A 55,600-nucleotide genomic window follows, 5' to 3' on the forward strand; every position below is an offset into this window, starting at 1 on the left:
CCAGCGGCGAACCCTGCCGGGCCAGGGCGGCGGCCGCCGCGGCCGAGGCACCCAGCGGCCCGGGGACCAGTTCGGCGCCGCAGGCGGCCAGAATCGCGGCGGTGTCGCCGAACGTCCCGCCCGCGCCACCGGCCGCCTCGTCGACCCCCGCGGCGAAGACCCCGAACTCGGCGAGCTCCCCCCACAGGGGACGCCAGGAGGCCGCGCCGGTGTCGATATCGGACCGGACCAGCTCGCGCACTCGGCGGGCGGCGGCCCACCCGGCGAGAGCGGTGGCGATGGCTTGCTGCTCGTTCGAGGTGGTGATTGTCACCTGTGTTCCTCCGCGTTGGGCTTGTGGACGTCAAGTAGAACTTGTTCTACTGAGGTTAGGGTGTACACCATCGCACCGAGAGTCACCACCCGGTTACTCCCGCAGCGGAGAGTTAGGACGCAATCGCATGACCGCTTCCGGACCGTCCCAGACCGAGTCGACGCCGGCACCGCCCGCGGTGACGCCCACCTCCGGCGCCGAGGTAGGCTCGGCGGCGCAGCGTGAGCGCCGCCGCCGGATCCTGGACGCCACCTTGTCGCTGGCCTCCAAGGGCGGCTACGACGCCGTCCAGATGCGCACCGTCGCCGATAAGGCCGAGGTGGCCGTCGGCACCCTGTACCGCTATTTCCCGTCCAAGGTGCATCTACTGGTCACCGCGTTGGCCCGTGAGTTCGAGCGGGTGGAGGGGAAGGTCGACCGCACCCAGTTGCCCGGGGACACCGGAATCGAGCGGCTCAGCAGCGTCCTGGACATGATCACCTTCGCGATGCAGCGCGACCCGCTGCTCACCGAGGCCATGACGCGCGCCTTCATGTTCGCCGATGCCTCGGCGGCCGGTGAGGTCGAACGCGTCGCGGTGACCATCGACCGCCTGCTGGCCGGGGCGATGCTCGATCCGGACGATCCCGATGCCGAGCCGACCGAACACGAGCTCGCGGTGGCCCGGGTGATCTCCGACGTCTGGATGTCGAACCTGGTGCAGTGGCTGACCCGTCGCGCCTCGGCCACCGATGTGACCAACCGGATGGCGCAGACCGTCCGGCTGCTGCTCGACCGGTAACGGCACTTCCCCGCCACGCTCGGACCGACGGGCACCGATCAGCGCCGGTTCAGGTCCTTCTCGATATCGGGCCAGGTGGTGTGCAGATCGCGCTGCCAGTACTCCCACGAGTGGGTGCCGGCCGGGCGGGTGATGACCGTGGTGTCGACCTTCTCCCGGGCCAACGCCTCCCGCATCTGCTGGGTGCAGGCGTACACGCTGGCTTCGATGGCCCCACCGAGCAGGATCTGGTCGGCCAGCACCGCCGGATCACCGTCGATCAGCCGGGCGCCGAGGGTGTCGTATTCGCCGGGCAGACCGGTGCCGGTGGTCAGATAAACCTTGGTGCCGCGCAGTTTGGCTGCGTTCAGATAGGGGTCGTTGGCGCGCCAGCCGGGCCCGTCGACCGGACCCCACATATTGGTGATGTCACCGCGGCCGCGGTCTTCGACCACGGTGCGGATGTAGGCCTGGCCGAGCGGATCACTGGTGCGGGCGCAACCGCTGTAGGCGGCAGCGGACCGGTAGAGGTCGGGAGCGGCGATCGCCAGGTTCAGCACCGAGGTCCCGGCCATCGAGATGCCGGCGATCGCATTGGCCCCGGTGGTCTTCAGGCTCTCATCCAGCAGCGGCGGCAGCTCCTCGGTGAGGAAGGTCTGCCATTTGTTGCGGCCCAGCGTCGGATCGTCGTGCTCCCAGTCGGTGTAGTACGAGAACGCCCCGCCGATCGGCGTCACCACGTTGACGTGCTTGTCGGCGAAGAACTGCGCGTAGTCGGTCTTCTCCTGCCAGGTCGCCTCGTCTTCGCCGCCGCCGGCCCCGTTCAGCAGATAGAGCACCGGTGCTGGTCTGGCGGTATCGCGCGGGCGCAGCACGGTCAGCGGGACGTTGCGGTTCATCGCCGCCGAGTAGACGACGATGCGTTCGCTCTGCGGCCCGACCTTGTCCATCGACACGATCCGGGACGGCACGACGGCCTGCTCCGGTGCGGCGGGTGCGGCCGGCGGCTGCGAGGGGTCCGCGAGCGCGGTCCCGGGTATCGCCAGAACTACCGCCAACGCAGCGGCGACCGCTCTCCGAGCAACCGAACGCATCAGACCTCCCGCCACATGCGCAACAATATTAACAACAGTAACAGGTCGGCGGGATCGTGACGAGTGCCTTGCGGCCCGCACGATGCACGACGGCCCCCGCCCCGTACCCGGGGAGAGGGCCGTCGCGGACCGGAGAAGTCCGCTCAGCCGGGCTGGCCGGGCTGGCCGGGCTGACCGGGCTGACCGGGGAACTGCTGAGGCGGCTGACCCGGGAACTGCTGGCCCGGGTGCTGCTGGGGCGCCTGACCCGGGAACTGCTGGGGCTGACCAGGATGCTGCTGGCCGGGGAACTGCTGACCCGGGAACTGCTGCGGCTGGCCGGGGAACTGCTGGCCGTGGAACTGCTGGGGCTGACCCGGCAGCGGGCCACCGAAGCCGCTCGGCGCGGGAGTCGCGTCGTCGAACCGGCCGGGCATCGCGGTGAGCAGCACCATCGCCGCTCCGGCGATCAGCGCCAGGACGGCACCCACGACGACCAGCCAGAGTCCCGCGCCCGCGGAGAAGTCGTCGCCGCTGGTGTCAGCCTTGCTCGTGGTGACCGCGCCGATCGGATCGGCGATGAAGACCATCGAGGCGATGAAGGCGGCCACACCGCCCACCGCGGTCACGAGCGCACCGATACCCGGGTAACGGCGGATCAGCAGCAGCACCGCACCGGCCGCGACGATGACACCGAAGATGATCGTCCAGATGCCGGCGGCGGTGGTCTCGTCTTCCATCTCGCTCTCCTGCGCGGAGGTGGTTTCCGAGCCGAGCATGTCGCCGAGGCCGTCCGGGGCACCCGAGACGTCGACGCTCAAGCTCGCATTGCCCATACCGCTGACCGACGCCGACACGCTGGCGGTGATACCAAACTCCGACTCGGTCTCACTCATCGTCGCCCAGGACAGAAAGCTGCCGACGAACAGCAGAATCGCGGCGACCAGCGCGACGATGCCGGCGATCAGCCGTCGCTGGGTGGTCGGTCCGGTCGGCGCAAGCAGCGCCTGGCTCGCTCCGGGCGCGGCAGCCGGCATCGGCCCGCCGACCGGGTACGGGCCGGGCGCACCCGGATTGTTCGGTCCGAACGTCATACTTGTGAATCCCCTTGACTCGTTTGAGCGACGCAGGTCACGTCTGCGTTGAATCCTTCCACACCGCCCCGGGGCACCGAGACACCCCGCTCACCGAGACGACGAAGGCCGACCGACGACGAAGGCCGACCGCTTTCGCGGCCGGCCTTCGTCGTCAGAGGCACCAGCGGTGCCGGTGAGTCAGCTTGCGTCGCCCTCGGCGGCCTCGGCCAGTTCGGTCGGGGCGTCGGGGACCTCGCGCGGACGCTCGGATCCGGTGAAGGTGAACTTGGCGCCGTCGTCGTCGCCCTCACCGTCCCAGCCTTCGACGTCGATCAGGATGATCTGACCGGCGCCGATCTCGTTGAACAGGATCTTCTCCGAGAGCTGGTCCTCGATCTCGCGCTGGATGGTGCGCCGCAGCGGGCGGGCACCGAGCACCGGATCGAAACCGCGGCGGGCCAGCAGATTCTTGGCCTTCTCGGTCAGTTCCAGATCCATGTCCTTGGCCTTGAGCTGCTGTTCCACCCGGCCGATCATGAGGTCGACCATCTGGACGATCTCGTCCTTGTTCAGCTGGTGGAAGACGATGACGTCGTCGATACGGTTCAGGAACTCGGGGCGGAAGTGCTTCTTGAGCTCGTCGTTGACCTTGAGCTTCATCCGCTCGTAGTTCGAGCCGCTGCCGTCGTCCTTGGAGAAGCCCATGCCGACGGCCTTCGAGATGTCCCGGGTGCCCAGGTTCGAGGTGAAGATCAGCACGGTGTTCTTGAAGTCGACCGTACGACCCTGACCGTCGGTGAGCCGGCCGTCTTCCAGGACCTGCAACAGGGTGTTGTAGATCTCCGGGTGGGCCTTCTCGATCTCGTCGAACAGGACCACCGAGAACGGCTTGCGCCGCACCTTCTCGGTGAGCTGGCCGCCCTCGTCGTAGCCGACGTAACCCGGAGGGGCACCGAACAGCCGCGACGCGGTGAAGCGGTCGTGGAACTCGCCCATATCGATCTGGATGAGCGCGTCGTCCTCGCCGAACAGGAAGTTGGCCAGGGCCTTGGACAGCTCGGTCTTACCGACACCGGACGGGCCGGCGAAGATGAACGAGCCCGACGGACGCTTGGGGTCCTTCAGACCGGCGCGGGTGCGGCGGATCGCCCGGGAGACGGCCTTGACCGCATCCTCCTGGCCGATGATCCGCTTGTGCAGCTCCTCCTCCATGCGGAGCAGACGCGTGGTCTCCTCCTCGGTGAGCTTGAACACCGGGATGCCGGTCCAGTTACCCAGAACCTCGGCGATCTCCTCGTCGTCGACCTCGGCCACGACATCCATGTCTCCGGCGCGCCACTGCTTCTCGCGCTCGGTGCGCTCGGAGATCAGCTGCTTCTCCTTATCGCGCAGGCTCGCGGCCTTCTCGAAGTCCTGCGCGTCGATCGCGGACTCCTTCTCCTTGCGCGCGTCGGCGATGCGGTCGTCGAACTCGCGCAGGTCTGGCGGCGCGGTCATCCGGCGGATGCGCATGCGTGCGCCCGCCTCGTCGATCAGGTCGATCGCCTTGTCCGGCAGGAACCGGTCGTTGATGTAGCGGTCGGCCAGGGTCGCCGCAGCTGCCAGGGCCCCATCGCTGATGGAGACCTTGTGGTGCTGCTCGTACCGGTCGCGCAGACCCTTGAGGATCTCGATGGTGTGCTCCACCGACGGCTCACCGACCTGCACCGGCTGGAAGCGCCGCTCCAGGGCGGCGTCCTTCTCGATGTACTTGCGGTACTCGTCGAGCGTGGTGGCACCGATGGTCTGCAGCTCACCGCGAGCCAGCTTCGGCTTGAGGATACTGGCGGCATCGATGGCGCCCTCGGCGGCACCGGCACCGACCAGCTGGTGCAGCTCGTCGATGAACAGGATGATGTCGCCGCGGGTGTTGATCTCCTTGAGCACCTTCTTCAGGCGCTCCTCGAAGTCACCGCGGTACCGGCTGCCGGCCACCAGCGAACCCAGGTCCAGGGTGTAGAGCTGCTTGTCCTTGAGCGTCTCGGGGACGTTCCCGGCCACGATGGCCTGTGCCAGCCCCTCGACGACGGCGGTCTTACCGACGCCGGGCTCGCCGATGAGCACCGGGTTGTTCTTGGTGCGGCGGCTCAGCACCTGCATGACCCGCTCGATCTCCTTCTCGCGCCCGATCACCGGGTCGAGCTTGCTCTCGGCGGCGGCCGCGGTCAGGTTGCGGCCGAACTGGTCGAGCACCAGCGAGGTGGACGGCGTCCCCGAATCCGAGGAACGACCACCGGTGCCGGCGGTCTCGGGTTCCTTGCCCTGGTAGCCGGACAGCAGCTGGATCACCTGCTGGCGCACGCTGTTCAGGTCGGCGCCCAGCTTCACCAGGACCTGGGCGGCCACGCCCTCGCCCTCGCGGATCAGGCCCAGCAGGATGTGCTCGGTGCCGATGTAGTTGTGGCCCAGCTGCAGCGCCTCGCGCAGGCTCAGCTCGAGCACCTTCTTGGCGCGCGGGGTGAACGGGATGTGCCCGGACGGTGCCTGCTGGCCCTGTCCGATGATCTCCTCGACCTGGCTCCGGACGGCCTCCAAAGAGATGCCCAGCGACTCCAGCGCCTTGGCGGCGACACCCTCGCCCTCGTGGATCAGACCCAGCAGGATGTGCTCGGTGCCGATGTAGTTGTGATTGAGCATCCGCGCTTCTTCTTGCGCCAGGACGACGACCCGGCGCGCGCGGTCGGTGAACCGTTCGAACATTGTTCTCCTTGTGTTGCTGGCCCCGGCAGCGAGCCATCTGCCTCCACTGTAGTGGTCGTCACCTCTGCTGCCACGGCGTAGGTGTACTGCGGTCGTAGTAGCTGCTCGCTTCGGGGGTCTGCCGGTGTCAACGCTGCACGCCGGAACTATGTTCCCGGCGCCGTACGCCCTGAGCGAACGTCAGTGTTCCCTCCCCGCTGCGGTCCGCCTGCCACGGTCTGCATGCCACACTGAACGCCATGTCGCGCTCGGATCATTCCCCGCATCGCCGGATCCCGGGAATCGCTGCGGTCGGTGTCGTCGGCGCACTGCTGCTGGCCGTGGTCGCCGGTGCCGTCATGTGGGGCCGTCCCGGACCGGACTACGCCGCCGCGGTCGGTGCGCTGCGCGACTATTCGGCAGCCCCCGATGTGGCCTGGTCCATCGACGACACCGTGCTGCCCGACTACGAGGGCACCGGCCCGGTCGCGATCGCCGACCAGCGCGGGCACGATTGGCTGCTGACCTACCCGTCGGGCCTCGGCCGCGCCGTGCTCCTGCTGGACGGGCGCACCGGCGAGCCCCGCTGGCCGGCGCCGGTGCAGGCGGGACTGGGCAGTTGCGCCATCGGCGCCGGGAGCACCGTCGCATGCGCGGTCAAACTCGGCGATCTGCCCGACGGCTTCTATCTGATCGACGACGACGGCGGCGCCTCCCCGGCCGGGCCGCTGGACGATACGGTCACCGTGACCGCTGTCGGCGGCGACTTCCTCCGGATCGACCAGAGTGGTCTGCGGATGAGCCTACGCAGCCAGAGCGGCCGGGTGCGCTGGGAACGGCAGTTCGATGCCGCGGCGACCCCGCGAATGGTCGACGGTCTGCTCACCGTCGCCACCGCCGACGGCCGTTCCTATGTCCTGAACCCGACTTCGGGAACCGATATGCTCGCCTGCGCCCAATGCGACCTGCGGGTGTACCCCACCGGTGTCCTGGCGGTCTACACCGCACCCGGTGAGCAGCGAGTGGAGGTCTTCCCCCGCTCGCGCTCGGGGAAGAAGGTCGCCGGTGAACCGGTGCGGACGGCCGCCAGCATGGCCGTCGTACCCGGTCCGTCGACTCTGCCGGTGCTGACCGGAGTGGGCGCCGACCAGGTCCTGGCCGCGGCCGGCCGGTTCGAGATCGTCGATCCGGCCACCGGCGAGGGCCTGTGGACCATCGCCGATCCCGAGCTGTCCAAGTCCCACGCCCGCCCCTGCGGGACGCTGGTGACGTTCGCGATGAAGGACCGCTCCCGCCGCTTCTTCGACCTGGCCGGCGGCACCGGACTGGGTACCCTGCCGCCCCCGGCTATCGGCGATCCCGGCGCCAACCTCGACGTCCTGCGATGCGTCGGATCCACCGGTGACATCGCCGTGTTCGCCGGTGGCGACAAGCTGACCGCCTTCGACGCCGTCGGCGGGGAGCCGCTCTGGGACTACGACATCGCCGGTCCGGTGCTGGTGGTCGACGGCTACCTGGCACTGATCCAGGGCAGCGAACTGATCGTGCTGCAGCCGCGCTGATCCCCCTGGCCACCGGAACCACGGCGATCGGCGCCCGACCGGGCCGGGCCTGGGTCCGAGCCTGGGCCGGGGCCTGGGCCGAGACGCATGTCGCGACTCATCGGCGCATGTCGCGGTCTCGGTGCCACCGCGACATGCACACGAGGGTCGCGACACGCCGGGCGGAGACTCGGCCGCCGGTCGCGGAGGCGCCGGTCAGGCGGGGGCAGACAGGAAGGCCTGCAGCGCCGCCGAGTACATCGGGACGTCGGCGGCCCCCATCAGCTCGCGCGCGCTGTGCATGGCCAGCTGCGGCGCACCCACATCGACCGTCCGCAGGCCGGTGCGCGCCGCGGTCAGCGGACCGATGGTGCTGCCGCAGGGCAGGTCGGCGCGATGTACATACCGCTGCAGCGGAACCCCGGCCCGCCGGCAGGCAAGCGCGAATTCGGCCTCACCGGTGGCGTCGGAGGCGTAACGCAGGTTCTGGTTCACCTTCAGGACGGGTCCGCCGTCGACGGCGATCTGGTGTCCGGGTTCGTGGCGGTCGGCGTAGTTCGGGTGGGTGGCGTGGGCCATGTCCCCGGAGACGTGGAAACTGGCGGCCATCGTCGCGAAGAAGTCCTCGCGGCTGCCGCCCAGGCCGGCGACGAGCCGTTCGCACACGGTGATCAGGAAGTCCGACGAGGCCCCGCGCTCCGAACCCGATCCGACCTCTTCGTGATCGAACAGCGCCAGCATCGGCACCTGCGCCGACGGCTGGGCGTCCAGCAGCGCCGCCAGCCCCGCATAGCAGGTGCCCTGGTTGTCCAGTCGCGGCGCACTGAGCAGCGCACCATCGGCCCCGATCAGCCGGGACGGCGTCAGATCATGCGTCATCAGCTCCCAGCCCAGGACGGCCCCCGGCGCCAGTCCCGCCCGCTGGGCGACCCACTCGATGAGCGGTTCGGCCTCGCCGATGCCGCGGATCGCGTCGACGTGGCGTTGCGGATCCAGCTGCACACCCTTGCGGTCCGCGGACAGGTGGATCGCCAGCTGCGGGACGCGCAGCACCGGCTCGTCGATCACGATCAGCGCGTGAGCCACGGTGCCGTCGTCGTCGTAGGCCAGGCGGCCCGACAGACCCAGGTCGCGGTCGAGCCAGGAGTTCAGCCAGGCGCCGCCGTAGGGTTCCAGGGCCACGGTCGACCAGCCGGCGGACTGCCGGTCCGGATGCTGTTTGACGCGCAGATTCGGGCTGTCGGTGTGGCCGCCGACGATCCGCAACGGCACCGGCGCATCGCGGTCATCGGCGTTCCAGGCGATCAGGGAGCCGCCGCGCAGCACGTACCGGCGGCCGGCGACGGCACCGTCGCCCCACGAATCGGTTTCGCGCAGGCACCGGTAGCCGGCGGCCTCGAGCCGGGCGGCGACGGTCGCGCACACGTGGAACGGCGACGGTGAGGCGTCGATGAAGGCGCCCAGGCCTTCGGCGGTCGCGGAGGTGGCGATCATCGTCGTACCCGATCGTCGACGATCAGACGCTCGCGAGCACCGAATCGATAGCCGAGTAGAACAGCCCCAGACCGTCGTCGCTGGGGCCGGTCAGGGCCTCGATCGCGTGCTCGGGATGCGGCATCAGGCCGACGATCCGGCCGGTCTCGTTGCTGATCCCGGCGATGTCGAGCTGGCTGCCGTTCGGGTTGTCACCGGCATAGGTGAAGACGATGCGGCCTTCGCCCTGCAGTTCCTCAAGTTTGCGCTCGGAGGCCACATAGCGGCCCTCCCCCGACTTGAGTGGGATCAGGATCTCGGCACCGGTCTCGTAGCGGGTGGTCCACGCGGTCTGGTTGTTCTCCACGCGCAGCCACTGATCGCGGCAGACGAAGTGCAGGCCTTCGTTGCGGGTCAGGGCGCCGGGCAGCAGGCCGGCTTCGCAGAGGATCTGGAAACCGTTGCAGATACCCAGCACGGGCATGCCCTTGCCGGCGGCACCGATCACCTCGTCCATGACCGGCGCGAACTTGGCGATCGCGCCGCAACGCAGGTAGTCGCCGTAGCTGAATCCGCCCGGCACGATGACCGCGTCGACCCCCTTGAGGTCGGCGTCGCCGTGCCAGAGACTGACGGCTTCGGCACCGGCCTGCCGCACGGCACGGGCCGCGTCGACGTCGTCAAGGGTTCCGGGGAAGGTGATGACTCCGATACGTGCGGTCATCGGTCAGTCCGCCACGCGGTGGACGGCGAAATTCTCGATCACCGTGTTGGTCAGCAGCTCTTCGGCGATGCGCTCAAGAGCGGCGTCGTCGACGGTGTCGTCGACCTCCAGCTCGAACCGCTTGCCCTGCCGGACATCGGCCACACCGGCGAATCCCAGGCGCCCGAGCGCTCCGACGATGGCCTGACCCTGCGGATCCAGGATTTCGGCCTTGGGCATCACATCAACGACTACTCGCGCCATGACGTTCACTCTACCGGTAGAGCGGCACGGCCGATCAGAGGGCGGCCTCGATCGCGGCCAGCACCTCCGGCGCGTCCGGCTCGGTGCGGGGCCGGAACCGGGCCTGCACCCGTCCGTCGGCGCCGACCAGGAACTTCTCGAAATTCCAGGTGATGTCACCGGCCTGCCCGTCCGCGTCGGGGAACTCGGTCAGCGCCGCATACAGCGGCGCCCGGTCGGGCCCGTTGACGTCGATCTTCTCCAGCAGCGGGAAGGTGACCCCGTAGGTCACCGAACAGAACGTCGCGATCTCCTCGGGCGTCCCCGGCTCCTGCCCCATGAACTGATTGCACGGCACACCCAGCACGGTCAGGCCGGGGTAGTTCTGCGCCAGCTGCTCCAGGGCGGTGTACTGCGGCGTCAATCCGCACTTGGAGGCGACGTTGACGATCAGCAGCGGGCCGTCGAAGTCACGCAACGCCAACGGCGAGCCGTCCAGGGCGCGGACCGGAATGTCTTTGATGTCCGAAGAGTTCTGCGTCATGGTTCTCAGCCTAGGCCGCGGGTGACGAAGGTCACCAGTAGTTGTGTTGCAGCAATAGTTGCGTCTGCGTAACCATTGCGGGCGTGCCTGCCACCGACCATGCCCTCGATGCCACCGCCGCCGACCTGGCGACGTTCATCGACCGCCTGCTCTGCGCGGCACATGCGACCACCGGCGACTCGCTCGCCGGCGTCGAACTGTCGACCTCCCAGGTGCGCATGCTCTTTCTCCTGCTGCGCAACCCCGAGGCCAGTGCGGTGAACGAGGTGGCCGACGGGATCGGCCTGTCCATCGCCGCCGCCGGACGGGCTGCCGACAGGCTGGTCGCCGCCGGCCTCGTCGACCGGCGGGAGGACCCGCACGATCGCCGGATGAAGCGTTTGTCACTGACCGCAGACGGCCATCACCTGCTCGAGACCCATTTCCAGGTGCACGCCTCGGCGGTGGCCGATCTCCTCGCCGTCATGCCCGACGATGTGCGCGATCGCCTGCATCACGGGATCACTGCGGCGATGGATTACCTGCCGCCCCGGCCGGGCAGCGTCCGCTGACCGCCGGCCGGCCCCGCATCGCGGCGGCCCCGCCCCCACCAGACCTTCCGACCACCCTCCCGACCGAAGGAACCCCATGACACAAGCCACTCCGGCGACCGGCCCCGAGGCCGCGCCCGACAAGCTCACCCGCGACGTCCTGGTGATCGCCGGCGTCGTCGTTCTCGGCGCCATCATGTCGATCCTGGACGTGACCGTGGTCGCGGTCGCCCAGGTCGACTTCATGCTCGACTTCGACGTCTCCAACCCGGCGACGGTCGCCTGGACCATGACCGGCTACACCCTGGCCCTGGCCGCGGTGATCCCGACGGCAGGCTGGGCCGCCTCCCGGTTCGGCACCCGCAACGTCTACCTGGTGTCGCTGGTGCTGTTCCTGCTGGGCTCGCTGCTGTGTGCACTGGCCGACAGCATCGGCATGCTGGTGGCCTTCCGCATGATCCAGGGCCTGGGCGGCGGTCTGCTGATGCCCATCGGCATGATGATCATGACCCGGGCGGCCGGCCCCGAACGGGTCGGTTCGGTGATGGCCGTTCTCGGCATCCCGATGCTGCTGGGCCCGATCGCCGGCCCCATCCTGGGCGGCTGGCTGATCGACATCGCCTCCTGGCACTGGATCTTCCTGATCAACATTCCGCTGGGCCTGATCGCCATGGTCTACGCCTGGATGGTGCTGCCGCGCGGCGATAATGCGCCGGGCCGCAAACTCGATGTGGTGGGTCTGCTGCTGCTGTCGCCGGGTCTGGCGATGTTCCTGTTCGGCGTCTCCTCCTCCGCGGAGAAGGGCACCTTCAACAACCCCCAGGTGTACGGCTTCATGATCGCCGGCGGCTTGCTGATCGCGGCCTTCATCGCCTGGGCGCTGCGCGGGCGGGTCAGTGCCCCGCTGCTGGATCTGCGGCTGTTCGCCAACCGCACGCTGACCGTCTCGGTCATCACCCTGGTCTTCTTCGCCATCGCCTTCTTCGGCGCCGGCCTGCTCTACCCGCAGTACTTCCAGCTGGTGGGCGGACAGTCGCCGATGGCGGCCGGTCTGCTGCTGGCCCCGCAGGGTCTTGGAGCCATGCTGACCATGCCGATCGCCGGCAAGCTCACCGACAAGATGGGCCCGGGCCTGTTTGTGCTGGGCGGTCTGGTGCTGATCCTGATCGGCGTGTCGATCTTCACCACCGTCGGCGCCGAACCGAACTACGTCCTGCTGTGCAGTGCCCTGTTCGTGCAGGGTCTGGGCATGGGCATGACCATGATGCCGATCATGTCCTCGGCGCTGGCCTCGTTGCGGGGTCCGCAGGTGGCCGACGGTTCGACGATGCTCAACGCGATCCAGCAGACGGCCGCCTCGATCGGCACCGCGGTGATCACCGTGATCTTCACCGGCCTGCTGCTGGGCACCACCCGCCAGACGCTGGTGGCCGCCAGCTCCGATATCCCGGGTATGCCCAAGCCGCCCGCCGAGCTGGTGCAAGCCGCCCAGATCGATGCCGCCAACGGCTTCGGCACCACGTTCATCGTGGCCGCGGCCCTGGTCGCCTGCTGCTTCATCCCGGCGTTCTTCCTGCCTCGCACCAAGGTCGCCGGCGGCGTCGCCGAAGAAGGCGTCGACCTGGACGGCGGTTCCGCCCCGGTCATCGCCCACTGACCGGAGCCGGCTACGGCCGGATCTTCGACAAGAACGCTTCGACGGCGCCCCGGTAGATCTCCGGGGCGTCGTCGTGCACCAGGTGCCCGGCGCCGCGGACCAGCAGGTGTTCGGCCGCCGGATTACGCCGGGCCATCTGCTCCATCTGGCCGGGCGGGGTGACGGTGTATTCGGCCTCGATCAGCAACGACGGCGCCGTCACCGCTTCCCACTGTCCCCAGAAGTCCCGCGATCCCCACTCCTCGGCCAGCGCCGCCCAGACCGGGATCCGGCCGTGCAGGCACCCGTCGTCGAGGGCCTCGTAGAAGTAGCGGCCGGCCACCGGCCCGAAGTACTCGACAGCCTGATCCAGGTCGGTGAAGCGCTGCGGCCACTGGGCGAACCACGGCTGCCAGGTTCCGGTGGTGCGCCCCCGGAAATCCGGGGCCATATCCTCCACGACCAGCGCCGAGACCAGCTCCGGATATTCCGCGGCGGTGCACCAGGCGTGCAGACCGCCCATCGAATGACCGATCAGCACCGCCGGACCGCGGTCGATCCAGGTCAGGATCTCGGCGACATCGGCGACGAACCGCTCGGTCGACAGCTCCGCGGCGGTGGGTTCGCCCACCGCATCGGCCCCCTGGTGGAAGGCCGCGTCGAAGGTGAAGACGCGCCCGTAGCGGCGAAGCCACGGGATCTGCCGGCACCAGGTACGGCCCCGCCCCATCAGCCCGTGCAGCAGCACGATCGCACCGCGGTCGTCGGCGATCTGGTCGGCGGCACCGTGGTCGAGCAACCCGGCTGTGGCGTTCACGAGTAGCCACCTTAGCGTCCGCGGCCGGGCACAACCGTCACCGGCGCACCCGACCGTCGCCGAATCGGGCGATCGGTGACACCTGTGCACATCCGTGCCGGTTGTGCGTGACGGTTATGCATGCCGAGATTCTGCCCACGCCCGCAGAATCCCGCCGGTGCGCTCCGTAAGCTCGGGGGCATGAGCATTGTGAAGATCAACGCGATCCATGTCCCGCAGGGCCAGGGCCCTGAACTCGAGAAGCGCTTCGCCGCGCGCGCCGGCGTCGTCGACAAGGCGGCCGGTTTCCTGGGCTTCCAGCTGCTGCGCCCGACCAAGGGCGACGACCGCTACTTCGTGGTGACCCAGTGGGCCGATGAGCAGAGCTACGACGCCTGGGCCAACGGCGATGCGCGGGCCGCCCACAAGAGCGACCGCAAGCCGGTGGCCACCGGTGCGGACCTGCTGGAGTTCGAGGTGGTCGTCGACGTCAAGCCGGCGAGCTGAGCAGAGAGCTCCCCACGGAATAGAACGTGTTCTAGTATCGGGTGAACGATCACGAACGCAGGAGCACGCATGTCCCAGGTCACCGCAATCCACACCGATCAGCTGTACATCGGCGGACGCTGGGTGGCGCCGCACAGCGGTGACCGCCTGGAGGTCTTCTCACCGGCCACCGGCGAACTGATCGGCAGCGTCCCCTCGGCCGATGCGGCCGACGTCGACGCCGCGGTCACCGCCGCGCGGGAGGCGTTCGATTCGGGCGAGTGGCGCAACACCCCGCCCGCCGAACGTGCGGCGGTGCTGCGGCGTGCCGCCGAGCTGATCAATGAGCGCGGCGGACAGATCGGTGCGCTGATCTCGGCCGAGATGGGCGCGACCCCCGCCGATGTGGCGACCCTGCAGCAGTTGCCGGGTACCGGCGTGCTCGCCGGTTATGCCGATGCCGCCGACACGTATCCGTGGGAGGAGAAGCGCACCGGCATTTTCGGCGAGACCCTGGTGGTGCGCGAGCCCGTCGGTGTGGTCGGGGCGATCACCGCCTGGAATGTGCCGCTGTTCCTGCTGTGCAACAAGTTCGGTCCGGCCTTGGCAGCCGGGTGTTCGGTGGTGCTCAAACCCGCGCCGGAAACCCCGCTCAACGCCAACCTGCTCGCCGAACTGTTCACCGAAGCGGGTGTGCCCGAAGGGGTCATCTCGGTGGTGCCCGGCGGTGTGGAGACCGGCCGGGCGCTGGTGGATCACCCGGGCGTGGACAAAATCACCTTCACCGGCTCGACCGCGGCCGGCCGGGCGATCGCCGCCCGCTGCGGTGAGACCCTCAAACGCTGCACCCTGGAGCTGGGCGGCAAATCGGCGGCCATCGTGCTCGACGACGTCGATATCGCCGCAGCCGCCCCCATGCTGGTCTTCTCCGGCATGCTCAATGCCGGCCAGGCCTGTGTCGCCCAGACCCGCGTGCTGGTCCCCCGCTCGCGGCACGACGAGATCGTGCAGGCCATGGTCGATGTGGCCGCCACCTTCACCCCCGGGCTGCCGTCGGATCCGGAGACCAAGATCGGTCCGCTGATCACCTCGGCGCAGCATGACAAGGTGACCGACTACATCGAGCGCGGCAAGGCCGACGGGGCCACCGCCGTCCTGGAGGTGGCCGGTCCGCGGGTCGGCACCGAACAGTGGGTCGGCCCGACCATCTTCACCGGCGTCACCAACGACATGACGATCGCGCGCGAAGAGATCTTCGGCCCGGTGGTCAGCGTGATCGCCTACGACGACGTCGACGAGGCCATCGCCATCGCCAACGACTCCGACTACGGACTGGCCGGTTCGGTGTGGACCGCCGACATCGCCCGCGGCGTCGACATCGCCAAGCAGATCCGTACCGGCACCATGGGCATCAACTGGTACGCCATCGACCCGGCCTCACCGTTCGGCGGCTACAAGGGGTCCGGTATCGGACGGGAGAACGGCCGCGAGGGCCTGGAGTCGTACCTGGAGCACAAGTCGATCCTCATGCCGATGGGCTACTCCAGCTGACAGCCGGTGCAGCGACCGGCCGGGCACCCGGTTCGGTCGCTCACCGGCCGGTCGATCACCCGGCCGGGATCTGTTCTGCCGGTGGCGCCGACTCGGCCGCCGGACCGCTGCTGCCGGCCGGTGGCGAGACCGGGATCGACTGGCGCGGACCGCTGTCGCCCTCGCCCGGGCCCTCCACCGCTTCGCGCAGGGTCTCGTCGTCGATCATCTGCGCATCGTTGACCAGCCAGGTGTCGCCTCGGCGTTCCATCCCGTAGACGATGCGCGCCGGGGTCACCTGGATGTCTTCGGTGGTGGCGCGCGAGGCCGACTGGTTGATGAACAGCAGGACCCGGGCGGTGGTGCGGGTGTTCTCGATGACCCCCGACCCCTGGTCGGTCACCGTCGCCACGATCTGCTGCTGCTTCACCGATTCGGCGATGCGATGGGTGACGACGTTCTCCTCGTACTCCTTCTTCGCCTGCCCGGTCAGATGGGTCATCATGAAGGTGATGTTGTCGGAGATGGTCTCCGGGTTCCAGGCGTACATCTTCTGCGCGTACAGTCGCGCGGCGTCCAGTGCACTGGTGCGGGCCTGCTCCTGCGCGCGGGCCTGTCCGTAGAGCACGCCGAGCACCCCCGTCGCCACCAGGACCAGCACCACCAGGGCAGCGAAGAGCGCCGCGATCAGTTTGCGTGCTTTCACCAGACGAACTCCAGATCGGTCGCCTTCAGCTCATCGTTGATCCTGGTCATCCCGACCAGGAAGCGGAACGTCTGATACAGCGGTTCCTGCTGACCGTCCTTGGTGCGACTCTCCCAGCCGATCACCATCAAGACGGTCCCCTGCTTCTCGGTGGCCTCGCTGACCGCTTCGGTCAGCACCGTGGTCTTGGTGACCGCATCGGCCTGGCGGATCATTTCCGAGACCTGCTTCATGTTCTCTTTGAACACCTGCTGAGCCCGGCCGCTGGTCTTCTCCAGGGCCAGCTCGTACATCGCGTCCGCGTTCTCGGCATCCAGGGTGGTCATCTGCACCACCACCTGGCGGGCGAAGGCGGTGTACTCGGCGCGCAGATCACGCTCGTTGTGCAGCCGGACCAGTCCCACCGACAGCAGGATCGAGCCGACCAGACCGGCGATCAGCAGCACCGCGCCCGCCGCGAAGGCCAAGGCCCGCATCGACCTGCTACCCGTGCTGCGCGCGGGCGCGGCTTCGGCGGCGGTACGACGGCGACTGGCGGCCAGGCGGCGGTCGCGGTACGACACCGCATCGGCTTCGCTGATCACCACTTCGAGTGTCTCGTCGGCCGCAGCGTCGGCGCCTGCAGGAGCCTCGGGCGCCGCCGGCGATCCGCTGTCGACGGCCACGCCACGGTCGCTACCCGAGTCACGGTCGGTGCTCGAGTCGGTGCCGGCCGGAGAATCGGGACCGGCAGCACCCGCCGACGGCGGCCGGACCGACTTGCGCCGGCCCCGCCGCCCCAGCGGGCTGGTCTTGACCACCGAGACCGCGGCCGGCCGCGTCTGGTCCACGCCGTCGTTCTGGTCTGCGTCGTTCTGGTCTGCGTCGTTCTGGTCTGCGCCGTTCTGGTCTGCGTCGTTCTGGTCTGCGGAATGCTCGTCTGGATTCAGGACTGCACCGTCTTCGTGATCAGGTCGTACCATTGCGTCTTCTTCTTGTCCGCCTGCTTACCCAGTCCGGCATTGTAGATATTGCCGTCCGGACCGATGAAATCGCCGGTCTCCGGATCGTACGTCGTGGCGTAGGTGGCGGGCGTCGGGTCATGGGTCGTCGGGCTCCCCGGCACCAGGTGCCCGGCCGGCTGTTTGGGCAGGTTGGTGCCCGGCAGACCGTTCGGGAAGGCGACGTTATCGCGCGGGGACTGCTGGAAGCCGGTGGCGCACTCGGCCGGGGTCGGCGCCCGGCGGCCCGGGTATTCCACACACGGGAAGTTACGGGCGCCGCGGACCGAGGACTGCGCGTCCTGCGGCAGGCGGCACAGCACACCCGGCGGCACATCCTGCGGGGTCTGCTCGCTGGGAAAACGCCATTGGGAGTCTGGCATAAAGCCCACCGTGCAGGTCGGCGGGTCCTGGAAACCCAGGGTGAAGTTCACGTTCGGCCCGTAGGCGTTGGTGCCGTTGTTGATCGCAGTGATCAGCACCGCCAGTGTGCGCGGGTACAGCACGATGGTCTGCCGCAGGTTCGGCAGGTACACCGCCATGGTGCGCGCATCGACGCTCAGGTTGGAGATGGCCTGCGGGAAGGTGGTGCTCACATCGTTGAACAGCTTCTCCGCCGAACTCGCCGTCCCGGGTCCGCGCTGCAGGATGCCGGTGATATCGCTCTTGTGCGCCCGCAGCTGATCGGTCACCGTCGTCAAATCACGGGTCCAGTTCCGGATGTCGTCGGCCGTCCGGTTCTGGGTAGCCAGGATCGGGCCCGCCTCTTCGACCAGCGCATTGACCGTGTCGACGTTCTTGTCGAACTCCCCGACGAACAGGATCATCGAATCCAGCAGCCGTTGCAGCGCCGGACCGGTGCCATTGAAGGCCAAGAAGGCCTCGTCCATCACCTGGCGCAACTGCGTGTCGTTGACCGCGTCCAGCAGCGCATCGGCCTGATCGAGCATGGAGGAGATCTCCACCGGCATATCGGTCACCTCGACGGTGGCGCCGTTGTGCAGATTGCCGCCGCCCGGCCCGGTCGGCGTGAATTCGACGAACTGTTCACCGATGGCCGAGACACTGCGCACCACCGCGGTGGAGTTCGCCGGGATCGTCGCCGAAGAGTTGATGGTCAACTCGGCGCCGACCCCGTCGGAGGTCAGCCACATACCGGTCACCTTGCCGACGTCGACACCCCGGAAGCTGACGTTGGCGTTCTTGTACAGCCCGCCCGAGGCCGGCATCTGCAGGGTGACGCGGTAGCTGCCGATGCCCATCATCTGCGGGATCCGGATGTAGAACACGGCCATCGCGACGATCGCGATCACCGTCACGATCGAGAAGATGAGCAACTGTCCACGGACGAACGACGTGATCTTCATCAGTTCCCTCCGCGTGTGGTCGTGGCCGGTTTCTTCGGCTGGCTCTTCTGGCTCTTCTGGGGCTGACTCTTCTGGGTGCCGGCGCCCGGCTTCTTCGGCGCCGGTGCGGCCTGCGGCCGGTTCCAGTCCGGCAGGAACGGTGCGATCAGCGGATCGGCGGACTTGCGGGCATTGCCGGCCGCCGCCCCGAGTAGCCCTTCGGGCCCGGTCAGCGCCAGCGAGGTCATCATCGTCTCGTTGATCCGGTCGAAGGTCAGGTCCAGCACCAGATCCGAGTTCACGTAGTCGCCCTTGACCACGGTGCCGATACTCTCCTGAATGAATGGGAAGGTCAGCAGGATCCGCAGCGAGTTCATCAAAGCCGGACCGGTGTTGGCCAGCTGGTCCATCAGCGCCCGCATATTCGGAGCGATCACCCGGAAGTCGTCGCCGTTGCGCCGCAGGATCTCGTTCGCCGTCGACGACAGGTCTCCGACCCGGCCCAGCGCCGTGACCAGGTTCTGCTCCTGATCCTTCAGCAGCTGCAGGATCTGGGGGCCCGAGGCCAGGGCGCGCTGCACCGTGGAACTCTGGGCGTTGATCGACGCCGAGAGACGGTCGAGTCCCTCCGTCGCGGCGATGATGTTCCCGGTCTGCTTCTCCAGGTCGGTCACCAGGGTGTTCAACCGCGGGATCAGGGACGACAGTTCCTCGCCCCGGCCGCCGAAGGCCGTGCTCAGCTCGTCGACGACCTCACCCATCTGCGACAGTCCGCCGCCGTTGAGGACCACCGACAGGGAACTGAGGACCTGCTCGGTGGTCGGATAGCGGCACGGATCCACAGTCTGGGCGAGGTTGATGTCGGGGACCGGCTTGCCCTGCGGCTGGGCCAGGTTCGTCTGTTCCGGGCAGTCGGGCAGGGCCAGCGCTCCGCCGGGTTCGACGAAGGCACCGGTGGGCTCGGCCGGCGGCACCAGTGCCAGGTGCGAGGATCCCAGCACGCTGGTCATGCCGATCATGGCGTGCGACCCCTTGGGGACTTTGACGTCGCCGTTGAGCCGGATGGTGATCTCGGCCGCCCAGTCGTCGACGCTGACCCGGCCGACACTGCCGACCGTGGAGTCGTACATCATCACCCGGGCGTTGCGGACCAGACCGGCCGCCGACGGGATCCGCGCAGTGATCTCATAGGAGCCTTCGCCGGTGCCCTGGGCACCGAAGGCGGCCACATTGGAGACCAGCCCCTCACCGCCGCACGCCGACAGCGGCAGCACCAGGGCCACGGCGGCGGTCAGCGCGGTCAGTCCACGTACGGTGCGGCGCGCGATCCCTCTCATCAGTTCCCCCCGAACGGCAGCAGCATGCGGAGCATGGGGTCGGCCGGGACCGGCTTGGTGCTGGCGATATCACGTTCGCGCACACCGGCCTGGGCCCGTTCCTTGACGCTCTGGTTCTGGTAGGTGATCTGGTTCTGCGTCGCGGTGCGGCCCACCAGCGGGTTGGCCATGAACGGCGGGAAGTTGACGGCGATTCCGCTGATGATCGGGGCCAGCAGGTCGACGCACTTCTCCACATCGGCCTCGGTGTCCATCGGCCGTTCGGTCGATGACATCGACCCGCAGATCAGGGTGATCAGGTTGTTGCCCATACCCAGTCCGAAGACTCCGTCGAGCGAACCGGTCAGCGGGTTGTAGATGTTGTAGAAGTTGGCCAGCTGGTTCGGTGCCGAATGCAGCAGCCCGCGCAGCCCTTCGTCGTTGCGTTTGAGGGTCTCGGTGAACGGCACCATCTTGGCCACGGTCTGGCTCATCGTCTCGTTGTTGGCGTCGAGGAAGCCGCGCAGTTCGGCCAGCGCCTCGTCCAGGTTCTCCATCGCATCGCCGAGTTCGTCTTCGCTTTCGGCCAGCACACTGCTGACCGAGGCGATGCGCCCGTTGAACTGCACCAGCTGCTGATGGTTCTGCGAGAGCAGTCCGGTCAGCTTCTGCAGGCTCTTGACGGTGGCGAACAGGTCGTCCCGGTTCTCGGCGAGGGTGCCCAGCACCGTCGACATCTCGGTGATCGACTTGGCCATGGCGGCTCCGGTGCCGTCCAGGTTCTCGGCGAAGACGTCGATGGTGCGGGCGGCGGTGCCCTCGTCCACCTGACCGCCGGCCAGCGCCTGTGGTCCCAGCACATCGCTGAGCTCGTCGAGCTGCTTTTTCACGTCGTCCCATTCCATCGGGATCGCGGTGCGTTCCATCGGGATGTCGGTGTTGTTCTCGGTGATCTTGGGCCCAGAGGTGTACGACGGGGTCAGCTGAATGAACCGTCCCGAGACCAGCGACTGGGCGACGATCACCGCCCGCGCATCGGATGGAATCGGGACATCGGAGTCCACCCGCATCACCACGCGCACATCGCTGTGCCGCGGTTCGATACTCGAGACCTTGCCGACGTTCACGCCGATCACTTTGACCGGATCGCCGCCGTACAGCCCGGTGACCGACGGGAAGTACGCGGTGATGGTCCGCGTCGTGGCCTTCTGATAGCCGAACCACGCGAGCATCACCACCAGCACGGCCACCAGCAGGGCGGCCATCACGGCGATGACCCGCTTCGGGAACGACATTCTGCCGAAAGCAGCGGAGACACCCATGTCAGCGTCCTCCCGTCTGCGCCGGCTTGCGGGTGGGCGCCGTACTGGTGCGCACCGGCGGCTGCGGCGGTTTGCTCGACGGTGCCGGGCGGCTCAGATCGGGGCTGCCGCGGTCGGGGGCCTGCGACCAGTTGCCCGGCCACAGCGGGAAGCCGGAGTACTTGGTGAAGTATTCGGCGGCCTCGGGGTACTTCTGTTCCAGCACCCGCATGAAGCTGCCCATGTAGTCACCCCAGGTGGGCAGACCCACCAGCGAGGAGAAGTACGGCCCGGAGCTGACCGCCTCGCCGAGGATGTTGGCGTAGGGACCGAGGTTGTCGATCGCGGCGGTGAAGTTATCGGCGTTGTCGTTGAGGATGTCGAGCACCCGGTTGAACTTGGTCAGTACCGGGGTCAGCTGCTCCTGGTTGTCTTTGACGAAGCCGGTCAGCTCGGCGCTCAGGTTCTTGGTGCCGGTGATGATCTCGCGGATCGCCGTGCGCCGGGCCTGCAACTCGCCCAGCAGGGCGTTGGCATCGAGCAACAGTTTCTGCAGCTGATCGCTGCGCTGGCCGACGATATCTGTGACCCCTTTGGCGCGCGAGAGCAGATCGTTGAGCGAATTGTCACGCGCGGCCACCGCTGCCGAGAGCCGCCCGACGCCTTCGACTGCACCGCGCATCTGCGGCGGCGTGTCGGCGAAGGCCTCCGACAGGGTCTCCAGTGCCGTGTTGAGCTGTTCGGTGTCGGTCTTGGTCAGCGTCGACACCGAGTCCTCGAGGGCGTCGCTGAGCGAATAGGGCGCCTTGGTCTGGTCCAGTGGGATGGCGCCGCCGGAACGGATCCGGTTCTGTCCCAGCGGCATGATCGTCAGGTTCCGGCGACCCAGCACCGTCTCGGTCTTGATGGCCGCACGGCTGCGGTCGCCCAGTTCGATGGTGTCGTTGAGCCGGAACCGGACGCGGGCGGTCATACCGTCGTCCGTCTGGGCCAGCCCGATCGCGGTGACCGCGCCCACGTGCACTCCGGCCACGGTCACCACATCGCCGACCACCAGACCACCGGCGTCTTCGAAGTAGGCCTCGTAGTTGCTCACCTGGCTGATGTAGGGCACCTTGTCGATCATCAGGGCGATCAGCACCACCATCGTGGTCAGGGTCGCTCCGATCAGGCCCATCGAGACACGCGAACGCGGGCCTTCGCGCCGCGGCGCCTCCGGGATCTCCGGTGCGGTCGGTTCCGGAGTCGATCCGGGATCGTCGTCGGTCATGCCGAGCACCTCCCGCCGGCCTTGGTCTTATCGCCCATCGCGTCGATGGCGGTGAAGAAGTACTGCGTGTTGCCCGGGCCGGGCAGCAGCAGCCGGATGCGGCAGAAGTAGAGCTGCAGCCAGGCGCCGTAACTGCCCAGGTTCGAGAGCACCTTGAAGTCGCCGGGCAGTTCAGCAAGCAGCTGCCGCAAGAAGGGTTCGGCCTTGAGTGCTTCTTCCGACGTCGTGCCCAGTGAAGACAGGGCGCCCTTGATGTCCGGGCGGGTGGCACCGAGCAGGCTCGCCATCGAGGTGGAGGTCTCCGACGCCTGGGTGAGGAAGCGGCCGATCACTTCGCGGTCCCCCGACAGTGCCGAGATCAGTTCCTGCAGCCGGTCGACGCTCTGATCCAGGCCGGTGTGGTCGGCTTCGAGCAGTCCCAGCGTGGTGTTGAGGTTGTCGATCACCGAGCCGATGAGCTTGTCGCGGTCGGCCAGCGTGTTGGCGAATCCGTCGGTGGCCGACAGCAGCTGGGTCAGCGCCGGCCCCTGCCCCTGGAACACGGCGATCAACGCCGCCGACAGTTCGTTGACCTGTTCTCCGCTCATCGTGCGGAACAGCGGTTTGAAGCCGCCGAGCAGATTGTCCAGGTCCAGCGCTGGTTCGGTCTGGTCGAGGGGGATCTGGGCGCCGTGCGACAGGTACTGTCCCGGCGCACCGTTGCCCGGCTGCAGTTCCAGATACCGGTCGCCGGTCAGGTTTTCGTAGCGGATCAGGGCGCGCACCGAGGTCGGCAGCCGGTAGGCGTCGTTCACCGTGAACTTGACCTCGGCGACGTTGTCGCGGGTCAGGTGGATCTTGTCCACCACGCCCACGTCGATACCGGCGATCTGCACCTTGCTGCCGGACTTCATCGCCGAGGCGCTGTCGAACAGTGCGGTGTAGCCGTGGCTGCGCCCCGGCTGGTAGCGGCTGAAGACCATCACCAGTCCGGTCATCACCAGCACCATCACCACGATGAAGACGGCGAGTTTGATCACCGTCGCCCGGAATGCGCGAGCCCGTTTGTCGACCGCCCGGTCCCCGGCGGTCACCATCTGTCCGTCAACCACGCTGGGGACCTCCGAACAACAGGTTGAACAGCTTGAACGGCTGCACCTTGGGCTGGGTCCGCGGCTGGTAGGGCTGCGGGGCGTTGTCGGTCACGTAGAACTTGATTCTTTCCTTGGAGTCGATGTCTCCCAGGCCGCCCTCACAGGTCGGCGGGCCCTCCGCTCCCACCCGGGGCAGATCCTGCGGATACCGGTAGGGATCCTGACCGGGGATCAGACCCGAGTCCAGCAGCAGCATGCCGTTGCGGCCGCCCAGCAGCGGGGTGGCCATATCGGCGGCGTTGGAGGCGCCGACGATGAAGCAGCGCAGCCCCGGCGCCTGGTAGCCCAGCAGTTTCGTCACCGGATTCAGGTCGGTGAGCGTGGACATCAGGTCCTTCTTGGAGGCGGCCAGCACCTTGTCGCCGGTCCCGGCCATACCGGTCACGTTGATCAGCAGCGCATCCAGATTCGCGGTGTTCTCCACCAGCAGGTTGCCCAGCACCGTGGAATTGTCGACGACCCGCATCAGGTTCGGCATGGCGTCGGCGTACACGTTCGTACCGCCGGCCGCCTCGGCGAACAACCGGTTCAGGGCCGGCAGGTGCGGCTCCACCTCGCCGAGGGTGTGATCGAGTGCGCTCAGTGCCTCGCCGAGTCGCTGGCCGTTGCCCGACAGGGCACCGGAGACCGCACCCAGGGTGACCGACAGCTTCTCCGGCTCCAGGGTCGCCAGGACCTGGACCAGCTGCTGGTAAACGGTGTTGAGTTCGACGACGACCTGCGATTCGCGGATCGTCGCCCCTCCGGTGAGCCGGCCGACCGCGCCCTGTTCGGGGATCACCAGGTTCACCGATTTGGCACCGAAGATGGTGTTCGATTTGATGTCGGCCTGCACGTTCGCGGGCACCTTGGACAGGTCGCGCGTGCTCATGTCCAGGTCCAGGATCGCGCGCTCGCCGTCGTTGCGGATGGCGGCCACGCGCCCGACCTCCACGCCCCGCAGCTTCACCTTGGCGTCCGGGCTCATCACCAGACCGGCCCGCGGGGCATACAGGGTGACCCGCTGAACGTCCTGGAACCAGCCCAGGAACTGGCCGGCGGCCAGCACGATGATGCCGGTCAGCAGGGTCACCATGACCACCGCCGCCGTCTTACGGATCCCGTCCGTACGCTCAGTCATCCGGTCAGCCCGCCAGGTTGAAGTTGCCGTCGGTGCCGTAGATCGCCAGCGAGGTCAGCAGCGTGATCACCACGACCACCACCAGGGAGGCCCGCACGGCGTTGCCGACGGCCACCCCCACTCCGACCGGTCCGCCCGAGGCGTTGAAGCCGTAGTAGGTGTGGATGAGCATCACCGCGATGGCCATGGCGATGGCCTGCACGAACGACCACAGGATGTCCGAGGGGATCAGGAACGTCGAAAAGTAGTGGTCGTAGACGCCACTGGACTGTCCGTACAACAGCACGGTGGCGAACCGGCTGGACAAGAAGGAGGCCAGGGCCGCCAGCGCGTAGAGCGGGATGATCGCGATCATGCCGGCGACGATCCGGGTGCTGACCAGGAAGGGGATGGACGCGATGGCCATCACCTCGAGCGCATCGATCTCTTCGCTGACCCGCATCGCACCCAGCTGTGCCGTCGCGCCGGCGCCGATGGTCGCCGCCAGCGCGATACCGGCGATCACCGGCACCGCGATGCGCACGTTGATGAACGCTGAGAAGAAGCCGGTCAGCGCCTCCACACCGATGTTGGCCAGCGAGTTGTAGCCCTGCACCGCGATGGTGCCGCCGGTGAACAGGGTCAGGAAACCGACCACCACGACGGTGCCGCCGATCATCGCCAGCGCGCCGGTGCCCATGGAGATCTCGGCGATCAGCCGCACCGTCTCCTTCTTGTACTGCTTCACCGCACGCGGGATCGAGGCGATCGAATCCCAGTAGAACAGGGCTTGATCGCCGATCTTGTTCCAGTCCTCGCCGGCGCGTTTGAGCGCGACGCGGGCAGTCAGCAGTCGTGTGGTTCCCGGTAGCACCATGTCCTCAGCCCATCGTCGCTTTCAGGCCCACGGCCGTGACCACGACGTTGACCACGAACAACGCCATGAAGGAATAGACGACGGTCTCGTTGACCGCGTCGCCGACGCCCTTGGCGCCGCCACGCACGTGCAGGCCGCGGTAGCAGGCGACCAGACCGGCGAAGAGCCCGAACAGCGCGGCCTTGACCATCGAGATGATCAGTTCCGGCAGACCGGTCAGCAGGGTCAGACTGGAGATGAAGGAGCCGGCGTCGACGTCCTGCAGGTACACCGAGAAGACGAAGCCGCCGGCGATGCCGATGGTGCAGACCAGTCCGTTGAGCAGAAAGGCCACCCCGGTGGAGGCCAACACCCGAGGGACCACCAGCCGGTGCACCGGATTGATACCCAGCACCTCCATGGCGTCGATCTCCTCGCGGATGGTGCGCGCCCCCAGGTCGGCGCAGATGGCGGTGGCACCGGCACCGGCCACGATCAGCACGGTGACGATCGGCCCGATCTGGGTGATGGTGCCCAGCGCCGCTCCGGCGCCGGAGAGGTCCTGGGCGCCGATCTCGCGCAGCAGGATGTTCAGGGTGAAGCTGACCAGCACGGTGAACGGGATCGCCACCAGCAGCGTCGGCACCAGGGAGACGCGCGCGATGGCCCACGACTGTTCCACGGTTTCGCGGAACTGGAAGGGCCGGCGGAAGAGTTCGCGGGCGGAGTCGGCGGCCAGTGCGACGAAGTCGCCAATGCTGGCCAACGGCCCGGCGATCCTACTATGCACAGTCCCCTCCCTCCCTATCGCGTGGAGGTGAACCTATCACGCAGATGCCTCCCCGACGCCGCCTCCCAGCCGACATTCGATCAGATGAGATCTTGGGCAGAAAACGTCTCACCGGCGGTTTCCCGGAAGAACTCGGTCAACTCAGCGCTCAGGTCCGAGTCGGCCCACCGCTCGCCTTCGGCGGTGAAGACGGCTTTGACCGGCGGGGCGGCCATGACCGTCACGCGGGGGCCGTAGACGACGAAGACCTGTCCGGTGACACCGGCCGATTCGGGACCGGCGAGGTACCGGACCAAGGTCACCACGTGCTCGGGAGACAGCGGATCGACCGCGTCGGCGGGCGCCTCGCCGAAGACCTGCGCGGTCATCGCGGTGCGCGCCCGCGGGCAGATCGCATTGGCGGTGACACCGAAACGTTCCAGCGCCCGCGAGGCCGACAGGGTCAGCGCCGTGATCCCGGCCTTGGCCGCGGCGTAGTTGGCCTGTCCGGCCGGGCCCAGCAGTCCGGCCTCCGAGGAGGTGTTGATCAGTCGGCCGTAGACCGGCTCGCCGGTCTGCTTGGACAGGGCCCGCCAGTGCGCCGCGGCATTGCGGTTGAGCAGGAAGTGCCCACGCAGGTGGACCCGGATCACCGCATCCCACTGGTCGTCGGTGAGGTTGAAGAGCATCCCGTCGCGGGTGATGCCGGCATTGCTCACCACCACGTCCAGACCGCCGAGATCCTCGACCGCGACCTTCATGATCTGCGCTGCCACCGCCGAGTCGGCGATATCCCCGGCGACGGGGACCGCCCGGCCGCCGGCTTCCCGGATGCGATCGATCACATCACTGTCGTGCAGTGCGGACTCGAGATCGTTGACGATCACCGTGGCGCCGTCGGTGGCCAGCCCGAGGGCTTCGGCACGGCCGAGTCCGGCACCGGCTCCGGTGACGACGGCGACACGGCCGGTGAGCGAGTCAGCCATGGGTTCCTCTCCGTACAGACAATTGAACTAGAACATGTTCTAACACAGTTGTCCGGCGTTGGGGAAACAGTCCGCCAGATCAGCCCGCCCGGGTCATTCCAGAGACAGCGCCGAGCGCGGGCAGCTCGCCACCACCTGACGCATCTCCTCTTCCCGCTCCGGTGGCACTTCCGCCTGGAGAATCACCATGTCGTCGTCGTCATTGAGCTCAAAAACATCGGGCGCCATCCCCACGCACACCGCATTCGACTCACACAGGTCGTAATCACACGTGACTCGCATCGGATTCCTCTCCTCGTTCCGCAGAACCGTTTGACGGACCGCCTACCAACACGTTAGAACGTGTTTCAGAACTAGCCAAGTAAGAGGGGCCTTAGATGCGGATCGCCTACACGCCCGAGCAGGAGACGCTGCGGCGTGAACTGCGCGCCTATTTCGCCGCACTGATGACGCCGGAGCGGCGAGCCGCGCTGGCCTCCGGTGACGGTGAACTCGGCGAGGGCGACGCCTATCGGGACGTCGTCAAAAAGATGGGTACCGACGGCTGGCTGGCGCTGGGCTGGCCGACCGAGTTCGGCGGCGCCGACCGGTCGATGATGGATCAGCTGATCTTCACCGACGAGGCGGCGATCGCCGGGGCACCGGTGCCGTTCCTGACCATCAATTCGGTGGCGCCGACGATCATGGCCTACGGCTCGCCCGCGCAGAAGGAGTTCTTTCTGCCGCAGATCGCATCCGGCGACCTGCACTTCTCCATCGGCTACTCCGAGCCCGGCGCCGGCACCGACCTGGCTGCTCTGCGCACCGCGGCCGTCCGCGACGGCGACGAGTACGTGATCAACGGTCAGAAGATGTGGACCAGCCTGATCCCGTACGCCGACTACGTCTGGCTGGCCGCGCGTACCGATCCGGAGGCGAACAAACATCGGGGCCTGTCGATGCTGATCGTGCCGACCGACAGCGAAGGCTTCTCCTACACACCGGTGCACACCGTGTCCGGAGTCGACACCTCGGCGACCTACTATTCCGATGTCCGCGTGCCGGTGACCGCACGGGTCGGCGAAGAGGGCGGTGGCTGGCCGCTGATCACCAACCAGCTCAACCACGAGCGCGTGGCCCTGTGCAGTGCCGCACCGATCCAGACCGCGCTGCGCGAGACGATCGACTTCGCCGACCGGGCCGGTCTGCTCCAGACGCCGTGGGTGCGCGCCAATCTGGCGCGGGTGCACGCCCAGGTCGAGTTCCTGAAGCTGATCAACTGGAAGATCGCCTCGATCGCGGCCCAGGGCGGCTCGCCCTCACCCGCGGACGCCTCGGCGACCAAGGTCTTCGGCACCGAGTTCGCCACCCAGGCCTACCGGCTGCTGATGGAGGTCCTCGGTCCGCTGGCGACCCTGCGCGCGGGCAGCCCGGGCGCCCAGCTGGCCGGGCGGCTGGAGCGGTTCGCCCGGACCTCGCTGATCCTCACCTTCGGCGGCGGGACCAACGAGGTCCAGCGCGACATCATCGCGATGCTGGCCCTGAACCTTCCCCCGGCCCGGCGCTGAACCGCGACGCCCGAGATACCGCGACCTGAGAATACGGAGCCCGAGAACCATGGATTTCACCCCTTCCGAGGCGGCGGCCGAGGTCGCCGCACTGGCGGCCGACATCGGCGCCTCGCTCAGCACACCCGAGCGCTGCGCCGAACTCGAGGCCACCGAGGCACCCCTGGACCGTCGGCTCTGGCGCGCCCTGGGTGAGGCGGGCCTGCTCGGCCTGGCCGCGCCGGAGGCACAGGGACCGGGCACCGAGGCGCTCGGTACCGAGGAGACCGCGGCGGTGACCTCGGCGCTGGGGCGGCAGCTGGCCCGCGTGCCCTACGGCCCGCATGCGCTGGCCGCGATTCCGGCGCTGGCCCGCTTCGGCTCGGCCGCCCTGATCGATCAGCTGATCCCGCCGGCGAGCATCGGCGATCTGGTGCTGTCGGCGGCGTTCGAAGACGAGGCCGGGCACGCGAGGCTGCGGGCGGACCGGTCGGTGACCGGAACCAAGGTGAACGTCCCCTACGCCGAGGCCGCCGACGCCCTGCTGGTCGACGTCCTGGGCCCGGACGGTCCGGTGGTCGCGGTGGTCCGCACCGCCGTCGCCGGCGTCACGATCACCCCCACGCCCAGCACCGGGCTGACGCCGGTCTACCGGGTCGAGTTCGACGACGTCCTGCTGGGTGAGGAGGACCTGCTGACCGGGGGCTCGGGCACCGTCGACCGGGTGCGGGCGCTGCTGCGGCTGGCGGTGGCCGCCGATCAGGCCGGGGTGCTCGATGCCGCCCTGGCCGCCACCGCCGCCTACGCCCGTGAGCGCGAACAGTTCGGGCGGCCGATCGGCTCGTTCCAGGCGGTCGCCCAGCGGCTCGCCGACGGGTACATCGACGTCCAGGCCGCCGCGCTGACCACCGCTCAGGCGGCCTGGCTGCTGTCCGACGCCGCCGGCGCCGACCAGCGCCAGATCGTGGAGGCCGCGGCCACAGCGAAGTTCTGGGCCGACGAGGCCGGTCATCGCGTCGCGCACACCGCCGTTCACGTCCACGGCGGGGTCGGCCTGGACACCTCGCATCCGCTGCACCGATATTTCCTGCGGGCCAAGCAGAACGAGTTCACCCTCGGCAGCGCACCGGCGGTCCTCGAGGAGCTCGGCGCGTTGATCTCCCCGGCAGAGTAGGTCCCGCCCCCGCCCGGCGGCCTCAGCCGGCGATGCCCAGTGCCACCCGCGCGGCGGCGTATTTGACGCGCAGCCGCTCGGCCGAGGACCGATCCAGTTCGGCGACCCGGCGCGGATCGGTGTTGTCGGCGATGTCGGCGGTCTTGACCGCCAGGGCGACCTCGTCGCCGGCGATCGCCGCGTAGTAGGCATCCGCGGGCACCTCGTCGCGCCGGGTCAGCAGCAGCACCCCGTCGACGACACGTGCCGGGATCCCCTCGGCGAGCAGCTGCGCGGCGGTCACCGGACAGTCCTCGATCACATCATGCAGCAGCGCGGCCGCGACGGTCTGCGGCCGGGCCGGGCGGACCCGGTGGGCCACGCGCAGCAGATGCGTCAGGTAGGGCCGACCCGCCTTGTCGGTCTGCCCGGCGTGTTCGCGGGCCGCGACGGCCAGCGCCAGCGCGACCAGCCGGTCATCGGCCAGCGGCGGCGCCGCCGGTTCCAGCGGCGGAAGCGTGTCCTCGGTGTTCATACCCCGACGCTAACCCCGCCCTACGACAACCCGGCCGCACGACAGTCCGGCTTCACGACAGTCCGGCACCGACGAGCCCCGCCGGCCGGCTACAGCGTGCCGTCGAGCCGGGCGATCGATGCGGCGTACTCGGTGACCAGGTCCTCGATCATGTCGGCGACCGGGACGATCTCGTTGCAGCGGCCCACGATCTGCCCGGCGGGCATCGCCACCACGTCCGGGTCGTCGGCCAGGGAGATTCGCGCATGAGCCTCGCCGACCAGCAGATTCTGGAGCGGCATCGGCAGCGGTTCGGGGGCGCCCGCGTCGTCCCAGGCATCGGTCCAGCGGGTCTTGAGGAGCCGGGCCGGTTTACCCGAGTAGATGCGGCGGCGCACCGTGTCCCGGGAGGTCGCCTTGAGCAGCGCCTGCTGCACCGTGGAGGGACCCGATTCGGTGGTGGCACCCAGGTTGTATTCGGCGGCGGTGAGCCAGTAGGTGCCCATCCACACGCCCTGGGTTCCCAGGGCGATGGCGGCGGCGAGCTGGCGGCCGCTGCCGACGCCGCCGGCGGCGAGCACCGGGGCCGCCGAACCGACCGCGTCGACGATCTCGGGCCACAGCACCATCGAGGCCACCTCGCCGGTGTGGCCGCCGCCCTCATAGCCTTGCGCGATCACGATGTCGACGCCGGCGGCGACGTGGTTCAGTGCATGGTCGCGGGCGCCGGCCAGGGCGGCCACGGCCACCCCGTTCTCGTGCGCCAGCGCGATGACGTCGTCCGGCGGGGAACCCAGCGCATTGGCGATCAGCTTGATCTGCCCGTATTTACGGGTGTGCTCCATCGCCACGTCCACGTGCGAGCGCGCCACCGAATGCAGCCAGCCCAGGACGCCGGTGTTGAGCCGGTCCTGGCCGTCGGGCAGCGGCGGGACCCCGAGGTCGTCGAGGGTGCGTTCGACGAAGGCCCGGTGCTCGGGCGGGATCATCGAATCCAGGTCCACCTTGGAGCCCTCGGTCGGGATCTTGGCCGGCATCACCACGTCGACCCCGAACGGCTTGCCGTCGGTGTTCTTGTGCATCCATTCCAGGACCTCGTCGAGTTCACCGGGGTCGTTGAACCGGACGCAGCCCAGCACCCCCAGTCCGCCGGCCCGGCTGATCGCCGCGGCCACGTCCTGGCTCGGGGTGAAGCCGAAGATCGGGTAGTCGATGCCGAAGCGCTCGGTGAGCGGGGTGTGGATACGAGAGATGGTCATCGCGGGCTTTCGTCGAGCGTTCAGGGTCTGCCACAAAACTAGAACGTGTTACATTTTTCGGCAAGACTTTCCGCCAGGAGGACACCCATGCCCGACACCGCTTCCGCGACCGCCAGCACCCCGACCCCCACCGGCGAGCCCGAATGCCTGGTGGAGAAGCGCGGGCATGTCCTGATCGTCACCATGAACCGGCCGCATGCGCGCAATGCCCTGTCCGGCGAGATGATGGCGATCATGGAGCAGGCCTGGGACCGGGTCGACGCCGATCCGGAGATCCGGGTGGCGATCCTGACCGGCGCCGGCGGTTACTTCTGCGCCGGCGCAGACCTCAAAGCGATGAGCCGTTCGGCCCCGGGCGATTCGTTCGCCAAGGGCGGCTGGGACCTGACCCGGCTGCCGGCCCTGCTCAAGGGGCGGCGGCTGAGTAAACCGCTGATCGCCGCGGTCGAGGGTCCGGCCATCGCCGGCGGCACCGAGATCCTGCAGGGCACCGATATCCGGGTGGCCGCCGAAAGCGCGAAGTTCGGCGTCTCCGAAGCCAAGTGGGGCCTGTTCCCGCTCGGCGGCAGCGCCGTGCGGCTGGTCCGGCAGATCCCGTACACCGTCGCCTGCGACATCCTGCTGACCGGCCGCCACATCGGTGCGGCCGAGGCCAAGGAGTACGGACTGGTCGGCCATGTGGTGCCCGACGGCCAGGCCCTGACCAAGGCGTTGGAGCTGGCCGAGCAGATCGCCGCCAACGGGCCGCTGGCGGTGCAGGCGATCCTCAAGACGATCCGGGATTCCGAAGGACTGCACGAGGAAGAGGCGTTCAAGATCGACGCCGAACTGGGAAGCCGGGTCTTCCAGTCCGCCGACGCCAAGGTCGGACCCCGGGCCTTCGCCAACAAGGAGAAGCCGGTCTTCACCGGCGAGTAGCCCCGCCGCACGGACGGCATCGCCGGCAAGCAGCGATGTCGTACCCGTGTCCTAGGTTGACGTTGCCGACAGACGCCGACCCGCAGGAGGAGCCATGGCACCCGTTCCCGTTGCACGACCGCTCGCCCCCGGCATCGTCGTGCCCACGGCACTGCCCACACGCGAGCTGCACATCGCCCTGGCTCCCGACGGTCCCGACCGTTTCCGCTACCGAGCGGTGTGCGGCGACCGGATCTGGCAGGGCACGGGGCGGTCCCCTTTCGCCCGCGCGGTCCTGCTGGATGCGCTGGTGGACATCCGCCGCGACGTCGATCCGGCGGTCGCCCTGCGGGTGGCCGCCCGCGTTCCCGGTCCGGGGCTGGGTGATCGGCATGCGGCCGGTATCGAGGCGCATCTGCCGCGGCTGTGGATCTCCCGGGCCGAAGGCGCCGACCGGGCCGCGCTCGACGATCTCGAAGGCCGCCTGATCCGGCAGATCCGCCATCGGTCGCGGTCGGCCGATCCGCTGGTGATCGCCACCGACGGCTCGGCCGTCGGCCGATTCACCGGACACAGCTGGCTCGCCGCCTCGGGCCGCTTCGGGCTCGGCGGACGCAAGGAGCCCACGCGCGTCCGCGGCAGCCTGGCGCTGCTGGCCGAGTTGCGGGCCATCGACGCCGCGATCAAAGACAACCTGTATCAGCGACTGCACGTTCTGACCGACTGCCGACCGGCCCTTGCCGTTCTGGACCGATGGCGGCGGGGCGACGATCGCCCGCACCACATCGACTTCGCCTGGGACTGCATTCCCGGCGAGGTCCGTGATCTGCGCGATGCGGTCCAGTCCGATACCGGCCTGCTGAGTTTCTCCTGGACCCCGGGGCACCTGGGCCTGCCGCTCAACGAGGGCGCCGACGGTCTGGCCCGACTGGCCCTGCGCCGGTTGCGCGGGCGCGAAGCGATCACCAAAGACCGCTTCGCCGAAACCGCCGAGGGACTGGCCGAGGCCTTCGCCGCGGCATACCGCACCTCGCCGGCATCCGGGAACACGGATCTGGCGGCGGCCGCCTGACCCGGCGGCTCCTCCGGTCAGCGCTGCCAGCGCCCGGACCGTCGCGACGTCGCGGGCGGTCACCATCAGCAACGTGACACCGGCAGCCGCCCACTCGGCCAGCTGGGCGCGCACCTGATCGGCCGTGCCCACCAGCATGGTCTCGCGCACCATCTCATCGGGCACCGCGGCCACCGCCTCGGCTTTGCGCCCCGACAGGAACAGCCGGGTGACGTCGTCGACCACCTGTCCGTAGCCCATGCGTCGATACAGGTCGGCGTGGAAGTTCTTCTCCCTGGCCCCCATCCCACCGACATACAGCGCCGTCGAGGGCCGGTATCGGTCCAGGGCGGCGGCGACGTCGTCGGTGATCACGCAGGCGGCGTTGGCGGCGATCTCGAAGTCGGCCCGGCTGCGGCGGGCCCCGGGGCGGGCGAAACCCTCGTCGAGCCACTCGTCGTACCGGCCGGCCATGCGCGGGGAGAAGAAGACGGCCAGCCAGCCGTCGGCGATCTCGGCGGTCTGGGCGACGTTGCGCGGCCCTTCGGCGCCGAGCCAGATCGGGGTATCCGGTCGGCGCGGGTGCGTGATCGAGGTGAGCGCCCGGCCGAGCCCGGTGCCGCCGGGCAGGGGCAACCCGTAGTGCGGACCGTCGCTGGTCACCGGACCCCGGCGGGCCAGGACGTCGCGGACGATGCGCACGTATTCGCGGGTGCGTGCCAGCGGCCGCGCGAACGGCTGCCCGTACCAGCCCTCGACCACCTGCGGGCCGGAGACGCCCAGTCCGATGATGTGCCGGCCGCCGGACAGGTGGTCCAGGGTCAGGGCCGCCATCGCCAGCGAGGTGGGCGGCCGGGCCGACAGCTGCGCCACCGCCGTACCCAATCGGATCCGCGAGGTGTCCGCGCCCCACCAGGCCAGCGGGGTGTATGCGTCGCTGCCCCACGATTCGGCGGTGAACACCGTATCGAAACCGCAGTCCTCGGCGGCAGCGATCAATTCCGGGGCTCCGGCGAGCGGCTCGGCGCCCCAGTACCCCAGCTGCAGTCCCAGTTTCATGCGTGTCCTTCGGTCCGAATGCTTGCACGCAATACTAGAACGTGTTCTATTTATTGGGTGACCCGCAGCGCCGCACCGTCGAGCCCCCAGGTCGAGGTCCCCGTTCCGCAGACCGAGATCCTTGCGGCCGACCTCGCCATCTCCTTCGATTACACCCGCTCCCTCGGACCGGTCCTGTCCCCGTTCGCCCTCGCCTTGCGCGACGGGCGGATCCTGGGCGGCCGCACCTCCGACGGCCGGGTGCTGGTCCCCCCGGCCGAATTCGATCCGGTCACCGGACGCCAGACCACCGAGCTGGTCGACACCGGCCCGATCGGCACCGTGGTCAGCTGGTCCTGGCAACCCGACCCCCTGGCCGGACAGCCGCTGTCCGAGCCGTTCGCCTGGGCACTGATCCGGTTCGACGGCGCCGACGGCGCACTGCTGCATGTGGTCAAGGTCGACGGACCCGACCGGATCGGCACCGGACTGCGTGTGCACCCGGTGTGGCGGCCGGTGCGCACCGGCCGGATCGACGACATCGCCTACTTCGCTCCCGGTGCGCACGGCGAACCGGCTCCGATCGAGCCCGATGCCGCTCCCATCGCCGGCGACGACGGCCTGGTCACCCTCACCACCCCGGTCTCGCTGACCATCGCGCACAGCGCCACCGAAGAAGAGTCCTGGTACCTCGAGGGCCTGCGCCGGGGCACACTGCTCGGCGGCCGGGTCACCACCGGCGAGGTCTACTTCCCGCCGCGGCAGGCCAGCCCCGCCGACGGGTCACGGACCGTCGCCCGCGTCGAGCTGCCCGACACCGGCACCGTCACCACGTTCTGCATCGTGAACGTGCCGTTCCTCGGCCAGCAGATCACACCGCCGTACGTGGCCGCCTACATCCTTCTCGACGGCGCCGACATCCCGTTCCTGCACCTGATCCTGGACTGCCCCGCCGACGAGGTCCACATGGGCATGCGGGTCAAGGCCGTGTGGCGGCCCGAAGACGAGTGGGACCACACCTTGCGCAACATCAGCCATTTCGCACCCAGCGGCGAACCGGACGCACCGTTCGAGTCGTACCGGGACCACCTGTAAGGAGAGCCGCTTCCGATGAACCCTTCCGACCCCTCCGCCGGGCGAGCACCACGGATCGCCGTGGTGGGCTTCGCCCACAGCGCCAACGTGCCGGCCACCACGGGGACCACCAACGGCGTGGAGATGCTGATCCCCTGCTTCGACCGCCTGTACACCCAGCTGGGGATCACCCGTTCCGATATCGGTTTCTGGTGCAGCGGCTCATCCGACTACCTGGCCGGCCGCGCGTTCTCGTTCATCTCGGCGATCGATGCGATCGGCGCGGTCCCGCCGATCAACGAGTCGCACGTGGAGATGGACGGGGCCTGGGCACTCTACGAGGCCTGGGTCAAGATCCTCACCGGCGAGGTGGACATCGCCCTGGCGTACGGCTTCGGCAAGGCCTCGGCCAGCAACGCCGACCGGACCCTGGCCCTGCAGACCGACCCCTACACCGTCGCTCCCCTGCTCCCCGACGCGCGTTCCCTGGCGGGCCTGCAGGCTCGCGCCGGACTGGACGCCGGCACCTGGACCCAGGAGCAGATGGCGCAGGTGGCTGCGCGGACCACCGGCGCCGACGTCGACGAGCTGCTGACCGCCGACTATGTCGCCGCACCGTTGCGCGCCCACGACATCGCGCCCTACGCCGATGCGGCGGCGGCGGTGGTGATCGCCACCGAGGAGCGCGCCCGCGAGCTGACCGACCGTCCGGCCTTCATCACCGGCTGGGACCATCGCATCGACTCGCCGAACTTCGGTGCCCGCGACCTGACCCGCTCCCCCTCGACGGCCCTGGCCGGCGACACCGCCTTCGGTGAGCGCAGCCGGGCCGTGGACGTCGCCGAGATCCAGGCGCCGTACACCCACCAGGAGATCATCGTCCGGCAGGCGCTGCGCCTGCCGGATTCTGTGCGGATCAATCCGTCCGGCGGAGCCCTGACCGGCAACGCCCTGTTCTCCGGCGGACTGCAGCGCATCGGCTATGCCGCGCACGCGATCACCACCGGGGCGGCGAACACCGCAGTAGCCCACGCGACCAGCGGGCCGCTGCTGCAGCAGAACATGGTCGTGACCCTGGCAGGAGACGAGAACTGATGGCGCGCAACCGATCCGCGGTGCTGGGCACCGGGCAGACCAAGTACGTCGCCAAGCGCACCGACGTCACCATGGCCGGTATGGTGCGCGAGGCGATCGATCGCGCCCTGGCCGACGCCCAGGTCACGATGGATCAGATCGATGCGATCGTCATCGGCAAGGCACCGGACCTGTTCGAGGGCGTGATGATGCCCGAACTGGCGATGGCCGAAGCGATCGGCGCGGTCGGCAAGCGCCTGATCCGGGTGCACACCGCTGGCTCGGTGGGCGGATCGACCGCGGTCGTCGGCTCGTCCCTGGTCTCCGCCGGTGTGCATCGCCGGGTGCTGGCCGTGGCCTGGGAGAAGCAGTCCGAATCCAATGCGATGTGGGCACTGTCGATCCCGGTGCCGTTCACCATGCCCGTCGGCGCCGGCGCCGGTGGGTACTTCGCCCCGCATGTGCGCGCCTACATCCACAAATCCGGCGCCCCGTCGCACATCGGCGCCATGGTCGCAGCCAAGGACCGCCGCAACGGGGCCCGCAACCCCCTGGCCCATCTGCACCAGCCGGACCTGACCGTGGAGAAGGTCCTCAGCTCGCAGATGCTGTGGGATCCGATCCGGTACGACGAGACCTGCCCGTCCTCCGACGGTGCGTGCGCGGTGGTGATCGGCGACGAGGCCGCCGCCGATGCGTCCGTCGCCGACGGCCGTCCGGTGGCCTGGATCCACGCCACCGCCATGCGCACCGAACCACTGGCCTACAGCCACCGCAACGTGGTCAGCCCGCAGGCGGGCCGCGATGCGGCGGCTGCGCTGTGGCGCGCGGCCGGCATCGGCGATCCGCTCGAGGAGGTCGACGTCGCCGAGATCTATGTGCCGTTCTCCTGGTTCGAGCCGATGTGGCTGGAGAATCTGGGCTTCGCCGCACCGAACGAGGGCTGGAAGCTCACCGAGGCCGGTGAGACCGAGATCGGCGGCAGGCTGCCGGTCAACGCCTCCGGCGGCGTGCTCAGTTCCAACCCGATCGGCGCCTCGGGAATGATCCGTTTCGCCGAGGCGGCCATCCAGGTGATGGGCAAGGCCGGCGACCACCAGGTCGACGGTGCCCGCAAAGCCCTGGGCCATGCCTACGGCGGCGGCTCCCAGTACTTCTCCATGTGGCTGGTGGGGGCCGACCGCCCCTGACCACACGGCCGTTTTCGGCTGTGGCCACGGGAAACACCGATCAGCACTAGACTTCTTCGGAGCCGACCAAAGGACTCTGATGAGCACCGATGTGAACGCACAGCACCCTTACAGCCCCGCCTTCCGCGCCGGCGACACCATCTACGTCTCCGGCGCCCTGTCGGTCGACCGGGACTATCGCCCGGTGGCCGGCCGCGACGCCGCACTGGATGCGGCGATGGATCGGATGACCGAACGATTGGCCACCGCCGGCGGCCGCGTCGACGACGTGGTCAAGCTGACGTACTACGTGACCGACGTATCCCTGCGAGAGGAAGCCAACCGCCAGTTCGAGCGGGTCTTCGCTCAGCCGCGACCGGCCCGCACCTTCCTGGCCGTCAGCGCACTGCCCTACGGGGCGACCGTGGAGATCGACGCCATCGCCGTCGTCGGCGAACCGCCCGCCGAATAGTCGCCGGCCGCGCACGGCACTGACCCCCGCTAGACATGCGGACCGCGGTCCGTTTATCCTGAGGGCACTGCGCTCGCGGACCCGATCCGCACGGTGCGTCGACGACCCCGTGATTCGGCGCTGCCCCACACCGACCAGGGAGACATTTCCATGACCCGAACCCAGCTCGGCCAGTCACTGGCCACCACCATCGCCCGCATCATCTTGGGCATCATCTTCTTCGCCCACGGCTGGCAGAAGTTCTTCACCAACGGCATCGGCAACGTCGCCGACGGCTTCGCCGCCATGGGCGTGCCGGCCCCGACCTTCTCCGCCTGGTTCGCCGGCCTGGTCGAACTGGTCGGCGGCGCCGCCCTGATCCTGGGCGTCGCGGTCCCGGTGTTCGCCGGACTGCTGATCATCGACATGATCGGCGCGATCTTCACCGCGCACATCGACAACGGCTTCTGGAACATCGACGGCGGCTACGAGCTGAACCTGGCGCTGATCGCCGGTCTGATCGCCGTCGCCGTCGCCAACCAGGGTCCGCTGTCGGTGGACGGGAACATCTTGCGGGCCCGGGCTGTGAAGCGCTGACCGGACAGACCCCACAGGAAACGGCCCGCCGGAGAACTCTCCGGCGGGCCGTTTCTCGCTTCTGCCGGGCCGGCGATACGGCCCCGGACGGTGTGCGCTACTGGGGACGCAGCGACGCCATCGTCTCGGCCACTTCCCAGAAGGCGCGCAGCGCGGCGAGATTCCCGTCCGCATCGGCCCTGTAGGTGAAGACGCCGTCGGCTTCGGTGACATGCCCGGCGATGTAGGTGACGATCTTGCCGATGTAGGCCACCTCATCACCGCAGATGATCTCCTTGTCGAAGACGAAGTCGATCTTCTCGGTGGTGCCGATGGTCTTGTCCCAGAACTCCGAGAGCTGCTGGTGACCGCGGTGCCCGACGCCGGCCTCATCGAACATCGACGGGCCGACGGGATCCTCAACGGATCCGTCGGCGGCGAAGTTGTCCAGCCACGCCTGCTTGTCGCGGGCGGCCACCGCCTCTCGGGAGCGACGCCCGGCCAGCACGGCCGGATGACTCTCCCGATCGATGTTCAGATAGGGAGGCAGACCCTCGTCGCCAGCGGCGCCGTCACTTGGTGCCATAGTCGACCTGCAGCTCCTTGATCCCGTTGATCCAGCCGTGCCGCAGCCGCCGCGGCTTTTCCAGCTTGGTGATGTCGGGCACCATATCGGCCAGCGCGTTGAACATCAGGTTGATCTCCATGCGGGCCAGGTTGGCGCCGATGCAGAAGTGGGTCCCGTTGCCGCCGAAACCGACGTGCGGGTTCGGATCGCGCAGGATGTCGAAGGTGAACGGATCGTCGAAGACGTCCTCGTCGTAGTTCGCCGATCCGTAGAACAGACCAACGCGGTCGCCCTTCTTGACGGCCTGGCCGCCGATCTCGGTGTCGGCCTTGGCGGTGCGCTGGAAGCTGTTGACCGGGGTCGCCCAGCGGACGATCTCGTCGACCGCGGTGGCCGGGCGCTCCTTCTTGAACAGTTCCCACTGCTCGGGATTGTCCATGAAGGCGTTCATCCCGTGGGTGATTGCATTGCGAGTGGTCTCGTTGCCGGCCACGGTCAGCAGGATGAAGAAGAATCCGAACTCGGCCTCGTCGAGCGAATGCCCGTCGATGTCGGCGTTCACCAGCGTGGTGACGATGTCGTCGGCCGGGCATTTGCGGCGCGCGTCGGCCATGTTGTAGCCGTAGCCGAGGATCTCCGCCGAGGCGACCTGGGGATCGGTGGTGAACTCCGGATCGTCGGCGTTCATCATCGAGTTGGACCAGTCGAAGAGCTTCATCCGGTCTTCCTCGGGCACACCGAGTAGATCGGCGATCGCCAGCAGCGGCAGGTCGACGGCGACCTGATGCACGAAGTCGCCGGATCCCGAATCGGCGGCCTGGGCGACGATCCTGCGGGCGGCTGCATCCAGCTTCTCCTCCAGGGCATGGACGGCCTTGGGGGTGAACGCCCGGGAGACGACCTTGCGCAGCCGGGTGTGCTCGGGCGGATCGTGGTTGATCAGCAGCGCCTTGGTGACGTCGATCTGCTCCTGGGGCATCTCATCGTCGAAGCGCATGATCACACCGTTCTCCGCCGCCGACCACAGGTCGGCGTTCTTGGAGATGTCGCGGATGTCCTTGTGCTTGGAGATCACCCAGTAGCCACCGTCGTGGAAGCCTCCGCCCTTGCCGGGCAACTGGGGATTCCACCAGACCGGTGCGGTCTTACGCAGTTCGGCGAACTCCTTGACGGGGATACCCTGTTCGAGCAGATCCGGGTTGGTGAAATCCCAGCCCTCCTGCTCCATGAACGGGCACTTACCCGTCGAATCCGACGCTGCGGCATTCTGCATCATCTGCGTCACGCCTCCACCTCTTTTTCGCGATTCCGACAGTCCCCGAAAAATGAGAACCGGTTACAGTTTTGGTAGTCCCCACTGTGCCACACTGGTGAGACGCAAACAAGAACATGTTTCACTTTCCTGGTGGTTGCGTCGATGAAAGGTAGATGAATGGGCGATCCGGTGATCGTAGAAGCAGTCCGCACCCCGATCGGTAAGCGCAACGGCTGGCTCTCGGGTCTACACGCCGCCGAGATCCTCGGAGCGGCGCAGACCGGGGTGATCGAGCGCGCCGGGATCGACCCGGCGCTGGTGGAGCAGGTGATCGGCGGCTGCGTGATGCAGGTCGGCGAGCAGGGCAACAACGTCACCCGCACCGCCTGGCTGCACGCCGGACTGCCCTGGCAGACCGGCGCGACCACCGTCGACTGCCAGTGCGGCTCGGCGCAGCAGGCCAATCACCTGATCGCCGGGCAGATCGCGGCGGGGGCGATCGAGGTCGGCATCGCCTGCGGCATCGAATGCATGTCCCACGTCCCGCTGGGCGCCAACGTGGTCGCCGAGGCCGGGCCGCGCCGTCCCGAGTCCTGGGACATCGATATGCCCGATCAGTTCGACGCCGCCGAGCGCATCGCCGCCCGCCGCGGAATCACCCGCGCCGAGGTCGACGCCCTGGGTCTGCGCTCACAGCTCAACGCCAAGCGCGCCTGGGACGAGGGCCGCTTCGACCGCGAGATCCTCACCGTCACCGCCCCCGAGCGCACCCGCGAGGGCGAGCCGACCGGCCAGACGCTGACCGTCACCCGCGACCAGGGACTGCGTGAGACGACCGCCGAATCGCTGGCCGGCCTCAAACCGGTGATCGACGGCGGCATCCACACCGCCGGAAACTCCTCGCAGATCTCCGACGGGGCGGCCGCGGTCCTGATCATGGACTCCGACCGGGCCCGCGAGCTGGGACTGACCCCGCGCGCACGCTTCAAGGCCCAAGCACTGGTCGGCGCCGAACCGTACTACCACCTCGACGGACCGGTCCAGGCCACCGAGCGGGTCCTGGCCCAGAGCGGGATGAGCATGGCCGATATCGATCTGGTGGAGATCAACGAGGCCTTCGCCTCGGTGGTGCTGTCGTGGGCCCGGGTACACAACCCCGATATGGACAAGGTCAACGTCAACGGCGGCGCGATCGCACTGGGGCACCCGGTCGGCAGCACCGGCTCCCGCCTGATCACCACCGCCCTGCACGAGCTCGAACGCAGCGACGGCCAGACCGCTCTGGTGACCATGTGCGCCGGCGGGGCGCTGGCCACCGCGACGATCCTCGAACGCATCTGAGCGTTCTCGCAGATCGACACGACAGCGGCGGGTTCTCCGAGGCCAGTGACTTCTTTGCGGTCACTGGCCTCGAAGGTCCCGCAGGCGCGCTGGTCTGGGAGTAGACAGCGCAGATGGCCGCCTCGCCGACACGCGTAAACTCGGGGCCATGACCGGGTCTTCACGGCCAGACATCGCCGACCGCGACGATATCGTCGATCTGCTCGGGGACTTCTATCATCGGGCGTTCGCCGACGAGTTGCTGCGCCCGGTGTTCGTCGACGTGGCGCAGATGGATCTGTCAGTGCATCTGCCGGCCATCGCCGAGTTCTGGTGCAAAGCCGTCCTCAAACAGGGCGAATACCGGCGCAACGTGTTCCTCCCGCACCGCGAACTGCACGAGCTCACCGCTTTGGGACCGCAGCACTTCGAGCGCTGGCTGAGCTTGTGGCACCGCACGATCGACGACCGGCACACCGGGCCGAAGGCCGATCTGGCCAAACTGCACGGCGCCCGGATCGCCTATTCGATGTGCCGGATGCTCACCGGGGAACTGGTGGTCTCGATCGCCGAGTGGCTCGAGGCGACCGGCCACGAGCTGGGCGTGCACAGTCCGCGGCACATCGCCGGCTGATCCGGTGGTCCCAGGCGCGTGCGGCCCGGGACCGCGTCACTGCGCTTCGGCGCGCGCCTTGAGCCGCTCGAGGGTCTGCCGGATGTGGTCGGCGTTGGTCGCCGCCCGGTCCTTGACGCCGGTGGCCAGGGTGCCGATCGGCCGGAACCAGGCCGGCCGCAGGTCCATGGTGCTCTCGGTGACCAGGCAGCCGCCGTCGACCTCGGCCAGGTCGTAGCGCCAGCGGGCGATCGGGATCATCAGACTGCGCACCTCGAATTCGAAGGCTTTGCCGGGCCGGGCATCGGTGACCGTGCAGGTGGTGGTCCAGGTGTGCTTGCCGTTGCGGTTGCTGCCCTTGAACACCGCCCCGGCGTGGGCGTTGTTGCCCTTGGTCCAGGTCATCGAGGTGGTCTCGGCGGCCAGATCACTGAGCACGTCCAGGTCGGTGATCAGGTCGTAAACGGTGGCCGGATCGGCCGCGATGGTGATGTCGGCGGACACCGCCGGGATTGCCTTTGCCATGCCTCCACCTTAGGCGGCGGGTCGGCGCGCGTAATGCTCGAGCACCCGCAGCGCCGCCGCACCGTAGCCTCCCCCGAAGAGCAGCGCGTGGACCAGCAGCGGCGGCAGCTGATACCAGCGCAGCCGATCCCGCCAGCCGGCCGAGAGCGGGAAGGCCTCGTCGTAGGCGGCGAAGCAGTCCTCGCCGAAGCCGCCGAACAGCGTCATCATCGCCAGGTCGATCTCCCGGTGCGCCCAGTGCGCCGCCGGGTCGATCAGCCAGTTGTGTCCGGTCGCCCGGTCCGCCGGGGCGTCTTGCGCACCCGCCCGGCCGATCATCCGGTTGCCCGCCCACAGGTCGCCGTGCACCAGCGCCGGCGGCTCGGGTGGGCCGCACAGCTCGCCGGCGCGCGGTGCAAGCCGTTCGGCCAGGGTCCGCGCCCGCCCGGGCAGTTCCCCCGCGGCGATCGCGCGCCCGATCAGCGGCACCACCCGGCGGGTGAAGAAGAACTCCGGCCAGTCCTCGGTGGGCCTCAGATCGATCGGCACCGATCCCAGGTAACCGGTCGGCGCACCGTCGATCGCCCCGAACGTCGGATGGGTGACCGCGTGCAGTCCGGCCAGTTCCCGCCCGAAATCGGTGTCGGTGGCCGGCCCCGGCGGACCGGCCGAAATCCATTCGAGCACCAGCCCCGAGTCGCTCTGGCGCAGCACCTCGGGGACCCCGAGTCCGCCGCGATGGGCGCGCAGGATCTGCAGGCCGGCGGCTTCGCGGGTGAACAGGTCCGGCGCCGGATCGGGTGCGTATTTGAGGAACAGCGGCCCGTCGGGAGTGTCCAGGCGGTAGGCACGGGCGATGTCTCCGCCGGTGACCGGATGTGCCGCACGCACGCGCAGGCCGTCGATCAGTTCTGCGGGCAGGTGATCGGTCATGACTCCATGATCACCCTCTCGACGCCGTCTCGCGGCGATCCGGCTCAGGCTCGATCCGGTGTCAGGCGTAGCGGGCGCGCAAGGCCTTCTTATCGGGTTTGCCCAGCGCGGTCAGCGGCAGCTGATCGGTGAAGATCACCGTCTTGGGCGAGTGCACCGCACCCTTGGCCTCCTTGACCGCCTGCTGGATCTGCGCAGCCACCTCGGCTTCGGCCAGCACCGATTCACCACCGGCCGATTCACCCGGGCCCGAATCGGCCGGGGTGCGCAGCACCACCACCGCGGTCACCGCCTCGCCCCACTTGTCGTCGGGCACCCCGATCACCCCGACCTGAGCCACCGCCGGGTGGGCGGCCACCACGTCCTCCACCTCGCGCGGGAAGACGTTGAAGCCGCCGGTGACGATCATGTCCTTGGTCCGGTCGACGATGTACCAGAAGCCTTCCGCGTCCTCGCGGGCCACGTCGCCGGTGTGCAGCCAGCCGTCCCGGAAGGCCTCGGCGGTCTGTTCGGGCAGGCCCAGATAGCCTCCGGCCAGCAGCGGCCCGGATACGCAGATCTCCCCCGGCTCCCCCTGCGGGACCGGGCGGCCCTGGTCGTCGAGCAGGGCCGTGCGCAGGAACGACGACGGCCGGCCGCAACTGCCCAGCCGCTCCGGGGTGTGCTCGTCGGTGCGCAGATAGCTGATCGCCATCGGCGCCTCGGACTGGCCGTAGTACTGGGCGAAGACCGGCCCGAAGCGGTCGATGGCCTCGGCCAGCCGCACCGGGTTGATCGCCGAAGCGCCATAGTACACCGTCTGCAGGGAGCTGAGGTCACGGGTGTGTGAATCCGGGTGGTCGAGCAGGGCGTAGAGCATCGACGGGACCAGCATGGTGGCGGTGATCTGCTCGCGCTCGATCGTCTCGAGCACCTGCGCCGGATCGAAGCGGCCCAGGACCACCATGCTGCCGCCGGTCATCAGCGTCGGCACGAAGAACGCCGCCCCGGCGTGTGAGAGCGGGGTGCACATCAGAAAGCGCGGCCGGTCGGGCCACTCCCATTCGGCCAGCTGGATCGAGGTCATCGTGGCCATCGCCTGGGCGGTGCCGATCACGCCCTTGGGTCTGCCGGTGGTGCCACCGGTATAGGTCACCGAGACCACGTGGTCGGGTGGCAGCAGCGCGGCGGTCAGCGGCTGTGCGCGATACTTCTCAGCCTCGGCGACGATGTCCACCCCCACCTCGCTCAGCTCCGGAGGCACCGGTCCCAGGGTGAGGATCTGCGTCAGTGCGGGCACCTTCTCCAGCAGGGCGGCGGCGCGCTCGACGAACATCGGGTTCGGGTCGATCACCAGCGTCCGCACGCCGGCGTCGTTCAGGACATAGGCGTGGTCGTCGAGGGAACCGAGCGGATGCAGGGCGGTGCGGCGCCACCCGCGGGTCTGGCCGGCACCGATCACCAGCAGCACCTCCGGCCGGTTGAGCGCCAGCAGTCCGACGGCCGGCCCGCTCCCCGATTCGACGCCGGCGCCGACCCCCTCGAAGGCTTGCACATAGCGGCTGATCGCCTCGGCCATCTGCCGCCCGGTCAGTTCGGTGTCACCGATCTGCAGGACCGGCCGGTCGGCGTGCCGGTGCAGGGCCGAGACCATCAGATCGCCCAGATGCACGCCGGTTCGCAGGTACTCGTCAGTAGACTCGCCAGTCACATTTTCCGCCACGAGCCCACACTAGAACGTGTTTCAGTATTTCGGAAGACGCGCAGGTAAAAACCTCGGGACAAGTCCACCACGCGGGCCGATTCGGGCCTACCATCGATGCCATGACCGATGTTGACAAGGCCACCGACCGCCGCGAATTGACCCAAACCGTGCTCACCGCTCTGGAGCGTCGTCACGAGCTCCTCGACGTCGTCGTCGAGGCCGAGGACCGCCCCTCCGCCGTCGCTGCGGTCGCCGAGTTGCTGGGCGCCTCGCCCGCCGCCGTCGATTCGGTGATGAACATGTCCTTCCATCAGCTCACCAAGGAGGCCCGCCGCCGCCATCAGGCCGAGCTCGACGACCTCAACGCCGAACTCACCTTCACCGCGGCCGAGCGTCCGGCCGCCTCCGGCGACACCCTGGGACTGCGCCCGTTCTCCGCCGACGCCGACGCGGACCTGATGTCCGAGTGCACCGACGAACTGCACGTGGCCCTGGACGGCTCGGGGGCACCGGCCGGCGAACTGTCGGAGGAGATCGCCAAGGGTGTCAAACGCGTCGACGACGAGGATGCCGTCTGGCTGGTCGCTGTCGAGGGCGCCGACAAGATCGGCCTGGTGCTCGGCGAGCTCACCGGTTCCGGCGAGGTGGATGTGCGCATCTGGATCCGTCCCGAGAAGCGCAAGCACGGCTACGGCACCGCAGCACTGCGCAAGTCGCGCACCGAGATGGCGATCGCCTTCCCGGGTGTGCCGATGGTGGTGCGCGCACCCAGCGCCTGACCGGCAGACGGCGACGACCTCCGGGCCGCCCCTGCGCGATTCACACGCGGCGGGGCGGCCCGAATCGTGCGGTGATGGCGGTGATCGCCCCGGCGTCGTCGACCTGAAAGGTTTCCGAGACCGGCGCGGCCAGCCGCAGGAGCGTCGGTCGCACGTGCACCAGATACCGGGTGTGCACCCGGTCGCCGTCGACGCGGGCGGTGAAATCGCTGACGGCGTGGATCAGCCGGAACTGCGGGCCGCGCGCCAGGCTGGCGGCGATGTGCGCGCCGCTGCGGCCGGTCTTGACACCCAGTTCGTGGCGGATGCAGTCCGGGTGCAGTGGCACCGGCGCCGGATCGTGGGTCACCAGCGCGTCGACGTAGGCCCGCGCGGCGGCGATGGCGGCCTGCTCAGCGGGCGCCATAGGGCTTGACCTGTACCGGTGAACGGTCCAGCAGGTCTGCGACGACGGGCCCCAGCTCGGCCGGGGTCCAGCGCGCCCCCTTGTCCACCGAGGCGGCGCGCTGCCAGCCGTCGAGCACGGTGACCACACCGCCCTCCACCTCGAAGACCCGCCCGGTGACGTCGGCCGAGGCCGGCGAGCCGAGCCACACCACCAGCGGCGAGATGTTCGCCGGGTCCATCGCGTCGAAGGACCCGTCGTCGGGGGCGGCCATCTGCGCGGCCATCACCTCCCCGGCACCCATCGTCATCTGGGTGCGCGCCGCCGGTGCGATCGCATTGACGGTGACCCCGTAGCCGACCAGTTCGCTGGCCGCCTGGATGGTGAGCTGCGCGATCGCCGCCTTGGCCGCGGCGTAGTTGCCCTGCCCGACCGAGCCGAAGATGCCGGCCCCCGAGGAGGTGTTGATCACCCGCGCCTGCCGCGGAGTTCCGGCCTTGGCCTGGGCTCGCCAGTACGCCCCGGCGTGCCGCAGCAACACGAAGTGCCCCTTCAAGTGCACGCGCACCACCGCGTCCCATTCCTCTTCCGACAGGGAGATGAGCATCCGGTCGCGCACGAAGCCGGCATTGTTCACCAGCACGTCCAGTTCGCCGAACTGCTCGATCGCGGTCTGCACGATCTGTTCGCCGGTCGCCCAGTCGGCGACGTCGCCGGGAGCGGCGACCGCCCGTCCCCCGCTCTCGCGGATCTGCTGGGCGACTGCTTCGGCGGCGTCGGCCTGGTAGTCGTTGACCACCACGGCGGCCCCGTCGGCGGCGAAGGCCAGCGCGTGTTCGCGGCCGATGCCCTGTCCGGCGCCGGTCACGATCACGGTGCGTCCGGTGTTTCCTGTATCGCTCACGATGTCTCACTCTTCTGGGTCTGAACCTGCTGGACGTCGTTTCCGGCGTTCGCCGCGTCCAGGAAGGCGGGCTTCTCCCCGCCGCCGTGCACGGTCAGCGTCGAACCGGTGATGTAGGCGGCCAGCGGTGACAGCAGGAACGCCACCGCATGGCCGATATCGGACGGCCGGGCCAGCCGGCCCATCGGGATGGTCGCCCCGACCGCAGCGACCCCGGCCTCGTCGCCGTAGTGCAGGTGGGACGATTCGGTCTGCACCGGTCCGGCGATCACCGAGTTGATGCGCACCTGCGGCGCCCATTCGACCGCCAGCGAACCGGTCAGATTGTCCAGTCCGGCCTTGGCCGCGCCGTAGGCTGCGGTCCCCGGTGACGGCCGGTGGCCGCTCACACTCGAGACGTTGACGATCGCACCGCCGCCGGGCTGACCGGTCATCACCGCATGTGCGGCCCGCGCCACGGTCAGCGGTGCGAGCAGGTTCAGGGCCACGATCTTGGCTGCGAACGAGTCCGAGGCGTCGGCAGTCAGGGCGAACGGTGAGCCGCCGGCATTGTTAACCACCCCGTCCAGTCGGCCGTGCCGATCGACGATGCCGGCGACCAGTTCACCGACCTGCTCCGGATCACGCACATCGCAGGCCACGAACTCGCCGGGAGCGCGCTCCGCCGACGAGGAATCGGGCCCGCGCCGCGCACACACCACCGGTGTGGCGCCCAGCCCGGCCAGCACGGCGGCGATCCCGGCGCCGACGCCGCGGACCCCACCGGTCACCAGAACGATCTTTCCGTCGAGGCCCAGCTGCCCCGGCTGCACCTGCTCGGTCATAGTGCTACCGTAGCAAACAACCAAGCATTTGCTTGGTATAGCGGTCAGGAGTTCACACAATGCCGATCAGCACCACCCGCACCGGCGACGGAATCGTCGTGGTCACCGCCGACTACCCACCGGTGAACGCGCTACCGAGCGCCGCCTGGTTCACCCTCGCCGAAACGGTGCTGGCCGCCGGCGACGACCCGCAGACCCGCGTGGTGATCCTGGCGGCCCAGGGCCGCGGCTTCAACGCCGGCGTGGACATCAAGGAGATGCAGTCCACCGAGGGCTTCGAGGCGCTCATCGGCGCCAACCAGGGCTGCGCCGCAGCGTTCTCGGCCGTCTACGACTGCGCCGTCCCGGTGATCGCGGCAGTGCACGGCTTCTGCGTCGGCGGCGGCATCGGCCTCGTCGGCAACGCCGATGTGATCGTGGCCGCCGAGGGCACCGTCTTCGGCCTGCCCGAGGTGGACCGCGGCGCCCTCGGTGCCGCCACCCACCTGGCCCGGCTGGTGCCGGCGCACCTGATGCGAGCCCTGTACTTCACCGCCCGCAACATCACCGCCGAAGAGCTCGAACGCTTCGGCTCGGTATACCGCGTCGTGCCGCAGCAGGATCTGCTCGATGCGGCGCTGGAGGTCGCCGGCGAGATCGCCGCCAAAGACACCCGCGTCATCCGGGCGGCCAAAGCCGCGATCAACAACATCGACCCGGTCGACGTGAAGAAGAGCTACCTGCTCGAACAGCGGTACACCTACGAACTGAATCTGGCCGGCGTCGCCGACGAGCACCGCGACGCCTTTGTGGAGAAGGGAGCACGCTGACATGACCCACGGCAGCGGGCCGCGAGACAAGACGAGCACCCTGGATCAGGTGGTCGCCGAGATCGAAGACGGCATGACGATCGGCATCGGCGGCTGGGGCGGACGGCGCAAGCCGATGGCCCTGGTGCGGGCACTGGCCCGCTCGGACGTGAAAGACCTGACGGTGGTCACCTACGGCGGGGCCGACCTGGGCCTGCTGTGCGCCGCCGGCAAGGTCCGTCGCGCCTACTACGGTTTCGTCTCCCTGGATTCGGCGCCCTTCTACGATCCGTGGTTCGCCCAGGCCCGCCTCGCCGGCGCCATCGAATCGCGGGAGATGGACGAGGGCATGATCAAGGCCGGACTGGAGGCGGCCGCCGCGCGGCTGCCGTTCCTGCCGATCCGTGCCGGGCTGGGCTCGTCGGTGCCCGACTTCTGGGAGGGCGAGCTCAAGACCGTCGTCTCCCCCTATCCCGATGCGGACGGACGCACTCAGACGCTGATCGCCATGCCGGCGCTGACCCTGGATGCGGCCCTGGTGCACCTGGATCTGGCCGACCGGCACGGCAACGCCGCCTACACCGGCGTCGACCCCTACTTCGACGACCTGTACCTGGCCGCCGCGCAGCGCCGCTACGTCGAGACCGACCGGCTGGTGCCGACCGAAGACCTGGTCGACGCCGTCGTACCGCAGCGCCTGGTCGTGAGCCGGATGCACGTCGACCGCGTCATCGAGACCCCCAACGGCGCGCACTTCACCTTCGCCGGGGAGTACCCGCGCGACGATGCCTTCCAGAAGTTCTATGTCGAATCGGCCGGCGACGAGGAGAAGTGGGCGGCCTTCCGCACCCGCTTCCTGGACGTCGACGAACCGACCTATCAGGCCGAGGTGGCCACGTGGCACGCCGAACAGGAGGACCCGAAGTGACTTCGACCGACACCACCGCCGCGGTGACCGGCACCGGAGCGACCCGCGCCGAATACTGCGTGGCGGCCTGCGCCGACATCTTCACCGGGGCCGGGGAGATCATGGCCTCCCCGATGGCGCCCGTCCCGCTGCTGGGCGCCCGCCTAGCGCGGCTGACCACCGAACCGGATCTGCTCATCACCGACGGCGAGGCGCTGATCCTGGCCGACACCCCGGCGATCGGTCGGACCGGCGCCATCGAGGGCTGGTTGCCGTTCCGGAAGGTCTTCGACACCCTGGCCAGCGGCCGCCGCCACGTGGTGATGGGCGCCAACCAGATCGACCGGCACGGCAACCAGAACCTGTCGGCGTTCGGGCCGCTGCAGCACCCGACCCGGCAGATGTTCGGGGTGCGCGGTGCGCCCGGGAACACGATCAACCACGCCACCAGCTACTGGGTGCCCCGGCACAGCAGCCGGGTCTTCGGCCAGAGCGTCGACATCGTCTGCGGCGTCGGCTTCGACAAGGTCGATCCGGACAATCCCGCGTTCGACGATGTGCACATCCACCGCGTCGTCACCGATCTGGGCGTCTTCGACTTCGGCGGTCCCGACCACACCATGCGCGCGCTGTCGCTGCACCCGGGGGTCACCGCCGAACAGGTCGCCGAGAACACCGGTTTCCCGATCGCCGATCTGGAATCGGCCCCGCAGACGCCCGCGCCCACCGCGCAGCAGCTGCAGCTGATCCGGGAGGTCCTCGATCCCACGGGCGTCCGCGACCGGGAGGTCCGCTCGTGAGGGCCGCCCCGATCGCCACCCGGTTCACCGAACTGGTCGGCGTCGACTACCCGATCGTGCAGACCGGGATGGGCTGGGTGTCCGGGCCGTCGCTGACCGCGGCGACCGCGAACGCCGGCGGGCTGGGCATCCTGGCCTCGGCGACGATGACCTTCGCCGAACTCGAGGCGGCGATCGCCAAGACCAAATCGCTCACCGACCGCCCGTTCGGGGTCAATCTGCGCGCCGACGCCACCGATGCCGCCGAGCGCGTGGACCTGATGATCCGCGAGGGCGTCAAGGTCGCCTCCTTCGCGCTGGCCCCCCGTCCCGAGCTGATCGACAAGCTCAAAAGCGCCGGATCGGTGGTGATCCCCTCGATCGGGGCGGCCAAACACGCGGTCAAGGTGGCCTCCTGGGGCGCCGACGCGGTGATCGTGCAGGGCGGCGAGGGCGGCGGGCACACCGGACCGGTGGCGACCTCGCTGCTGCTGCCGTCGGTGATCGATGCGCTCGGCGGCGCCGACGGACCCACCTCGATCCCGGTGGTCGCTGCCGGCGGCTTCTTCGACGGCCGCGGTCTGGTGGCGGCCCTGGCCTACGGCGCCGAGGGCATCGCGATGGGCACCCGCTTCCTGCTGACCTCGGATTCGGCGGTGCCCGACAGCGTCAAGCAGGAGTATCTGCAGCGCGGGCTGGCCGACACCGTGGTCTCGACCAAGGTGGACGGCATGCCACACCGGGTGCTGCGCACCGAGCTGGTCGCGGCGCTGGAGAGCGGCTCGCGGGCCAAGGCGCTGGCGGCTGCGGCCCGCAACGCCAACGAGTTCAAGCAGATGACCGGTATGCGCTGGACCACCCTGCTGCGCGACGGCCGCTCTATGAAGAAGTCGGGCGAACGCACCTGGCAGCAGATCATCATGGCCGGTAACACCCCGATGCTGCTGCGGGCCGGCCTGGTCGACGGCAACACCGAGGCCGGCGTGCTGGCGTCGGGTCAGGTGGTCGGCATGATCGACGATCTGCCCAGCTGCCAGGAGCTGATCCAGTCGGTGATGACTCAGGCGCACGCGCGCCTGCGCTCACTCGCTGTCGCGGACTCCGGGACTGTTGCGGACCAGACCGCCGTCACAGAATGAGTTGACGATCGCCCACGAGCGGTCGTTCTCCCGCAACTGCTTCTTGTTCAGGCGGCGTCCCAGTTCGACGGTGACCTCCTTCTGCTCGTCCGGGGTGAGCTTGCGGTAGTCGCTGCACGTCATGGTCCAGGCCCGGGCGGCCAGTCCGCTGCCGGCCGGTTCGGGAGCGGACGACGACGAACCCGGCGACGGAGCCGGCGACACCTGCGCAGCCGAGGATGGCGAGGAGGAGGCTGACGCCGACGGCGAGCCCGACGACGATCCTGACGCCGCGCTGCCCGGGGCCGGGGCGCCGGCCGTCGACGAGGCTGCCGGGCCGCCCGATCCTTCGGCGCGGGTGGCATCTCCGTCGACGGTGCAGCCGCCGACCGCCACCAGTGCGGCCAGCGCCCCTGCCGCCGCCGCCCCTCGCAGGATCGAACGCTGTCGCCGCTGGGTCATATCTGCTTCCCTCCTCATCGCCGCCGTCGATGATCAACCCACCTTGCCGTGCGCGAACGCACCGCGCAAACACAGTAGTGTCGGCTGCTGTGGACTTCACCGCGCTGCGCCGCTCTCCGGATATCGACGGACCGGACCTGGTCGCCGTCGATGCCGCCGACCGGCTCCTGCTCGACGAGTCCGCCGGGGCGCTGCGCGCCGCCCCGGCCGGGACGGTGGTGGTGATCGACGACGCCTACGGCGCCCTGACGCTGGGTGCGGCCGCGCTGGGGGCGCGCGACATCCGGGTGCATCAGGATCTGCTGACCGGGCGGCGGGCCCTGGCCGCCAACAGCCGGCGACTGACCGCCGACCGCCCGCTCCCGGACTTCCGCTCGTGCGACTTCGATCCGGACCTGGTGTCCGGGGCGCGCACGGTACTGCTGCGGCTGCCACGGTCGCTGGACCGGCTGGCCGAAACCGCCGCCCTGATCGCCGCCCACGCCGATCCGGCGGTGCAGGTGTTCGCCGGCGGCCGGATCAAACACATGACTGCGCGGATGAACGAAGTGTTGCGCACCGTCTTCGACCGCGTCGACGTGACCCATGCCCGCCAGAAGTCGCGGGTCCTCATCGCCAGCGGCCCGCGCCCGGCCGATGCCGCCGCCGCACTGGCGCGCTGGCCGCACTCCACGATGCTGGCCGACTACGACCTGACGCTGATGGCCCACGGCGGCGTCTTCGCCGGTGCCTCCCTGGACATCGGCACCCGGCTGCTGCTCGAGCAGCTCCACGCCCTGCCGGACACGGCCACCGCCGTCGACCTGGCCTGCGGTTCCGGTGTGGTCGCCGCGGCACTGGCCGCCCGGCGGCCGCATCTGAGGGTCGTGGCCACCGACCGCTCGGCGCTCGCTGTGGCCTCGGCGCGGGCGACCGCGGCGGCCAACGGGCTGGACGACCGGATCGAGGTGGTCGCGGCCGACGGGCTGGAGGACCTGGCCGACCGGTCGCAGGAACTGATCCTGCTCAATCCGCCGTTCCACAGCGATGCGGCGCTGACGGCCGGTATCGCCCGGCATCTGTTCGCCGAGGCCGCCCGGACCCTGGCCCCGGGCGGCCGGTTGTGGTGCGTATGGAACTCACACCTGCGTTACCGGCCGGTGCTGACCCGGATCGTCGGTCCGACCCGCCAGCTCGCGCGCAACCACAAGTTCACCGTCACCGAATCCACCGTCCCCGACACCGGCGCCGCTACTGCTGACGAAGCTTGAACCGCTGGATCTTCCCGCTGGGGGTCTTGGGCAGCTCGTCCACCCAGTGCACGGTCCGCGGATACGCGTGGGCGGCGAACCCGGTCTTGACCAGCTGCTGCAGTTCGGCCTCGAGCTCATCGGTTCCGGCGACCCCGTCGGCCAGCACGCAGAAGGCCTCCAGGACCTCGCCGCGCAACTGGTCGGGGCGGCCGACCACGGCGACGTCGAGCACCGAGGGATGGGTGATCAGGACGCTCTCCACATCGAACGGGCCGATCCGGTATCCGGCCATGATGATCACGTCGTCGTCGCGGGCGGTGAAGAAGAACCTGCCGTCTTCCTCGCGGCCGGCATCGCCGGTCAGATACCACCCGCTGCGGTCGGGACCGGTGAACCGCGAGGCCGTCTTCTCCGGGGCGTCGAGGTAACCGGTGAACCACATCAGGGGGCTGGCCGCGGTGTCGATCGCGATCTCGCCCGCCTCGATCCCGCAGCGAAAGCCGGGCATCGCGTAGCCCATCGAACCGGGGACCACCGGCCGGCGCAGGACGTCGTTCCAGTGATTGTTGATGAACATGCCGTGTTCGGTCTGGCCGTAATGGTCACGCACCTCGCAGCCCAGCGCGGACTTGGCCCACTCGACCACGTCCGGGGTCAGCGGCTCACCGGCCGAGGACGCCCGGCGCAGCTGGAAGCCGGTGAAGGACGGATTGTTGGAGAGGCTGCGGTAGACCGTCGGTGCGGCGGCCAGATTGGTCACGCCGAAACGGGTGAGGATCTCGGCCATCGCCTCCGGGGAGAAGCCGGCGTTGAGCAGCAGATTGCGCCGGCCGGTGGCCAGCGGTCCGAGGATCCCGTAATAGAGGCCGTACGCCCAGCCCGGGTCGGCCGCATTCCAGAAGACGTCGTCGGCGGCCACATCCAGCCCGTACTCGAAGTAGGCATGAAACGAGGCCAGCGCGCGCACCGGGACCGGGACGCCCTTGGGGCTGCCGGTGGTGCCGCTGGTGAACAGCAGCACCAGCGGGCCGTCGCCGCCGACGGCGACCGACTGCGGCAGCGGCTCACTGTCGGCGATCAGGCCGTCGAACTGCGGGCCGGCCACGATCACCTCGACCCCGTCGAGGTCCTCGACCTTGCCGACCTGGCTCGGTTCGGTGATCACCAGCTTCGCCGAGGCGCCGCGCAACCGCATCTCGATGGCCGGAGTGGCGAAGGCGGTGAACAGCGGGATGTAGACCGCCCCCAAGCGCGCCAGGGCCAGCAGCGAGACCACCAGCTCCGAGCGTTTACCCATCAGCACACCGACCGCATCGCCGCGGCCGACACCGCGGCTCGCCAGTGCGGTGGCCAGCCGGCGAGAGTCCTCGGCCAGCTGCCCGAAGGTGATGTCCGTGGCCGTCAGCCCACCCTCGGATTCGGCGTCGATCTGGGTGAAGGCGATCTGATCCGGGTCGTGCCGATCCACCAGCAGGTGAGCGGCGTCGGCGTCCTCGGCGCCGTAGACCTCCAGCCATCGTCGCACCTGCACTGCCGTGTCCTGGGGCACTTCACTCATGTGCCCAGTATGCGCCGCCGC

General features: G+C 68.9%; 56 protein-coding genes and 1 pseudogene. 23 read left to right on the plus strand and 34 right to left on the minus strand.

Annotated features, from left to right (window positions below; translation table 11 throughout):
• Window positions 1–313 (minus strand): acyl-CoA dehydrogenase family protein (locus GOHSU_RS10255; RefSeq protein WP_005940870.1); only part of this gene is annotated, 313 nt, incomplete at its 3' end.
• 127 nt (window positions 314–440) lie between these two features.
• On the opposite strand from GOHSU_RS10255, the gene kstR reads away from it, so the two are divergent.
• Window positions 441–1,094: a cholesterol catabolism transcriptional regulator KstR gene (kstR, locus tag GOHSU_RS10260; protein WP_005940873.1), complete on the plus strand. Its 654-nt coding sequence runs from the start codon at window positions 441–443 to the stop codon at window positions 1,092–1,094.
• A gap of 38 nt (window positions 1,095–1,132) precedes the next feature.
• Here the strand turns inward: kstR and GOHSU_RS10265 are convergent, their stop codons facing one another.
• The 3 genes from GOHSU_RS10265 to GOHSU_RS10275 form a co-directional block, all read right to left on the minus strand.
• The gene (locus GOHSU_RS10265; protein WP_029759777.1) at window positions 1,133–2,167 is read right to left on the minus strand and encodes an alpha/beta hydrolase; all 1,035 of its coding nucleotides are present in this window, start codon (window positions 2,165–2,167) and stop codon (window positions 1,133–1,135) included.
• Window positions 2,168–2,310: 143 nt separating this feature from the next.
• A complete protein-coding gene (locus GOHSU_RS10270) occupies window positions 2,311–3,240 on the minus strand; it encodes a hypothetical protein (protein ID WP_005940878.1) in 930 nt (309 codons plus the stop codon).
• 180 nt (window positions 3,241–3,420) lie between these two features.
• Window positions 3,421–5,961: an ATP-dependent Clp protease ATP-binding subunit gene (locus GOHSU_RS10275; protein WP_005940880.1), complete on the minus strand. Its 2,541-nt coding sequence runs from the start codon at window positions 5,959–5,961 to the stop codon at window positions 3,421–3,423.
• Between the two features lie 239 nt (window positions 5,962–6,200).
• Here GOHSU_RS10275 and GOHSU_RS10280 point away from each other — a divergent pair, with 239 nt between their 5' ends.
• The gene (locus GOHSU_RS10280; RefSeq protein WP_005940883.1) at window positions 6,201–7,502 is read left to right on the plus strand and encodes an outer membrane protein assembly factor BamB family protein; all 1,302 of its coding nucleotides are present in this window, start codon (window positions 6,201–6,203) and stop codon (window positions 7,500–7,502) included.
• Window positions 7,503–7,697: 195 nt separating this feature from the next.
• Here GOHSU_RS10280 and GOHSU_RS10285 read toward each other — a convergent pair whose 3' ends face one another.
• Genes GOHSU_RS10285 through GOHSU_RS10300 form a run of 4 tightly spaced genes read right to left on the minus strand, consistent with a single transcriptional unit; the run spans window position 7,698 to window position 10,444 of the window.
• Window positions 7,698–8,975, minus strand: a complete 1,278-nt coding sequence (locus GOHSU_RS10285; RefSeq protein WP_005940887.1) for a M18 family aminopeptidase — start codon at window positions 8,973–8,975, stop codon at window positions 7,698–7,700.
• Window positions 8,976–8,997: 22 nt separating this feature from the next.
• Window positions 8,998–9,678, minus strand: a complete 681-nt coding sequence (purQ, locus tag GOHSU_RS10290; RefSeq protein WP_005940890.1) for a phosphoribosylformylglycinamidine synthase subunit PurQ — start codon at window positions 9,676–9,678, stop codon at window positions 8,998–9,000.
• 3 nt (window positions 9,679–9,681) lie between these two features.
• Complete coding sequence (gene purS, locus GOHSU_RS10295; RefSeq protein ID WP_024332555.1) at window positions 9,682–9,921, minus strand: phosphoribosylformylglycinamidine synthase subunit PurS; 240 nt, start codon at window positions 9,919–9,921, stop codon at window positions 9,682–9,684.
• 34 nt (window positions 9,922–9,955) lie between these two features.
• Window positions 9,956–10,444 (minus strand): glutathione peroxidase, encoded by a 489-nt coding sequence (locus GOHSU_RS10300; protein ID WP_005940896.1) that lies wholly within the window; start codon window positions 10,442–10,444, stop codon window positions 9,956–9,958.
• A gap of 83 nt (window positions 10,445–10,527) precedes the next feature.
• On the opposite strand from GOHSU_RS10300, the gene GOHSU_RS10305 reads away from it, so the two are divergent.
• Window positions 10,528–10,995: a MarR family winged helix-turn-helix transcriptional regulator gene (locus GOHSU_RS10305; protein WP_005940899.1), complete on the plus strand. Its 468-nt coding sequence runs from the start codon at window positions 10,528–10,530 to the stop codon at window positions 10,993–10,995.
• Window positions 10,996–11,071: 76 nt separating this feature from the next.
• Window positions 11,072–12,631 carry a DHA2 family efflux MFS transporter permease subunit gene (locus GOHSU_RS10310; RefSeq protein WP_005940903.1) on the plus strand — a complete coding sequence of 520 codons (1,560 nt, stop codon included), beginning with the start codon at window positions 11,072–11,074 and terminating at the stop codon, window positions 12,629–12,631.
• A 10-nt stretch (window positions 12,632–12,641) separates the two neighbouring features.
• Here GOHSU_RS10310 and GOHSU_RS10315 read toward each other — a convergent pair whose 3' ends face one another.
• Window positions 12,642–13,427 carry an alpha/beta fold hydrolase gene (locus GOHSU_RS10315; RefSeq protein ID WP_005940906.1) on the minus strand — a complete coding sequence of 262 codons (786 nt, stop codon included), beginning with the start codon at window positions 13,425–13,427 and terminating at the stop codon, window positions 12,642–12,644.
• 180 nt (window positions 13,428–13,607) lie between these two features.
• On the opposite strand from GOHSU_RS10315, the gene GOHSU_RS10320 reads away from it, so the two are divergent.
• Together GOHSU_RS10320 and GOHSU_RS10325 are read left to right on the plus strand one after the other, a co-directional pair.
• A complete protein-coding gene (locus tag GOHSU_RS10320) occupies window positions 13,608–13,913 on the plus strand; it encodes an antibiotic biosynthesis monooxygenase family protein (RefSeq protein WP_005940909.1) in 306 nt (101 codons plus the stop codon).
• 69 nt (window positions 13,914–13,982) lie between these two features.
• Entirely contained in the window at window positions 13,983–15,443 is a 1,461-nt protein-coding gene (locus tag GOHSU_RS10325; protein WP_005940912.1) for an aldehyde dehydrogenase, read from the plus strand.
• Window positions 15,444–15,498: 55 nt separating this feature from the next.
• Here the strand turns inward: GOHSU_RS10325 and GOHSU_RS10330 are convergent, their stop codons facing one another.
• From GOHSU_RS10330 to GOHSU_RS10385, 12 genes are all read right to left on the minus strand, one after another.
• The gene (locus GOHSU_RS10330) at window positions 15,499–16,128 is read right to left on the minus strand and encodes a hypothetical protein (RefSeq protein ID WP_005940915.1); all 630 of its coding nucleotides are present in this window, start codon (window positions 16,126–16,128) and stop codon (window positions 15,499–15,501) included.
• Complete coding sequence (locus GOHSU_RS10335; RefSeq protein WP_005940918.1) at window positions 16,125–17,090, minus strand: Rv1363c family protein; 966 nt, start codon at window positions 17,088–17,090, stop codon at window positions 16,125–16,127. Before GOHSU_RS10335 ends, GOHSU_RS10330 begins: the two co-directional genes overlap by 4 nt.
• The gene (locus tag GOHSU_RS10340) at window positions 17,054–18,475 is read right to left on the minus strand and encodes an MCE family protein (RefSeq protein WP_005940921.1); all 1,422 of its coding nucleotides are present in this window, start codon (window positions 18,473–18,475) and stop codon (window positions 17,054–17,056) included. The genes GOHSU_RS10335 and GOHSU_RS10340 overlap by 37 nt, the downstream gene beginning before the upstream one ends.
• Complete coding sequence (locus GOHSU_RS10345) at window positions 18,475–19,791, minus strand: MlaD family protein (RefSeq protein WP_005940923.1); 1,317 nt, start codon at window positions 19,789–19,791, stop codon at window positions 18,475–18,477. The genes GOHSU_RS10340 and GOHSU_RS10345 overlap by 1 nt, the downstream gene beginning before the upstream one ends.
• Entirely contained in the window at window positions 19,791–21,092 is a 1,302-nt protein-coding gene (locus GOHSU_RS10350) for an MCE family protein (protein ID WP_005940925.1), read from the minus strand. Before GOHSU_RS10350 ends, GOHSU_RS10345 begins: the two co-directional genes overlap by 1 nt.
• A 1-nt stretch (window position 21,093) precedes the next feature.
• Window positions 21,094–22,341, minus strand: a complete 1,248-nt coding sequence (locus GOHSU_RS10355; protein WP_005940926.1) for an MCE family protein — start codon at window positions 22,339–22,341, stop codon at window positions 21,094–21,096.
• Window positions 22,338–23,417, minus strand: coding sequence for an MCE family protein (locus GOHSU_RS10360; RefSeq protein WP_024332559.1), 1,080 nt, complete (start codon window positions 23,415–23,417; stop codon window positions 22,338–22,340). Before GOHSU_RS10360 ends, GOHSU_RS10355 begins: the two co-directional genes overlap by 4 nt.
• Window positions 23,418–23,424: 7 nt before the next feature.
• Complete coding sequence (locus GOHSU_RS10365; protein WP_005940929.1) at window positions 23,425–24,594, minus strand: MCE family protein; 1,170 nt, start codon at window positions 24,592–24,594, stop codon at window positions 23,425–23,427.
• Window positions 24,595–24,598: 4 nt separating this feature from the next.
• Window positions 24,599–25,450, minus strand: coding sequence for an MlaE family ABC transporter permease (locus tag GOHSU_RS10370; RefSeq protein ID WP_005940931.1), 852 nt, complete (start codon window positions 25,448–25,450; stop codon window positions 24,599–24,601).
• Window positions 25,451–25,454: 4 nt separating this feature from the next.
• Complete coding sequence (locus GOHSU_RS10375) at window positions 25,455–26,219, minus strand: MlaE family ABC transporter permease (protein ID WP_024332561.1); 765 nt, start codon at window positions 26,217–26,219, stop codon at window positions 25,455–25,457.
• A gap of 80 nt (window positions 26,220–26,299) precedes the next feature.
• The gene (locus GOHSU_RS10380; RefSeq protein ID WP_005940935.1) at window positions 26,300–27,184 is read right to left on the minus strand and encodes a 3-oxoacyl-ACP reductase; all 885 of its coding nucleotides are present in this window, start codon (window positions 27,182–27,184) and stop codon (window positions 26,300–26,302) included.
• A 93-nt stretch (window positions 27,185–27,277) separates the two neighbouring features.
• Entirely contained in the window at window positions 27,278–27,466 is a 189-nt protein-coding gene (locus tag GOHSU_RS10385) for a ferredoxin (RefSeq protein ID WP_005940937.1), read from the minus strand.
• A 95-nt stretch (window positions 27,467–27,561) separates the two neighbouring features.
• Between GOHSU_RS10385 and GOHSU_RS10390 the strand changes: the two genes are divergently transcribed.
• Entirely contained in the window at window positions 27,562–28,731 is a 1,170-nt protein-coding gene (locus tag GOHSU_RS10390; protein WP_005940940.1) for an acyl-CoA dehydrogenase family protein, read from the plus strand.
• A gap of 49 nt (window positions 28,732–28,780) precedes the next feature.
• Entirely contained in the window at window positions 28,781–29,884 is a 1,104-nt protein-coding gene (locus tag GOHSU_RS10395; RefSeq protein WP_005940941.1) for an acyl-CoA dehydrogenase family protein, read from the plus strand.
• A gap of 22 nt (window positions 29,885–29,906) precedes the next feature.
• On the opposite strand, the gene GOHSU_RS10400 is transcribed toward GOHSU_RS10395, so the two are convergent.
• Window positions 29,907–30,398 (minus strand): HD domain-containing protein, encoded by a 492-nt coding sequence (locus GOHSU_RS10400; RefSeq protein ID WP_005940944.1) that lies wholly within the window; start codon window positions 30,396–30,398, stop codon window positions 29,907–29,909.
• An 89-nt stretch (window positions 30,399–30,487) separates the two neighbouring features.
• Window positions 30,488–31,636, minus strand: coding sequence for an NAD(P)H-dependent flavin oxidoreductase (locus GOHSU_RS10405; RefSeq protein WP_428829735.1), 1,149 nt, complete (start codon window positions 31,634–31,636; stop codon window positions 30,488–30,490).
• Window positions 31,637–31,723: 87 nt separating this feature from the next.
• Between GOHSU_RS10405 and GOHSU_RS10410 the strand changes: the two genes are divergently transcribed.
• Window positions 31,724–32,554, plus strand: a complete 831-nt coding sequence (locus GOHSU_RS10410; protein ID WP_005940951.1) for a crotonase/enoyl-CoA hydratase family protein — start codon at window positions 31,724–31,726, stop codon at window positions 32,552–32,554.
• A gap of 94 nt (window positions 32,555–32,648) precedes the next feature.
• Window positions 32,649–33,605, plus strand: a complete 957-nt coding sequence (locus tag GOHSU_RS17390; protein WP_369403321.1) for an RNase H family protein — start codon at window positions 32,649–32,651, stop codon at window positions 33,603–33,605.
• A gap of 18 nt (window positions 33,606–33,623) precedes the next feature.
• Here GOHSU_RS17390 and GOHSU_RS10415 read toward each other — a convergent pair.
• Window positions 33,624–34,643, minus strand: a pseudogene (locus GOHSU_RS10415) (LLM class F420-dependent oxidoreductase); the annotation flags it as partial.
• Between the two features lie 18 nt (window positions 34,644–34,661).
• Between GOHSU_RS10415 and GOHSU_RS10420 the strand changes: the two are divergent.
• The 5 genes from GOHSU_RS10420 (at window position 34,662) to GOHSU_RS10440 (ending at window position 38,987) form a co-directional block, all read left to right on the plus strand.
• Window positions 34,662–35,717 carry a Zn-ribbon domain-containing OB-fold protein gene (locus GOHSU_RS10420; RefSeq protein WP_051139459.1) on the plus strand — a complete coding sequence of 352 codons (1,056 nt, stop codon included), beginning with the start codon at window positions 34,662–34,664 and terminating at the stop codon, window positions 35,715–35,717.
• 15 nt (window positions 35,718–35,732) lie between these two features.
• A complete protein-coding gene (locus GOHSU_RS10425) occupies window positions 35,733–36,791 on the plus strand; it encodes a thiolase family protein (protein WP_005940960.1) in 1,059 nt (352 codons plus the stop codon).
• The gene (locus tag GOHSU_RS10430) at window positions 36,791–37,960 is read left to right on the plus strand and encodes a thiolase family protein (protein WP_005940962.1); all 1,170 of its coding nucleotides are present in this window, start codon (window positions 36,791–36,793) and stop codon (window positions 37,958–37,960) included. The genes GOHSU_RS10425 and GOHSU_RS10430 overlap by 1 nt, the downstream gene beginning before the upstream one ends.
• A gap of 79 nt (window positions 37,961–38,039) precedes the next feature.
• Window positions 38,040–38,411 (plus strand): RidA family protein, encoded by a 372-nt coding sequence (locus GOHSU_RS10435; protein ID WP_005940964.1) that lies wholly within the window; start codon window positions 38,040–38,042, stop codon window positions 38,409–38,411.
• 150 nt (window positions 38,412–38,561) lie between these two features.
• Window positions 38,562–38,987 carry a DoxX family protein gene (locus GOHSU_RS10440; protein ID WP_005940966.1) on the plus strand — a complete coding sequence of 142 codons (426 nt, stop codon included), beginning with the start codon at window positions 38,562–38,564 and terminating at the stop codon, window positions 38,985–38,987.
• A 97-nt stretch (window positions 38,988–39,084) separates the two neighbouring features.
• Here the strand turns inward: GOHSU_RS10440 and GOHSU_RS10445 are convergent, their stop codons facing one another.
• On the minus strand, window positions 39,085–39,552 hold the full coding sequence (locus GOHSU_RS10445; RefSeq protein WP_005940968.1) for a nuclear transport factor 2 family protein: 468 nt from the start codon (window positions 39,550–39,552) through the stop codon (window positions 39,085–39,087).
• Window positions 39,539–40,810: a cytochrome P450 gene (locus GOHSU_RS10450; RefSeq protein ID WP_029759784.1), complete on the minus strand. Its 1,272-nt coding sequence runs from the start codon at window positions 40,808–40,810 to the stop codon at window positions 39,539–39,541. Before GOHSU_RS10450 ends, GOHSU_RS10445 begins: the two co-directional genes overlap by 14 nt.
• 156 nt (window positions 40,811–40,966) lie before the next feature.
• Between GOHSU_RS10450 and GOHSU_RS10455 the strand changes: the two genes are divergently transcribed.
• Window positions 40,967–42,130, plus strand: a complete 1,164-nt coding sequence (locus tag GOHSU_RS10455; protein ID WP_005940972.1) for a steroid 3-ketoacyl-CoA thiolase — start codon at window positions 40,967–40,969, stop codon at window positions 42,128–42,130.
• Between the two features lie 148 nt (window positions 42,131–42,278).
• On the plus strand, window positions 42,279–42,743 hold the full coding sequence (locus GOHSU_RS10460) for a group III truncated hemoglobin (RefSeq protein WP_005940974.1): 465 nt from the start codon (window positions 42,279–42,281) through the stop codon (window positions 42,741–42,743).
• A 36-nt stretch (window positions 42,744–42,779) separates the two neighbouring features.
• On the opposite strand, the gene GOHSU_RS10465 is transcribed toward GOHSU_RS10460, so the two are convergent.
• The 3 genes from GOHSU_RS10465 to fadD8 form a co-directional block, all read right to left on the minus strand.
• Window positions 42,780–43,247 carry an SRPBCC family protein gene (locus GOHSU_RS10465; RefSeq protein WP_005940976.1) on the minus strand — a complete coding sequence of 156 codons (468 nt, stop codon included), beginning with the start codon at window positions 43,245–43,247 and terminating at the stop codon, window positions 42,780–42,782.
• Window positions 43,248–43,256: 9 nt separating this feature from the next.
• A complete protein-coding gene (locus GOHSU_RS10470; RefSeq protein ID WP_005940979.1) occupies window positions 43,257–44,159 on the minus strand; it encodes a fructosamine kinase family protein in 903 nt (300 codons plus the stop codon).
• A 61-nt stretch (window positions 44,160–44,220) separates the two neighbouring features.
• Entirely contained in the window at window positions 44,221–45,861 is a 1,641-nt protein-coding gene (fadD8, locus tag GOHSU_RS10475; protein ID WP_024332564.1) for a fatty-acid--CoA ligase FadD8, read from the minus strand.
• 101 nt (window positions 45,862–45,962) lie between these two features.
• Here fadD8 and GOHSU_RS10480 point away from each other — a divergent pair, with 101 nt between their 5' ends.
• Window positions 45,963–46,622, plus strand: coding sequence for a GNAT family N-acetyltransferase (locus tag GOHSU_RS10480; protein ID WP_005940987.1), 660 nt, complete (start codon window positions 45,963–45,965; stop codon window positions 46,620–46,622).
• Between the two features lie 40 nt (window positions 46,623–46,662).
• Here the strand turns inward: GOHSU_RS10480 and GOHSU_RS10485 are convergent, their stop codons facing one another.
• The 3 genes from GOHSU_RS10485 to GOHSU_RS10495 are packed head-to-tail and all read right to left on the minus strand — an operon-like array spanning window position 46,663 to window position 48,735.
• Window positions 46,663–47,028: a DUF8021 domain-containing protein gene (locus GOHSU_RS10485; RefSeq protein WP_005940990.1), complete on the minus strand. Its 366-nt coding sequence runs from the start codon at window positions 47,026–47,028 to the stop codon at window positions 46,663–46,665.
• Window positions 47,015–47,911 (minus strand): SDR family oxidoreductase, encoded by an 897-nt coding sequence (locus GOHSU_RS10490; RefSeq protein ID WP_005940993.1) that lies wholly within the window; start codon window positions 47,909–47,911, stop codon window positions 47,015–47,017. Before GOHSU_RS10490 ends, GOHSU_RS10485 begins: the two co-directional genes overlap by 14 nt.
• A complete protein-coding gene (locus GOHSU_RS10495) occupies window positions 47,908–48,735 on the minus strand; it encodes an SDR family oxidoreductase (protein ID WP_005940995.1) in 828 nt (275 codons plus the stop codon). The genes GOHSU_RS10490 and GOHSU_RS10495 overlap by 4 nt, the downstream gene beginning before the upstream one ends.
• Before the next feature lie 59 nt (window positions 48,736–48,794).
• Between GOHSU_RS10495 and GOHSU_RS10500 the strand changes: the two genes are divergently transcribed.
• Genes GOHSU_RS10500 through GOHSU_RS10515 form a run of 4 tightly spaced genes read left to right on the plus strand, consistent with a single transcriptional unit; the run spans window position 48,795 to window position 52,348 of the window.
• A complete protein-coding gene (locus GOHSU_RS10500; protein WP_005940996.1) occupies window positions 48,795–49,544 on the plus strand; it encodes an enoyl-CoA hydratase family protein in 750 nt (249 codons plus the stop codon).
• 1 nt (window position 49,545) lies between these two features.
• The gene (locus GOHSU_RS10505) at window positions 49,546–50,451 is read left to right on the plus strand and encodes a CoA transferase subunit A (RefSeq protein WP_005940997.1); all 906 of its coding nucleotides are present in this window, start codon (window positions 49,546–49,548) and stop codon (window positions 50,449–50,451) included.
• The gene (locus GOHSU_RS10510; RefSeq protein WP_005940999.1) at window positions 50,448–51,230 is read left to right on the plus strand and encodes a CoA-transferase subunit beta; all 783 of its coding nucleotides are present in this window, start codon (window positions 50,448–50,450) and stop codon (window positions 51,228–51,230) included. The genes GOHSU_RS10505 and GOHSU_RS10510 overlap by 4 nt, the downstream gene beginning before the upstream one ends.
• Window positions 51,227–52,348: an NAD(P)H-dependent flavin oxidoreductase gene (locus GOHSU_RS10515; protein ID WP_005941001.1), complete on the plus strand. Its 1,122-nt coding sequence runs from the start codon at window positions 51,227–51,229 to the stop codon at window positions 52,346–52,348. Before GOHSU_RS10510 ends, GOHSU_RS10515 begins: the two co-directional genes overlap by 4 nt.
• Here GOHSU_RS10515 and GOHSU_RS16310 read toward each other — a convergent pair.
• Window positions 52,292–52,789, minus strand: coding sequence for a hypothetical protein (locus GOHSU_RS16310; RefSeq protein ID WP_005941003.1), 498 nt, complete (start codon window positions 52,787–52,789; stop codon window positions 52,292–52,294). The genes GOHSU_RS10515 and GOHSU_RS16310 overlap by 57 nt on opposite strands.
• An 89-nt stretch (window positions 52,790–52,878) precedes the next feature.
• Between GOHSU_RS16310 and GOHSU_RS10525 the strand changes: the two genes are divergently transcribed.
• Window positions 52,879–54,039 (plus strand): class I SAM-dependent methyltransferase, encoded by a 1,161-nt coding sequence (locus GOHSU_RS10525; protein ID WP_005941005.1) that lies wholly within the window; start codon window positions 52,879–52,881, stop codon window positions 54,037–54,039.
• On the opposite strand, the gene GOHSU_RS10530 is transcribed toward GOHSU_RS10525, so the two are convergent.
• Entirely contained in the window at window positions 54,020–55,579 is a 1,560-nt protein-coding gene (locus tag GOHSU_RS10530; protein ID WP_005941008.1) for an AMP-binding protein, read from the minus strand. The two genes, GOHSU_RS10525 and GOHSU_RS10530, sit on opposite strands and share 20 nt — an antisense overlap.
• Window positions 55,580–55,600: the final 21 nt, after the last annotated feature.

This window comes from Gordonia hirsuta DSM 44140 = NBRC 16056, assembly GCF_000333015.1.
Lineage (GTDB): Bacteria > Actinomycetota > Actinomycetes > Mycobacteriales > Mycobacteriaceae > Gordonia > Gordonia hirsuta.

Coding starts and splice junctions, on each gene's coding strand:
- GOHSU_RS10360 (WP_024332559.1), bottom strand. CDS start 23,417: ATGGTGACCGCCGGGGACCGGGCGGTCGACAAACGGGCTCGCGCATTC.
- GOHSU_RS10465 (WP_005940976.1), bottom strand. CDS start 43,247: ATGGCAAAGGCAATCCCGGCGGTGTCCGCCGACATCACCATCGCGGCC.
- GOHSU_RS10425 (WP_005940960.1), top strand. CDS start 35,733: ATGAACCCTTCCGACCCCTCCGCCGGGCGAGCACCACGGATCGCCGTG.
- purQ (WP_005940890.1), bottom strand. CDS start 9,678: ATGACCGCACGTATCGGAGTCATCACCTTCCCCGGAACCCTTGACGAC.
- GOHSU_RS10440 (WP_005940966.1), top strand. CDS start 38,562: ATGACCCGAACCCAGCTCGGCCAGTCACTGGCCACCACCATCGCCCGC.
- GOHSU_RS10530 (WP_005941008.1), bottom strand. CDS start 55,579: ATGAGTGAAGTGCCCCAGGACACGGCAGTGCAGGTGCGACGATGGCTG.
- GOHSU_RS10300 (WP_005940896.1), bottom strand. CDS start 10,444: ATGACGCAGAACTCTTCGGACATCAAAGACATTCCGGTCCGCGCCCTG.
- GOHSU_RS10390 (WP_005940940.1), top strand. CDS start 27,562: ATGCGGATCGCCTACACGCCCGAGCAGGAGACGCTGCGGCGTGAACTG.
- purS (WP_024332555.1), bottom strand. CDS start 9,921: ATGGCGCGAGTAGTCGTTGATGTGATGCCCAAGGCCGAAATCCTGGAT.
- GOHSU_RS10430 (WP_005940962.1), top strand. CDS start 36,791: ATGGCGCGCAACCGATCCGCGGTGCTGGGCACCGGGCAGACCAAGTAC.
- GOHSU_RS10350 (WP_005940925.1), bottom strand. CDS start 21,092: ATGGGTGTCTCCGCTGCTTTCGGCAGAATGTCGTTCCCGAAGCGGGTC.
- GOHSU_RS10400 (WP_005940944.1), bottom strand. CDS start 30,398: ATGAACACCGAGGACACGCTTCCGCCGCTGGAACCGGCGGCGCCGCCG.
- GOHSU_RS16310 (WP_005941003.1), bottom strand. CDS start 52,789: ATGACCCAGCGGCGACAGCGTTCGATCCTGCGAGGGGCGGCGGCGGCA.
- GOHSU_RS10405 (WP_428829735.1), bottom strand. CDS start 31,636: ATGACCATCTCTCGTATCCACACCCCGCTCACCGAGCGCTTCGGCATC.
- GOHSU_RS10445 (WP_005940968.1), bottom strand. CDS start 39,552: ATGGCACCAAGTGACGGCGCCGCTGGCGACGAGGGTCTGCCTCCCTAT.
- GOHSU_RS10270 (WP_005940878.1), bottom strand. CDS start 3,240: ATGACGTTCGGACCGAACAATCCGGGTGCGCCCGGCCCGTACCCGGTC.
- GOHSU_RS10280 (WP_005940883.1), top strand. CDS start 6,201: ATGTCGCGCTCGGATCATTCCCCGCATCGCCGGATCCCGGGAATCGCT.
- GOHSU_RS10500 (WP_005940996.1), top strand. CDS start 48,795: ATGCCGATCAGCACCACCCGCACCGGCGACGGAATCGTCGTGGTCACC.
- GOHSU_RS10325 (WP_005940912.1), top strand. CDS start 13,983: ATGTCCCAGGTCACCGCAATCCACACCGATCAGCTGTACATCGGCGGA.
- GOHSU_RS10345 (WP_005940923.1), bottom strand. CDS start 19,791: ATGAGAGGGATCGCGCGCCGCACCGTACGTGGACTGACCGCGCTGACC.
- GOHSU_RS10480 (WP_005940987.1), top strand. CDS start 45,963: ATGACCGATGTTGACAAGGCCACCGACCGCCGCGAATTGACCCAAACC.
- GOHSU_RS10485 (WP_005940990.1), bottom strand. CDS start 47,028: ATGGCGCCCGCTGAGCAGGCCGCCATCGCCGCCGCGCGGGCCTACGTC.
- GOHSU_RS10340 (WP_005940921.1), bottom strand. CDS start 18,475: ATGAAGATCACGTCGTTCGTCCGTGGACAGTTGCTCATCTTCTCGATC.
- GOHSU_RS10355 (WP_005940926.1), bottom strand. CDS start 22,341: ATGACCGACGACGATCCCGGATCGACTCCGGAACCGACCGCACCGGAG.
- GOHSU_RS10395 (WP_005940941.1), top strand. CDS start 28,781: ATGGATTTCACCCCTTCCGAGGCGGCGGCCGAGGTCGCCGCACTGGCG.
- GOHSU_RS10265 (WP_029759777.1), bottom strand. CDS start 2,167: ATGCGTTCGGTTGCTCGGAGAGCGGTCGCCGCTGCGTTGGCGGTAGTT.
- GOHSU_RS10495 (WP_005940995.1), bottom strand. CDS start 48,735: ATGACCGAGCAGGTGCAGCCGGGGCAGCTGGGCCTCGACGGAAAGATC.
- GOHSU_RS10460 (WP_005940974.1), top strand. CDS start 42,279: ATGACCGGGTCTTCACGGCCAGACATCGCCGACCGCGACGATATCGTC.
- GOHSU_RS10310 (WP_005940903.1), top strand. CDS start 11,072: ATGACACAAGCCACTCCGGCGACCGGCCCCGAGGCCGCGCCCGACAAG.
- GOHSU_RS10285 (WP_005940887.1), bottom strand. CDS start 8,975: ATGATCGCCACCTCCGCGACCGCCGAAGGCCTGGGCGCCTTCATCGAC.
- GOHSU_RS10470 (WP_005940979.1), bottom strand. CDS start 44,159: ATGACCGATCACCTGCCCGCAGAACTGATCGACGGCCTGCGCGTGCGT.
- kstR (WP_005940873.1), top strand. CDS start 441: ATGACCGCTTCCGGACCGTCCCAGACCGAGTCGACGCCGGCACCGCCC.
- GOHSU_RS10370 (WP_005940931.1), bottom strand. CDS start 25,450: ATGGTGCTACCGGGAACCACACGACTGCTGACTGCCCGCGTCGCGCTC.
- GOHSU_RS10450 (WP_029759784.1), bottom strand. CDS start 40,810: ATGATGCAGAATGCCGCAGCGTCGGATTCGACGGGTAAGTGCCCGTTC.
- GOHSU_RS10365 (WP_005940929.1), bottom strand. CDS start 24,594: ATGACTGAGCGTACGGACGGGATCCGTAAGACGGCGGCGGTGGTCATG.
- GOHSU_RS10320 (WP_005940909.1), top strand. CDS start 13,608: ATGAGCATTGTGAAGATCAACGCGATCCATGTCCCGCAGGGCCAGGGC.
- GOHSU_RS10435 (WP_005940964.1), top strand. CDS start 38,040: ATGAGCACCGATGTGAACGCACAGCACCCTTACAGCCCCGCCTTCCGC.
- GOHSU_RS10455 (WP_005940972.1), top strand. CDS start 40,967: ATGGGCGATCCGGTGATCGTAGAAGCAGTCCGCACCCCGATCGGTAAG.
- GOHSU_RS17390 (WP_369403321.1), top strand. CDS start 32,649: ATGGCACCCGTTCCCGTTGCACGACCGCTCGCCCCCGGCATCGTCGTG.
- GOHSU_RS10275 (WP_005940880.1), bottom strand. CDS start 5,961: ATGTTCGAACGGTTCACCGACCGCGCGCGCCGGGTCGTCGTCCTGGCG.
- GOHSU_RS10380 (WP_005940935.1), bottom strand. CDS start 27,184: ATGGCTGACTCGCTCACCGGCCGTGTCGCCGTCGTCACCGGAGCCGGT.
- GOHSU_RS10385 (WP_005940937.1), bottom strand. CDS start 27,466: ATGCGAGTCACGTGTGATTACGACCTGTGTGAGTCGAATGCGGTGTGC.
- GOHSU_RS10420 (WP_051139459.1), top strand. CDS start 34,662: ATGCTTGCACGCAATACTAGAACGTGTTCTATTTATTGGGTGACCCGC.
- GOHSU_RS10335 (WP_005940918.1), bottom strand. CDS start 17,090: ATGGTACGACCTGATCACGAAGACGGTGCAGTCCTGAATCCAGACGAG.
- GOHSU_RS10505 (WP_005940997.1), top strand. CDS start 49,546: ATGACCCACGGCAGCGGGCCGCGAGACAAGACGAGCACCCTGGATCAG.
- GOHSU_RS10410 (WP_005940951.1), top strand. CDS start 31,724: ATGCCCGACACCGCTTCCGCGACCGCCAGCACCCCGACCCCCACCGGC.